The organism is Serratia sp. MMO-28, assembly GCF_037199905.1.
Taxonomy (GTDB): domain Bacteria; phylum Pseudomonadota; class Gammaproteobacteria; order Enterobacterales; family Enterobacteriaceae; genus Chania; species Chania oryzae.
Window position 1 is genome coordinate 1 of the sequence record NZ_JBBCVB010000036.1, and the last position, 56,220, is coordinate 56,220.

Here is a 56,220-nt window from a genome sequence, read left to right on the forward strand (position 1 = left end):
GCGCAATAAGCTCTCCCACGGGCTTGGTGTCCCAGAGGGCGTACGTGCTGCCACGCCGGGTAAGAACACGGTACAACCTATCTTTTTACATCAACTACAAACATACAAGGGAACTGGTTAGCCTTAACTGACAAGCATTAACCATAATGGCTTCCGCATATTGTTGGCAGGTTGTTTAATGTCGGGGCTATAAAATCCGCACAACAACGTTGTTGAAAGGACTCGTCATGTCTGCATTCCGTGTTCTGTTTTTGCTGGCCGTTGCGGTGCAAATGCCGGTTTATGCCAAGCCCTTGGTGAAAGCCAGCGCTGTGACAGAGGGAACTATCCACTGGCAACCTTGCCGTGGTGCAGCTTTTCAACACTGGTTCACCGACGGGCCACCGCCTCCAGCGTTACAATGTGGCTATGTTGAAGCTCCGCTGAACTACCATCAGCACACAGCTCTAACCGTGCGTTTGGCACTCACGCGTTTGCCCGCGCTAGGGATCAAAAAGGGCAGTGTGGTGATGATTGCCGATGGGCCAGGGCAGCCGGGCATCAACCCAGCGATTTCCGCGCAGGGTGCCGCGCTGAAGCTGCATAAATCCTACGATATCATTGGTTACGATCCGCGTGGCGTGGGGCAATCAACGCCGAAAATCTCGTGCCAACTGACGGAAAGTGAAGAAGCGCCTTTGCCGGATGAGAACGATATTCCGGGGTTTGAGCAACAGCAACGGAACCTGGTCGCAGCCTGTATCAAACAGACGAGCAGTGAAGTGGTGCAGCAGATGGGCACCCAAGCGGCGGTGCACGATCTGGATACCATTCGCCAGGCGCTGGGTGAACCGGCGCTGACCGCCGTAGCCTACTCCTATGGCACTAAAGTGGCGGCGCTGTATGCCGAGCGCTTCCCAAAGAAAACCCGCGCACTGGTGCTGGATGGTGTGGTGGATATTTCACAGGATGATTTCACTCAGCGCATCAATCAGGAGCGGGGTTTTCAGCAAAGCTTCCTGCGCTTCGCCGATTACTGCGAGAAAACCGCATCTTGCATGCTGACCAGCGAGCCGAACCGGGCGATCCAGCTGTATCACACACTATTGCACAAGCTGCATGATGCGCCGCTGGTCACGCAGTCTGGCTATGAAATCTCGGCGGATGATGTGATCACGCTGACGCGTAGCTTGCTGCCTTGGCATGAGCGTTGGCCCGAGCTTGCCGCTGCGCTGCGTAAAATCGATGCCGGGGCTGCTGACGATGAAGTGACCGATTTAATCGACGAAGGCTATACCCCGAACACCGATGATGCGCAAACGGTGATCACCTGCGCCGATGTTGCTCGCCCCAGTAAAGACTGGCTGATGTTGCGCAGAGCGCGTCAGCAAATCAACACCGCGGCGTCCTTCCCGAACTATCTGCCCCTGCATGAATACCCGCTGGAAGCGTGCGATTTCTGGCCTTATCCTGGCCAAGACAAGCCGCACACGCCGGTCGTTTCCCCGCTGCTGCCTCCCTTGTTGTTTATTGCCCAGCATTATGATCCGCTCACGCCATACCATAATGCGTTGGCAATGTCGGCTGGATTCAAAAGCCCGCTGATCACCCGTGAAGGTGATGGCCATACGCTGGCGTTAACGGGAGCTGATAGCTGCGTGGATGAGGCGGTGGTGGATTACTTGCTGATGCCGAAAAAAGTACGGCACGATAGGAGTTGCCGCTAAGCGGGCCGGGCAGGGAGCCCGGCCAGAGGATCAGTCGGCAAAGATATGCGCCTGGCCGAGAATGCTCAGGCTGACGTTTGATCCGACGCGAATCCCTTCGCGGCTGATGGTTTTGATCTCTACGGTTTCGTGGCTGTCGGCCATTAACAGGCTAAGCGTGGAGACAAAACCGGCGAAGTCGATGTGGGTGACCACCGCTTGGCGCTGCGCGGGTTGCGGCGAAAGGCCAAGCTGGATCTGTTCCGGGCGCAGCATGATGCGCGCGTGGCCACGGCGCAGGCGATCGTCCACCGCAATGCGGCCCAGCACGCAGTCCGCCCAACCGTGCTCCAGGTTGGCGGAAAGCACCAGCGTCTCCCCCAGAAACGTGGCGGTGGGTTCGTCCACCGGCCGCAGATAAAGCTCTTGCGGCTGACCTACCTGGGCCAGATTCCCGTTGCGCATCACCGCGACCTGATCGGCAAAAGATAATGCTTCGGCCTGATCGTGAGTCACCAGGATCGAGGCAACATTGGCTTCGGCCAGCAGCTCTGCCACCGCTTTGCGCGTTGCCGCCCGCAGGCCGGTGTCCAGTGCTGAGAAAGGCTCATCCAGCAGCATCAGGGTTGGCTGTTGCGATAACGCTCTGGCCAGCGCCACCCGCTGTTGTTGGCCGCCGGATAACTCATGCGGCCATAAGCTTGCTAAACGCCGATCCAGGGCCACCATATCCATCAGTCGATCAATATGATGCTGTTTTTCCCGCTTGCTGCCTTTCAAACCAAAGCCGATATTGCCCGCGACGCTGAAATGGGGAAACAGGGCGCCATCTTGCGGCACAAACCCGATGCCGCGCTGATGCGCCGGGATCCATACGCCATTATCGGCCAACGTTTTACCTTGCAACCGCACTTGCCCCTGATCCGGGGTTTCGAAGCCGGCAATAATGCGCAGCAACGTGGTTTTTCCTGAACCAGAGGGGCCGACAATCGCGGTGCGGCTGCCTTCGGCGACCCGAAGATGAATGCCTTCAAGGACCGTCACGCCGTTATAGGATTTACCAATGTCATGCAGTTCAAGCGTACTCATAATCCTGCCGTGCGTTTAGATTGAGAATAAAGAAGCCAGGTTAGCGGTAATGACAAAACCACCATAATCAGGGCATAGGGCGCAGCCGCCACATAGTCTATCTCGCTGGTCAGCGCCCAGAATCCGGTAGCCAGGGTACGGGTGCCGTTCGGGGCGAGCAGCAGGGTAGCGGTAAGCTCATTGGTGATCGCCAGGAAAACCAAGGCGGCACCGGCCGCAGCACCGGGAGCCGCTAAACGTAACGTGGTGCTGCACAACGCCTGCAGTGGCGTGCGCCCCAGACTACGCGCCACATTTTCCAGCTCGACCGGCGCTTGTGCAATGCCTGCCCGCAGATTGATCAGCGCTCTGGGCATAAACATCAGCAAATACGCCAGCAGCAGGGTAATTTCGGTTTGATAAATCGGCCGGAACGCATGGATAGTGATGGTGACGAGCGCCAGCGCGACCACAATGCCGGGTAATGAACTGGTGACGTAGTTACAGCCTTCCAGCACCCGGTAGAGCCGCGCCGGGTAGCGCACCGAAAGCCAGGCCATGGGAATGGCACATAGGGTGATAATAAGCGCGCCGCTTGCGGCTAAGGTTAGCGTTTGCCGGACCGCGGGCCACAGATCGCTGTTATCCCAGATGGCAAAACCGCCCAGATAGAGCCAGCGTGTCAGCGTAATAAAGGGCACGCCTAACGCCAGTGCGGTCAGTGCCAAAGGCAGTAACTGGCAGAGCATTCCAGCCACGGGGCTGAGTGGGTAGGGATTCTGGCTACGCGCGCTGCCAGAACCGACGCGCGCATAGCGAGCCCGGCCACGGCTGGCGGCTTCAACCACCAACAGCCCCAGGCAACATAAGACCAGCACACCAGCCAGCATATTGGCCGCCGGGCCGTTAAAGGTGGACTGGAACTGATCGAAAATCGCGGTGGTAAAGGTATCAAAGCGGATCATGGCGTACAGGCCATATTCTGCCAATAAGTGCAGCGCGATCAGCAGTGAGCCCCCCCAGATCGCCAGTTTAAGCTGTGGCAGAATCACCCGGAAGAACACCGCCAGCGGCTTTGTTCCCAGCGAGGTGGCAACGTCTTCAATCCCCGGATCGAGGCGGCGCAACACCGCTGAAACCGGCAAATAGATAAACGGGAAATAGGCCACTACCGAGATAAATACGCCAGCGGCCAAGCCGTGCATGCCGGGCAGCAGGCTGATCCAGGCATAGCTTTGCACAAAGGCCGGAATGGCCAGCGGGGCGATGGCCAGAACGGACCAGATACGACGGCCCGGCAGCCGGGTACGTTCCGTCAGCCAGGCCAGCGCAACACCCAACAGCGCGCAAATCGGCAGGGTGAGTACGACCAGCAGCAGGGTGTTGATCAGCAGTTCCCCGACCCGAGGGCGGAAAACCAGGGTTTTAACCGTTTGCCAACCGGTATCGATGGCTACGCCAATCACAAATCCCAGCGGCAATAGCGCCAGCAATGAAAGCAGGACTGCAGAAACCACCATCCATCGCCCAGGCCGCTGTTGATAGCGCCGCGCCACCGAGTTACCCGGTACAGCTTGCGCGGCATTGATAGAAACATTCGACATAACGGTTAAAACACCTTGTACCTATAAGCGCTGCCTTACAGCAGACCTGCCTCGGTCATCAGTTCAACGACTTTCTTGCTGTTCAGTTTGGAAGGTTCTACTTTTGGCGCGGCCAGATCTTTCAGCGGCACCAGTTTAGGGTTGGAGGCTGCACCCACGCCGACGGCGTATTCAAAGGCGGTGTTAGTCCGCAGGATCTCCTGGCCCTGTTTGCCTGTGATCCACTTCACGAACTCTTGAGCCTGCTGCGGTTGCTTGCTGGAGGCCAGAACTCCGGCACCGGAAATGCTGACAAAGGCGCCAGGATCCTGATGCTTGAAATAGTGCAGTTTGACATTTTTGCTGTTTTCACCGGTCTTGGCACCATCAACAAACGGGTAGTAATGATAGATTACGCCGCTGTCGATCTGGCCAGCGTTAACGGCTTTCATCACGGTGCTGTTGCCTTTATAGGCGGTGAAGTTGGTTTTCATCGCTTTCAGCCATTCACGCGTGGCTTCTTCACCTTTCAGCTCCAGCAGGGCACTGACGATGGCCTGGAAATCGGCCCCTGACGGAGACGCAGCCCAGCGGCCTTTCCATTCTGGTTTAGCCAGATCCAGCAGGGATTGTGGCAACTGCGCTTCGCTGAGCTTGGCCGGATTATAGACAAACACCGTTGAGCGGGCGGCGATGCCTGTCCAGCGGCCATGTTCCGGGCGATACTGCGCTTCAACCTGCGCCAGCGTGCTGGCATCTAAGGGGGCAAACAGCTTGGCATTGTCTACCAATACCATAGCCGGGGAGTTTTCTGTGAGGAAAACGTCAGCCGGAGAAGCGCTGCCTTCCTGCACCAGTTGGTTACCCAGCTCGCTGTCACCGCCGTTACGCAAGGTGACTTTAATGCCGGTGTCTTTGGTAAAACCTTCAACCCAGGATTTCACCAGATTTTCGTGTTGGGCATTATAAACCACGATCCCTTGATCGTTGGAGGTTGCGCTGGCAGAGAAGGCCAGCATCATGGACGTCGCCAGTAAGGCAACAGGCCCCAGAGAGGTGAGACGCAACTTCATACGGTTATCCTTATAGTGATCAAAGAAGAAAAGTGACCAGCGCCGGGTAAGCGCGAGCTGTCAATTGTATCCAAGATCATCAAGAATGATAGTGAAAACGATTCGTATTAGAATATTTTTGATTTTTGCTCACTAAACGGCCTTTCCCTGAGGAAAAATTAAGCGCGATCGGGGCATGAGGGATGTTGCGATGGGAGACGGGCAGGAGCCTTCTCGGGCACAGGCAGACTTGCGTGGCCCGATATTTATTTTTATAGGAATATTCCCTGCTTTATGCCGAATGCTTGGTGGGAATACAGATTTTTCCATTAATAATGTGTGCATCACGGCGTATCCAGTCGTGGACTTTATGAACGCTGGTTTTGTAAGTTTGTGCAAATGACTTTATATCCCCGTCATATTTTTTATATATGAGTTCTTCAACGCTAGTAAATACGCGGCTTTCCATTTTGTGTCACTTCCCTAGGTTTAATTTATTGTAAAATAATGATTTTATTTTTTTGGTGTGTATAGGTACAACCTTATCATGGTTATACCGAGTAGCGTAACATAAAGTATTAAATACGGAAATCGTCCTTTTCCTTACTGAAATTTCTTACTGAGATATTTCTTATAAGAAAGCCTTAAGATAAGTGTTTAATTTAAAGTCAAAGCGGGGTTATTAGATATTTCTTAAATAGAGCCTCAACGAGAGGTGAGTTACTGAGTACAATCAAGCCGAATCAGCCTATACTCGCCGTGTAGTTTATATGCAGTATCTCGTTTGGCGAGGCTCCTATACAAACACAGGTTACTGATCTGACGACATCGAGAGATGCCCAAGGTTAAGACAGGCTTTATCGGATTAAGGTTTAGCCCAAAGTAACTTCTGAAATTTTTTTCAGATACGTTGTATAGTGCTAAAACCTGGACGCGGAGATAGGCTATCTGCACTCCCTCTTTGGTTAACGCCCCTATGCGATTCACTGTTGAAGTTTAAACAGAAATAGGGACTAACATGATTAAATCACTTCCATACTCTGCGGCAATGGCGGCCACCCCGGCGGCAGCGCATAAAGAATCTTCTGTTGCGGGCTATATGAGCTCGGATTTCATCACCGTTTCCGGCACGATGACGGTGAATGAGGCAAAAGAATACTTTTTGTCGCAATTGCGAACCGATGAAATACCCACGCAGCTGTTTATCACCGCCGATGATTATCATCTGCGCGGTATGTTGTCGGTGAAAAAGCTGCTGCAATCCAATGACGGCGATCGCACCTTGGCTTCCATGATGAACCATACCTACTTTCATGTCTCGCCTGATGACGACAGGAATGATGTCGCACATCTGCTGGGCAAGGGCGGGTTGGATGTCGTACCGGTAGTGGTTAATAAGACGCTGGTTGGCGTTTTGGGCGAAAGAGAGATTGCCCGCCTGATTGAAGATGAAAATACCGAGGATGCGCAACGCCAGGGGGCCAGCCTGCCGCTGGATAAACCCTATCTGGAAACCAGCCCTTGGGCGCTGTGGCGTAAGCGTTCTGCCTGGCTGCTGCTGCTGTTTGTGGCCGAAGCGTATACCGGCAACGTGCTGAAGGCGTTTGAGGAACAACTGGAAGCGGCCATCGCGCTGGCGTTCTTTATTCCTCTGCTGATTGGCACCGGCGGTAATAGCGGCACCCAGATCACCTCAACCCTGGTGCGTGCCATGGCCTTAGGCGAGGTCAGCTTGCGCAATCTGGGCGCGGTGATCAGTAAAGAGGTGAGTACTTCGCTGCTGATCGCCATCACCATCGGGGTGGCAGCCTGGATCCGCGCCTGGATCATGGGCGTGGGCATGGACGTGACTCTGGTGGTCAGTCTGTCACTGGTCGCGATCACCGTCTGGAGCGCAATTGTTGCCTCCATAATTCCAATGCTACTGAAAAAAGGGGGGATCGATCCGGCGGTGGTTTCTGCTCCCTTTATTGCCACCTTTATTGATGGCACCGGTCTGATTATTTACTTCAAAATTGCTCAGGCTGTTCTGGGTATTTAAGAGCATGCTTTGGCTCCTGGCATGGGTAGGAGCCAATAACCACGGAGGTGTTTGTCAAGGGAATGAGTGATATCTCAGGTGTACTTTTAATCACAGAGGTCGTTATCGATTACATTTAAACAGGATGAAGTTATGGGAAATATGATGATGTTTATGGGTTTTTTAGGGTTAATCAGCGTACTGGGGCTAGCGGCAGCCTACATGAGCACCCGATGGGATGACTAATGAACGAAAAAGAACCGCCTAGAAACATCCTCCCCGTAATAGCATCTTGGATTGCGGGGAGGATATCGTAATACTCAAAAACTGACGGTATTAACCGCGTGTGATAATTATGATTATTTTTATTATTGGATTGTTTTACGCTATTTTAATGATCTCCGTAGGTATTAATGAGATTTATTTCTACTCAACCGGGAAGTCTGAATTCCTCTCCAGTTTGATGTTAACGTTTTCGGGGAGTATTCTGCTCATCGCTTTTGTCTGGCAATTTACGGCAAAACCAAAAAATTAATGTCTTACTCTGAACATGAGTTGTGCTATGCAAAATGAAAAACAAACCGTTGCCAGAAATTCAATGATTGCCAGCGCTCTACTGGCATTAGGCAAATTTATTGCGGGTATTTTCACCGGCAGTATTGGTCTTATCTCTGAAGGTATCCATTCTTTCACCGATTTTGTCGCGACCTCTATCACCTGGTGGGCGGTGCGCGTCAGTGATAAACCGGCCGATGATGAACACCATTTTGGCCACGGCAAGGTCGAAAACCTGGCGGCGCTGTTCGAGGTGTTACTGCTGTTGGCCGCTGCAGGCTGGATCATCTACGAAGCGACGAGCAGCCTGCTCGGCGAGGCGCACCAGATTGTTGCCGCCCCGGTGGTGATTGCCGTGCTGCTGGTGTCGATCGTGATCGACTTTTTCCGCGTCAAGGCGCTGAATCGCGTGGCAAAAGCGACTGACAGCGCGGCCTTGGAGGCCGATGCGCTGCATTTCTTCTCCGATATGCTGTCATCTGGCGTGGTGTTGCTGGGCATGGTGTTTGTGCTGTTAGGTTTTGCCCGTGCGGATGCAATAGCGGCGCTGATTGTCGCAGGATTTATTCTGTTTGCCGCCTTGAAGCTGGGTAAACGTTCGTTTGACTCATTGATTGACACCGCACCTGCCGGGAGCCGGGAAGATATTAGCGCCTTGCTCAATGATTTCCCGGCGATCCTCTCCACGGAAAGTATCCGGTTGCGCAGCGCCGGGGCCACGCTGTTTATCGAAGTGAGTGTTGGGGTCTGCCGGACGCTGCCGCTGGAGCGGATCAACGCGCTAAAAACGGCGATCACCGCGCAGATTGAGCAGCAATATGCCAATGCCGAAGTGCGGGTGATTGCCATACCGCAGGCCAGAAGCGATGAAGATATGGCAACCCGTATCCGTATTCTGGCGGCCAATCATGGGGCCGTGGTGCAAAATCTTACTCTGCAACAGTTGGCCGATCATATGGCGATCAGCATGGACCTGGCGGTGCCAGCCAGTGCCAGCGTAGAGCAGGCGCATGATATTGCCTGCGAAGTGGAGGATATTCTGCGTCAGGCACTTGGCGAGAACACCGAGATAGAAACCCATTTGGAGCCACAGACGCTGCATTGGCTTGCCAGCCAGGATGTGGAAGACGCTGAGCTGACGCAGATCCAGCAGGCACTGGCGCGCTCTGCTGAACATGGCGAGCTGGTTAAGGACGTGCATAATATCCGCGCCCGTAAAACGCCACAGGGCGTGATTGTGAACTTCCATTGCCGGGTGTTGCCTGCGTTGTCGATTACGGCGGCGCACGATGCGGTTGATGTTATTGAAAGGCAATTAAGAATGCAGTTTCCTGCGGTATCGCGGGTTGTTGGGCACGTTGAGCCGCTGTGATTGACCCACGTCCCTTTTCCTGTGGGAGAGGGGCGTTTTACCGCTCGACCATTTCCCGCCGTATTAACAACTTCTCTCGCTATTCTGGGATAAATAGGCTTTTGCACGCTATGGGTTATTACTATAATTAGCCTTTGTTGTTATTCAGACGGAATCCCTTCGTCTGTTGCGTCCTAACGCCAACTCATGCTGAGTATTCACGGTTATGATGAAGTCCTTACAAATATTCCTGTTCGCCTGTCTGTTGTTGGGTTTTACGCCGATCCTGCCAGCCAATGCCGCCACTCCGGCTGCAGCCGCAGTAGATAGCCAGCCGGATACCGCCACCGCACTGAAGAATTATCAGAAACAGTTGGACACCATCAAGCAGCAGGTCTCAAAAGCCCGTACGGATAATCAGTTGAGCAAACTGTTTATTGCCACACAGACGTTGGCGACCGGTTTAGAGAAATTGGTGACCGATCTGCAGCCAGAACAGGAAAAACTGCGGGCGCAACTGGACGTCCTTGGGCCAGAACCTGCACCCGGTGCGATGGCCGAAACCGCGGCGGTCGCCAAGCAGCGCACGATGCTGAACAGCAGCAAGGCACAGTTGGACGATGCAGTAAAACGTTCGCAAGCGATTAGGGCTAATGCTATCGGGCTGGGGCAACAGATCAACGATCTGCGGCGTGTTGCGTTCAAAACACAGCTAGCGTTGAACACGGGCAGCATTTTGAGTAGTGACTTCTGGGGCGCAGAGGAACAGCCGCCGGAAGAGGATCTGAACCGCTTCAGTGATTTCAATCAGCAGATGCTGCAAATTTGGGATACCAGTTGGCAGGAGGAGTGGCGTTACGGCACCTTGGGGTTATTGGGATTGGTGGTTGTCATCTGGTCGCTGGGCCGTTATGCCGTTGAGCGTTTTCTGGCATTGTTGAGTGTCCGCTATTTACCGGATGGCCGCCTGCGCCGCAGCTTTATGGCGTTAGCCACGGCGATGATTACGCTGTTTGCCGCTACGCTGGCACTCAATCTGATTGAGTTCACTTTTTCTCGCGTGCAAGAGTTCAGCCCTGTGGTTCAGGACTTTGCCAATGGTTTTAAACAATTGGGGGTTTTCTGCGCGTTGATCGCCGGGCTAGGGCGGGCTTATCTGTCACTTAACCGCCCATCCTGGCGTCTGGCGCATCTGGAAAACGCCATTGCTTCCGGTATGCGTTATTTCCCCCCCTTGCTTGCCGCACTGGCATTGGCTTTTGGCTCCATAGAGCAGATTAACAACGTAACCGGGGCCAGCCTTAAGACAACGGTACTGGGCAACGGGCTAGTCTCTACCCTGATGGCGTTAGTGTTGTTGGCGATACCTTTGCGCGTTCGCCATATTCGCCATCGATTAGTGCGTAATGGTGAACACGTTGAGAAGCGCTCCACGCTGGATGGTATCGCCAATATCCTGATCTTGCTCTCTTCCGTGGTGATCCTGCTGTCGCTGTTAATCGGCTACGTCGCGTTTGCCCGTTTTCTGGTCTATCAGTTGATCTGGATTGCGCTGGTTCTGATGGCGTTTTATTTCCTGGTGCTGTTCACCACCGATCTCTGTGCTGCCGTTTTTTCACCGCAAACGACCAGCGGCCGGGCCTTGAAGAAGTCACTTAACTTCAAAGATCGTCATCTTGAACAATTGACGATTATTTTCACCGCTCTCAGCAAATGTTCATTACTGCTGCTGATGATTGTTGCATTACTTAATGGCTCATTTGGCACCACCACCCCTAACTCGCTGATTGAAAAGATTATCGCCATTTTGAGCGGAGAAGGGCTGAAGCGCCTGAATATTGTGCCGAGCAATTTGCTCAATGCGGTGATTATTCTGGTGATCGGCATCTATGTGCTGCGGGTGACTCAGCGCTGGTTGAGCCATGAGCTATTACCAAAAACCATCAGCGATATCGGTATCCGAGCCTCTTTGGTCACGCTGTTCAGCAATGTTGGCTACGTGCTGATCATTTTGATCACCCTGGCCACCTTGGGTATCCAGTGGAACAATCTGGCGTGGATCGTCAGTGCGTTATCGGTCGGTATCGGTTTTGGCCTGCAGGAGATTGTGAAGAACTTTATCTCCGGCCTGATCCTGCTCACCGAACGCCCGGTAAAAGTCGGGGATATGATCGGCATTGGCGGTGTGGAAGGGGATGTGCGCCGCATTAACGTGCGCGCCACTGAGATCCAGCTTAGCGATCGCTCAACCATGATCGTGCCCAACTCACAGTTGATTTCGCAGAACGTGCGCAATGCCACCATGGGTAACGCCCAGGGCGTGGTGACGATCGCACTGACGTTCCCGGTGAATATCGATCCTGAACTGGTGCGTAATATTCTGCTGGAAGCCTATCGGGAATATGAGTCTATTCTTGAAACGCCTGCGCCTTATGTGCGCTTCAGCCAGCTTGGCCCGGATGGCATCATCCTCAGTGTGACCGGCTATGTCGCCAGCCCGCGTATGGTCGGCGCCACCAAAAGCGATTTGCTGTTCAACATTCTCAAAATGCTGCGCGCACAGCAGGTTAATCTCTCTAAACCACAGGAAGTGGTGTTTATGAAGCAGCGCGCCAAAGAGCTGATCGACGAAGAAGAGCATTCTTCCTGATCAACGGGGAACAGGCCCACGCCGTAAAGGGTGTGGGCCATCAAACTGCGGTTATTAACGCTCAAAACCCCATTCAGACCATTTGCTTTTGATTTTCTCCTGCAACGGTAGCGGATAATTGGTGCTAAAACTCAGCACCTGCTCCAGCGGTTGGTTAACCTGTTGCTGGATTTGCAGGCAACTGTAGGCCACCAGGCCGCCGCGCCCACGTAGTTTAGTGGCGACATCCAGATAGATCTGCAAACCGGTACCATCAGAATCATACTGCGGGTAGTGGAATACGCCCTGCACCGGATTATTGCGTGTGGCCAGCGCCCAGGTCACTTTATTACTGTCATCCGGCGGAATATCTTCGCCGACAATAATCAGCTTGGCCGTGGTTTTACCGATATGGTGAGTCCAGAACACTTCGGCAATTTTGTCGATGAAGGCTTTGACCGTCATGCCGGTAATTTTGTGCCAATCGTCACGCACCCGGATCACCAGCCAGTGGGATGAAGCCTCCAGCGGGCTGAAACAGTCGATCACCGGCAGGCCCGACTTTTCGAAATAAACACGCGCGGTGGCGGAAAGGCAGAAGCAGCCGAGCATCAGCGTGGAGTCGATCGGGATCCCGGGAATGCAGATCGGCAAAATAGCGTTATCCCGAAAGGTGATACAGGTGATTTTTGCCAACGGCTTCAGGCCGGACTGGTTGGAAAGATAGCCCGGGAACTCGCCAAACGGGCCTTCTGCCACAGATTTGTCGGCGCTGACATACCCTTCGATGATGATTTCACATTCTGCTGGCACCAACACGTCACAGGTTTCCGCTTTGACCATGTCGATGCCGTGGCCGAGGAATGATGACGCATAGTTGTATTCATCATGCCAGGCGGGGGGCGCGGCGGAAAGCAGCATGGTGACTGCCGGAGGCACGCCAAGGGCAATCACAAACGGGCAATCTTTACCCTGGGCTGTCCACATATTGTAAATCATGCCGTTGTGCTGAAATGGCAGCCACAGGCCGACAATGTTGTTTTTCGAATAATGCGGGCCGCTGCCGTGCGGCACCCCCACCGAACTGCCGTGAGGGGGAGTAGGGTGCGGGCTGGGCGTCGGGTTGTTTTGCGGCAGTGAACCGGCGATCATCGCCCGGCTGAATGACCAATTGGTCCAGGCATCTTTGTCTACCGTGTAAGCATCCTCCGGCACCGGCACTCCCGGCGGGGTGCGGACCATGATCGCGCCCGCGGTTTGAAAGTAGCGGCCGCCGTCGCCATCGTGCAGGATCGGGGCAGGGATCTTGGTCATATCAACCTGATCGCCCTCCCATTTATTCTGTTTACACGGGGCAGTGGCGGGATCAACCATGATGGGCGGGTGCGGCTCCTGGCCGATGGCGTCCAGAAAGGCATCCTGGATCTCCAATAGTTGGGCATCTTCTGGCAGCCCCAACATCAGGGCCAATCGCTGCCAGCGTTTGCCCGGCTCACGGCTGACCGTGGGGCCCATCTCTGCAGCGCGGAAACCTGGGGCGCCTTTTACCTTGCTGAACAGCGGCATCGGGCTTTCTGTTTCACAGGCATGACGCAGGATGGCACCGATTTCCAAGTACCAGTCCACTTCATCGTCGATCGCCACTACCTCACCCTTGGACGCCAGCAGATCCAGATAGGCGCGGTAGGATTTCGGCACTTTATTGACATCAATCTTCAGTTTGCGTCGATTCATTTACCATTATCCTGTTGAGTAGCGCAGAGTTCATCGGCCAGCGCGAAAGACTGCGCCACGCCGGTCAGGGTCGGGTTCCAGGATCCGGGGCGTGGAAACAGCATGCTACCGAGCCCATAAACGTTGTGATAGCGGTGCATCCGGCCGTTGCAGGCGGTGACCGAAGTGAGCGGATCGTCTCCCATCCACAGCGTGCCAGCCTCATGGACTAACCCCTGATTGCGAATATTGTCGGGCGGTGAGTTTTTCCAGGTAAAACTGCCATCCGGGTTGTTGTGCTGGTATTCAAGTGGCGCATCGCCAGCCAAAGCGTACATCACGTCGTAGGTGGTTTTATCCATGGCATCCCAGAATTTGCTGTCGGTTTCCTGGAGCTGGATATAAACCTCGGCTTCCCCCTGCGCATTGGTGCTGACGTAATTCCAGGAGTTAACGGAGCGTTCCCCCAGAAACTCGCCCATGGAGTGCAGCATAAACACCACATAGTTCGGATCCTGATAGGTCGCCACCGCCTCGGGGGTGGAAGCATCCGGCAGAATGCGGTACAGCACGTCATAACTTTGTGCAGGCTGTGGGTTATGCACCACGCTGATATGCGTGTGCATCAGGCGATTGGTGGTTTTATCGATCCCCGGCAGGTAATAGGCAACGGTCTGTAACTGCTGCGTCAGCGCGGGCAGGCAACTGGCGGGAATACGTGCGGCCAGCCATGAGCGAATGTGCCCACACAGGTTTTTGCCTATCAGGGGATCCTGCGGGAAAGAGCGGGTGAGGATAAACCCGGCTTCCAGCGTATTACAGGCCAGGATCACCTGAGCTTTACCCACCTTCAGAGTACCGTCCTTGGTGATGATATCAGTGACAATGTCACTTTCAGCAATCAACTTTTCGACTTCGGCATTGACCACCACCCGCAGCTTGCCCGCGAACTTTTGCACATCGCTGACCAGCACCGAAATCGGTGAGAATTTGGCCCAGTCTTCCGGTGGCACGCCCTGGCCGGTCGCCATAGCGGAAAACAGAGCGCTGGGGCTGGGCTGTGGTTTGGCTCCGCTGATATTGGCTAACTGAGAGAACAGCCTCTCACTCATAAACTGATTCAATGACTGGTTGAGGTTGCCAGGCGTTGCCAGTGAATAACGCCGCCCCATAAATTCCCCGGTGGGATACCACTGTTTGTCGAGACTCTCGATGGCTTGCACTGGCCAATCGGGCATTTCGCTTTCGTCCGGCTGCGGCGTCCAGGCATTCCAGAACAGGGCGCGCCCCCCAACGTAAGGGATCTGCGGCATAAAATTCAGGCCGGGGGTGCCGTAATAGGTCCATGGCCGTGTCCCGACGCTGGTGTTGAGTTTGATATAAGCGGGGGGAATATTCTGGATATGGTCAGGGATCAGATAGTTACCTTTCTCCAGCACCAGAATACGCGCTTGCGGGTTATGCTGCAGCACTCGGTGGGTAAAACTGGTGCCATAGGCACCGCCGCCAATCACGATATAGTCAAAAGATTCCCCTTTGATCTCATCAAAACGGGAAAAGTAGATGTTGTCGACTTCGCTCATTTTTTGCTCCCGAAACACGATGCAGAACCCCGTCGCGCTGAACGGCGACGGGGATGATGGCTATGGGTAGTAAGCACGGCTCTGAATTGCCGCCGGGGCGGAGTTGAGGGTCTGCACGGCCACCGGAGCACAACCACCGATCAAGGCCTCCAGATCTTTACGCATTGGGTGGCTGCTGGTACCCAAGATCAGTTGCACCGCCTGGTGATGGCTGGCGGTGAGGAAGTAAGTGTCCATCGGTTGCAGAATATTCCAGCGACAGCCGATCAGCTTGCCATCATGTACACCGTATTCGGTTATAGGTGAAATGTTGCCGGGGATCGCTTTGATGCCCAGCGTGTTAACGATACAGGTGAAGATCGCGGTATTGGCATCTTGCGGATCGTCGACGCGGAATCCCCAGGTTTCTACCCACTCAGGCTGATAGATCGCCGCATCGCTGCGCACCGGGTTTTGTGACGCCAGGTTCACCTTAAAGCTGGTTTTGAATTTCGGTTCACCGAACAGTTGTTCCCCGGCGGCAATGGCGATAGGAGCATCGCAAGGCACCCAGACACGGTGGTTACCATACAGTTTGGTCTGATCGCCATCCTGAATGAAAGCCTGATACCCAATCGGCGCCAACTGATCTTTACGCTTCTCGGGATAAGCCACGATGTTTAATTCCAGTTCCTGGGTGATCGCAGCACCGCTGCTGCTCCATTGCTCGGGTGGAAGATTCAGGCCCGAAGCAAACTGCCCGGCATACAATTGGAAGTTGAAACTCACCATGGCTTTGTCACCAAACAGCGCTGGGCAGAGACCGGTGCCTTTCAGATAAGGTTCAACGCGGCTCACGGGAACCAGGTAATACACCCCGACATTGGTCAGCGATGCGTAGTAAAACGGCATGGTGAAGGGGGCCGGGATGCTGGGTAAATCATTCTGCGGACTCGACATGTTCATGGTTCCTGTCTGTTGAGAAGGATGGGCATTAGCGGCATGCGGGCAGGCCGCAGGGGCCGGGTAAGGCGCTGCTTTCAGTGCCGAAAGAATGTACAGCGGGTTGAAATACTGGCGCATCAGGGTGATCTGATGTTGCTCATTGAATTCGTAGCGGATTGCCCAGTCATAGTGATAGGGTGCTCGGGTGGATTTAGTGGTGCCTTGTTCACCCCCATAAGACATCGCCTGGTTGCCGCTAAAGAACGATCGCTCAATACCGGCACTGCCAAAGGTGACAGTGTCACCAAGTAGCGTCCAGAAACGGCTGAAACCTTCATGACCATAAAAGACGCCCAGATACGGGCATTCGCTGGGGCCGGAGATATCCCAGATCACGTTATCCGTCATGCAGGCCAGCGCCAGTGGCAGGTTGCCGGTGGAGTAGGCCTGTTGCAGCTGATCCAGCGTGGCCTCATTGCTGGAGCCTGCCGTGCTTGAGGCCGCCAGGAGCGCCTGCTTAGCGAAAGGCTGCTGGCTGGCGACGCTGTACTCAAAGGTAGGCGCGCAGTGGAACAGCGGTTTTCCAGGGAATGGATTGGCGGTGATCGCCCGGAAATCATCGCGCAGGGCGCACATGGCAACCACCGCCGCCATTAGCTTGTCAGGGGCACCGGTAAACGCCATTTGCAGGTTGCCTAGCAGTTCGCAATAGCGTTGATTAAAGCGGACGACGGCATCACGAACTTCCCCCGGAGGATAATCGGCGGCCTTGGCATTACCGTCGATCATCACCGCCCGGTTCCAGGGCACCGGAAACTCTGGCCCGGTCGGGCCACTGGCAACGGTATCCCCGGGCTTGTACAGCCGTTCATGGTAGAGCTGGCTGAAGCGGAAATAGTGGGCCAGTTCGTCTTCACCTACCACCCAGATATTGTGCTGGGTGCCTTCACCCTGATCGGTAATCAGCTTCATGGCCGCGATGGCGGTGCTCAGATTATGCACTTCGATGACGTTGCCACCGCCACCGTAATAAAATACGTCAGGGGGCACCTGCCGCAGTGGGTCGCCACAGAAGATCGCGGCTTCACCGTGCGCCTCCACGGCGGCACGCAGCCGCGATTCCACATACAGGTAAAACTCGCCGATGGTCATGTTACTGGGAACTTCACTGGCGATGGCTCCGGGGCGCACGTCTTTTGGATGCTCGATCACCATTCCCTGAAAGATGCCGCTTTTGGAAAATCCACACAAATGCACTTCAATCGCATCAATATCGTAAGGTAAACGTGCCGGGTAGTTGGGAAGAAACTCCGGGGAATCCACCGCCGGCGTGCCGCCGATGGCGTTAAGCAGGTTGGCCGTCAGCGTGAAGTGCAGCATTTCTTCCACCACGATCGAACGCAGGGTTTCGATAATGCGCCAGTCGACGTCGTCATTCAGGGTATACAGTAGCGTCAGATAGGGAGGAATGGTGGCGTGCTCCAGCACCATGGCGTTTTGTAACAACTCACGCAGTTCCAGCAGGTCTTGTTGCAGGCTTTTTTCGTCGCTCAGCTTCACATAGCCGAGCTGGGCAAACGACGTTTCGGCGAGTTGTATTTTCTTGGCTTGCGCGGTCATATTCATATCAATGTTTCCGTCCGAGTATGTGATCGGCAGTGGCGAGAGTCAGTGCCGTCATGGTCAGCGTAGGGTTCGAGGTGCCCAGCGTCGGCATGCTGCCGCAGCCAATGACATAAAGGTTGGCGTGATCCCAGCTCTGCTGATGCCGGTTGACCACCGAATTGTCAGGCCGGGTACCCATGCGGTGAGTGCCCGCGATGTGCCCGACGCCGGCCCAGACATAGCCTCGACCTTGCCAGGTGAAATAACCGGGATTACTGGCTGGGTATTGGGTGAAGTCCTCAATGTGCAACTGGCGGAACAGATCGCGGGCAACGTCACGGGCAAACACCATGCCGCGCTGGGTATAGTCATCCACGTTGTAGTGAAGCACCGGCCGGTAATTGCCTAAAGGATCGCGACAGCGATCGTCAATGGTGACCCGGTTGGCGGCGTTTGGCAGCTGTTCGGTCATCATGTCGAGGCGGATTTGCCGCGGCAGATCCTGCCCAAGGCGCTGCCGGAGCGCTGTGCCGTACAGCTTCTCGCCATCCACCAGATCCCGCGTGCTGTCTACCGGTTCGTTGCGTGGCCAACTCCAGCCCCAGTTACCGATCTCCAGCACAAACGCGGCGCGATCGCGACGGAACTCGCCTCCACGGTAGTTAACCAGCGTGGAGGTCAGGCCCGGTCCACGGAATGCGCCGATGGCCTGAGGAGACAGCCCCCAGGATAAGATGGCCGGGTGATCCATCAGGTTACGCCCCAGCTCTCCGCTGGACTGGCAAGCCCGTGACGCCAGCAGCAACACCGCGTTTTCGATCGCGTTGGCACCCAGAATGAACAGATCGCCATGCAGCGTGATATCAACATGTGCGTTACTGCTGTCGTTCAGCCACACTTTGCAGTCCAGTGCGCGGATATGGCCGTTTTCCGGTGCGATATGCAGGCGCGAAGCCACGGTTTGGATCAGCAGATCGGCATCGGTTTCTACCAGCGTTTTCAACGCGTTGTAACGCGCCTGTATCGGGCAGATCGGTATACAACTGGAATTGCCCATGCAGCGTTGACCCACCGCCGGGTTACCCACTGCACCGCGTGGCGTGTAGCCGTCATTGGGGACGCTGTTTCTGCCCTGAGGGATGGAGCGGATCTGAGCGGCTCTATCGGTACCGGGCAAAGGGGCATTGGCCAACCCGGCAATCATCCACTGATCCAGATAGCTCTGCGGAATTTTGTGCATCGGATAGCGGTAATCGGGGCCAAAGTGGATATCGTGATATTGCTGTTCCTGTACGTCGGCCGAAACGCCAATCTCCCATTCCGCCAATGCGTAGTACGGCAGCAAATCGTCATAGGTCAGCGGCCAGTCCACGCCGCGGCCAAACAGGGTAGCCATGGCAAAATCCTGGGGCAGCATACGTGGGCAACTGCCAAACCAGTGCAGAGAGGTGCCGCCCAGCCGGCGGGTATAGTTACTCTCAAAGGGATAGGGGCCTGCTTGAACGAAATACCCTTTGTGGGACAGATGGCCCGGTGTGATGGGCTCAACATCGGTCACCTCCGGTTGCGGGGCGTTAGGCGAGTTAGGATAGGGTGAATTGGGGGTTTTGGCGGAGGCCACCATAAACGTCTGCACATGTTCCAGGTTTTGGCTGAAGCGGGTTTCGCCGGTCCCGGCTTCGACGATCAGCACTCTGCGGCCAGCTTTGACCAGCTGTTTGGCCATAATGCAGCCCGCAAACCCCGAACCGACAATCACCGCGTCGTAGTGCCGAGCGGTAGCTTGTTGCCAGCTAATTTGCTGCATAGGGTTCTCCATTCAGATCCTGCAGAATGTTGTGCGCAGCCCAGCAGGTCAGCGCTGACATGGTGAGGGTCGGGTTAGAGGTCCCCATATTGATCATATTGCCGCAGCCCACCAGGTAGAGATTGCTGTGTTCCCAGGTGCGCTGGTATTTATTCACCACCGAGTTGCCGGGGGAATCTCCCATACAGTGGGTTCCGGCAAAGTGCCCGGCACCGTTAAAGGTGAGGGTTTTACCATCTGGGCAGGTGAAGGCACCGGCGGCCTCTTTCGGGTAGTTCGAGCAGTTTTTGATCCCGGCCTTGTCAAAAATCGCCATGGCCGTCTCAAAAGCGCTGGAAAAACCAGCCCGGGTATAAGGTGACAGGTCGTAGTGGATCACCGGGCGGTAGTTACCCAAAGCATCTTTGTAGGCCGGATCGATAGTGACGCGGTTTTCGTACTCTGGCAGTTGCTCCACCAGAATGCCGAACCGGAACTGGCGTGAAACATCCACTTCAAGTTGCTGGCGCAACGCTTTGCCAAACTGTTGCTGATTATCCACCAGATCGAGCACATTGCTCAGTGGCGCACCGGTCGGCCACAGCCAGCCATCGTTACCCATTTCGAAGCGGTATGGAGCATGGTATTTGCGAAAGCTGCCACCGCGCAGATCCTCAATGCCAGAGGTTGCCAGCGGGCCACGCAATGGCCACATCGGCGTACTGGCCAGCCCCCAGGTGAGCAACTCGGGGTGATCCATCAGATGCCGGCCGACCAGATCGTTACCTTTACAGGCATCGGAGGCCAGCAACAGTATCGCATTAGCCACAGCGTGGGCCGCCAGGACATAGCGCTTACCGCGCACCCGATGCAGAGTGTAGGTGGGATCTTGCGGGCTGAGATAATGTTTGAACTGGACGTCAGCGATCTCTTTGCTGTCGGGGTTTATGGTCAACTGGTAGGCAACGCTGCGCAGCAGGATATCCAGCTTGTCGTGGTTGGCCGCATCGAGGGTTTTCAGCGCGCTATATTTGGCCTGGATCGGGCAAATCGGGACGCAGCTCGAATTCCCCATACAGCGATGACCTATGCTGGCATTGCCCACCGCGCCCTTGGGTTGATAGCCATGGCCGTGGTTGTAGGCGGCATTCGGGATGCCATTACGTGATGCCGGGGTTCCTCGCACCTTCAGGGTGTAACTCTGGCCATCATCTTCAACCTGCATGCCGTCGATGCGGCTGGCGAGCTGTTTGTCGCTCCAGCTCGCAGGCAGGCCATGCATCGGATAGACGTAATCGGTTGGAAAGGTCACCCCGAGGTAAGACTGTTCATCAACATTGGCGGAAACGCCCAGTTCGCGTTCAGCCTCACGATACCAAGGCTCCAGATCCTGGTAGCTGATCGGCCAGTCGATCCCCACGCCATAAAGCGATTTTAAATGGAAATCCTCCGGCAACATGCGTAACGAGGTGCCCAACCAGTGCAGAGTCGTGCCGCCGAGGTAACGAGTATAGGTAGAGCTGTACGGCAGCGGCCCGCACTGGACGAAGTAACCTTTATCGTTGGGACGATCGGGGGGGATTTTGGCAACTTCTGTTTCAAGCGGCTCCGGAGCGTTGGGGTTAACCGGGTAGGGGGCATTGGGGATTTTTATGGTGGCGGTGTAGAAGGTGTTGAGATAATCCAGGTAGCCTTGATAATCCACGCCGATGCCGGTACCGGCTTCGACAATCAGACAACGTTTACCTGCCTGCGTCAGGGTTTTCGCGACGATCGCCCCTGAGATCCCACCACCGACGATCACCACATCATACTCAGTGATTGCGGCCTGTTCTGGCGTGATGATATTCATAATTTCACCACCGTGGTTGCGACAGGGGGCTCGGACCAGGCGCCAAAGCCTTGCTGTTTGGCACCTTGTGGATGAGCATGAATCGCATTCCAGACCAGCCCTTGCTGATAGCTGTTAGCACTGGGAATGACCGTGTCGTTAGGATCGTCAGAGGGAAACCATTGGCCCAAATACCACAGCTTGATGATGCTGCGCACCAGCAGTGACATTTTTTCTGAAGCGAGGAGGTGGGTTGTAATAAAGGCTTGGCGTTGTTCGTTTTCTGCGGGCATTTTGCTACAGGTTGAGAGCAGGAGCAGAAGGTTTTCTGTAGCGTGGGTTTGTACCCAGTCAAAATAAAAAGCCGCTTGCCCAGTACCTAATAATTCAAAACGGTCAAATCCGGTTAATACGCTAGAAATCTCAACAAATTGTTGCAGTGCCGCATCGGATGCAAGTTCATTGCTCATAATTTGCTACCTGTATAGGAATTTTATTGTGACGATATATAATCGCCGCCGGGTAAAATAGTAAAACAGGATGCTTTAATCATTTACATTCATTTGTATCAGTGGTTGATGGTGCTGTAACAGATTGAATCCCCATTGAAATTTAACATTTTTACTGCTGACCTTTAGCGCGTACACCCATCTGCGCCATTATAAAAATAGCGATGATTTATCTCTCAAGATGTTGAATTAAAAGGATCCCAAAAGTCATTACGCAGGTGAAAAAAAACCAGAAGCGCAAGATGACGTTTCGAAGTCATTTATATAATTATATTAAATTAGATAATTACTGTGATAATTAAAAAGAGCAACACACAACGTGCCAGGATGGCGCAGGAAAGCTGTGCCTCACTAAAAATAATAAGTGTGAGTATTGTAAAAATTTTAATAATTTATATGTTTCATTACCCGCCAACGCTTTATAACTCAGTTTAATCTGATGGCCGATTCGGAGTTTTCTAAATATGGTATGCGAGGCCACATTCTGCAAGGTTAAGTATTAATAAAGTGTTTTTTACTGTAAATTTAATTTATTATGGACTATAAATCTGTTTATTTTTAATTTAAAGCACCATAAACCACAATGTGTTTAAGAACGCTCCACATCGTATTGCTGCCTTCTGCGTGCATTTTGATGAAATCAGTAAGACAATGACGGCCGCTGTTTGTCAGATTTTACGTAGCGCGATCAAAAACAAGGGGCATCTATGTCAATCCGGCTAGGGCCATTACTACGTTTGCTAGCGTTCTGTCCTGCTAGTTGTTGTTAGAGGACTATATTTAGACTATATTTAAACTTATTTGCTCTGTGAGGTTACTATGAAAGTTGAAACCATAAGTTACGTGAAAAAGAACGCCGCATCGCTCGATCTGGAGGAGCCGATTCTGGTCACTCAAAACGGAGTTCCGGCGTATGTGATTGAGTCCTACGAGGCACAGCAGGAGCGCCAAAATGCTATCGCGCTGTTAAAGCTGCTGACTCTCTCAGAGAAAGACAAGACAGACGGCAATATCCTCAGTAAAGAACAACTGTTGACGGGGCTGTAATGGCGGCTGTGATCCAGTACACACTTACGGTAAAAGTCTGCATTGAAGATATTGCCAACCACTTACGCCGTATCGAAGCAGCACCAAAGGAAGTGATCAGCGGCATCATTGAGCACTTCGAAAACCGAGTCAGTAATTTTCCGCTTGGATGTCAGGTATGCCCGGAATTACTCAAGATAGGTTGCGCAAAATACCGTGAGTGCAACACCCCAGACGGCTACAGAGTGTTGTACTCGGTAGAAGATAATGTAATAACGGCACACGCGATACTGTCTCACAAGCAGGATATCCAGAATTTATTATTTAAGCGTCTTATAAGCATTTAACGGCCAGGTGTGAGTGTGAGCCAGCGGCGGTCAATGACATCCTGTAGAGTTTTGGAGTGGGAGGAAATTGACTGATCCAAATAGCCAGATTCCATGCATCGTCACTTAGGTGCGCATAATGTACGACTCGTTATGTTGAAAAGGCCGCTGCGAAAATCGAATCCCGCAGCGGCCTCTTTAGCATAACGTCATTGTGCGAACCAATTTATATAGAAATGAAAAACTCCTCCTCATTTCTTCTTTTATAATTGTCATCCCATATGAGTTTTATTCGGTATTTAGTTTTACTTCCAAAGCTTATTCCCGCTAAAATTTCAATCCCATGTTGCGGGTGTAATACCTCATATGGAAATTTATCTTCTACATCATGCATTGAAAGATATTCATTTCCATCGTTATCAGGGAAATGAATCTCTATATTTTTAGCCTCAACCCTCCCTCTATTAAATATCTTGAGCCTATAGTTGTTTTTGGCTATTTTTACGAGGCGAGCACCAAGCTCAGCTTTCATCTCATTAATTGCTGACTTTGTTTCTTTTTCCAGAAGCAACTTACGTAACCTGTCTTGCTCATCCTTCATAACCTTTTGTTCTCTATCGCTTTTTCTCGATTTCATTTCTGACGATATGATAGTGTAAATCGATACTACAAGCGCAGCTAAAGCGATGGCATCACTTGTTGTCATTATTTGATCCTTATATTCTTACTTCCCTTAAATGCCTTTTTGAGCATGTCGTTAAACTGTTTTTGAATGTCTTTTGTTAACTCTTCTTTTATTTCATCTACATGAGCGTCAATACTCACCCCGTTTTCTTGGATTAACTCATCATTAGTAAATTCTTTCCCGCAGCCTACACATCTAACGACCTCAGACTCTTCCTCGTGTTCCATCTCTGTATTTCCGCACACAGGACATAGCAGGGTAATGTTTCTATTGTATTTCTCAGGATTCAGTTTCATATGTTTCCTCTCTTCTACGTTTTATTGATTACCAGTAATATGAATTTCTTCTGTGCCACCAATAAAGCAGGCCATATCCGACAATAAGAATCCCGAAGAACATCAGAGACATTCCCCAGCCAGTTCCATACCACGAAACCATATCATCGAAAACCAGCCCACCCGTTTCACGAACTCCGGCAGCTTCCTTAAGAATTGGCTTGAATACCGGGATCAGAAGGGCGATCGCCAGTGGAGCACCCCAGCGAATAAGGCCAGTTTCCATTTTGATCCCGAAAAAGATCCCCGCACCGACAACAAGCAGCCAGACTATCAGGCCAGGCGCAGTTTCCAGTGCTGTTTGCCATTCAACATCGAAAGTTTTCATTAGCCAGGCAACAACTGCCAGACAGAAAGCAAATACGCCCACGACAACCAGTTCAACGCCGCTTGTTTCGTTATTTCTACTCATCCTTTTGATCCTTTTTCACTGTTCAAAATTCGCACAATAAAGAACGTGCAGTGTTGGTAATACTGCACGTTTGTCTCATTCCTGAGACTGTTAATCCTTTTACTCTTCTCCAGACACCGCTTTTTTCATAAACATTTTAGTACTGTAAGTGTATGAACTTAAGGCAGAAACCTGCCTTGCGAGTGCCAGAATATCTTGTTTTTCCAGTGTCCTGATGTTCCACACGATGAAATTATGTGCGTTAGTGGTTTCTTCATCAGTATATCCATCCGCAGAAGTGATTAGCTTCCGCTCGGTAGCTTCTTCTTTAACATCAAGAGCATAGCCATAAGCTAAGGTGTTTAAGTCTGCACCCGTAATTTTAGCTATCTGAATGATGTCACTGAATTTAGGTTCAGTTTTGCCGGACGCTATCCTGACCAGCGTACTCACGCTAATGCCAGTCTTCTCGGCCAGTTCTTCATAAGTCGAGTGTTCCAGAATTACCTTTTTGATACGTTCTGCTCTCTGTTTGTCCGCCATAACTTCATGCTCATTGTTGCCCATCTACTTGGCTCCATCTTAACAGTGGTTTTTCAATAGTTAGATTTGATACTCATTTCTGACAATTTAAACATTGCAAATGTATTGACTGTCAGATCTGAGCATATTACATTGTGACCATTCAATCTGCTCACAAATGACTATTGACACATATTTTGATGGGTGTGACTACTTATGATCGACTGGTTTACCGGAATCCTGCCTTGCACACACCGACCGTTACCGGCTGGTAGTGTCGTCAGCGTCGATGCTGACGGTGCAGTGGAGTGGGAAACAGTAAAACGGTTGACCGTTCGCGGTTCGCATGAGTCCACAATGAAAGTAAGGTCTGTTGGATCTGATGGTGAAGGTCGGGCAACACATCTCTACATTGACGGTAATCCATCAAAGTTTTTGCAAGGTCACTCTGTTATCGGTTCCGACGATTTGCAAGGGTTGGTGTTAACAGCTTACGCCAGAATATTGGCATTACTGCATATTCCTCATGATCTACCATCCTATCGGCAGGTCATGGAAGGGCAATTTAAGATCTCGCGCATCGATATCAATTACATGTATTCATTGTCAACATTAGAAAATGTCCGCGCATGGTTATATGCCGCAGAATTTAAAGCTAAAACTCGCCACGGTCGCGCCTGTGGTAAAGGTGGCACTGTTTACTTAGGGAAAAACTCCCGTCGTTGGAGCCTGAAATTTTATTCAAAATATGATGAGCATACATCTGGCAAAAAAGGGCACCAGATGGCAGACGAATTCGTTAAAGCTGGTTTACTGGACTGGTCAAAAGATAAATTACGCATTGAATTAACATTAAGAACAACTGAATTAATTGATTTGAATCTTACGCTTGGTAATAGCTGGAATATTGAGACGCCCAATAAATTATTCTCTGACTATGTAGGGAGAATAGAAATGAATCAAAATACTATATTAACTGATGAAAAAATAATTAATCTCCCAAGAAAAATACAGTCTACATATTTATTGTGGAAGCAGGGCGCGAACATGAAAGAGATGTTACCGAAACCTACATTCTACCGACACCGTAAAGAATTACTTTCTTTCGGAATAGATATTAACTTTTATTGTGAGTCACCGGATTCTAATAACGTTGTTCCGTTGGTTCGTACTCTTGAAGCCAAACCAGCCAAAATTCCATCATGGGTTTATGAGAAAGGTTTAATTTTCGATTATAACCGTATTTCACATGCCAGTAACTGGCATTAAAGGAGAGTGATATGTCTAATTATGGTCTTTTTGTAAAAGGTAAAATGCTTGGTGCTCGCCAGCGTAATAAGGTCAATGGTCAGGGATACTATAATGAAATTGGTGTTGGCTTAGAGATTCCTGATGGTTTTGGCGGCACTAAGCAAGACCAGATTATTATTCGTGTATCTCAGGCTCTTGTTAATGCCGGTGTAATGAATCAGGCAAATAATTTTATCGGTAAGTTAGTCCAGATACCTGTATATGTTCGCGTCTGGTCAATGGAGGGGAGGGAAGGAGTAACTTATAACATTTCATCAGATGGCGGCATTACTGAAATAAAAGGCTGATTATGGATACATCAGGTTTCGATATTCAGTTTGATAATCATATTCCTGAAAATGGTTACCGTATTGAAGGTTATTTATGTAATGCGAACAATGCAAAAGAATGTCAGGCAATAATGGTACGTTCTGAACCATTTCATCAAATTGATTATTCTGCAATGGGAAATTACTGGACATTAGGTTTTGGCTCTGTCCTGCTGCTCTGGCTTTTTTCTGTAGGTGTGGGACAGGTAATAAAGATGGTTCGTACTGCTTGAATGCGAACCTTTAAAATGTAATGGAGATAGAGTTATGTTTAAAAAAATCGTTAGTTTTCTGGCTGTACCTGCATTAATGGCTGTTTCTGGCGCGACTTTCGCTGCAGAAGGAGCGGCATCAAGTGGTGTTGATTTATCGCCGCTGACGAACAGCATTGATTTCAGTACAGTTCTGGTTGCGATTATGGCCGTTGCTGCTTCACTGGTAACACTTTATGCCGGTGTCGCTGGCGTTCGCTGGGTATTGCGTACCGTTAAATCCGCATAAATTCATTATTCATGGGCGATGCAATATCGCCCGTTTTACTTGAGGTTATTATGGAGATTGAATTATGGAAATTGGGTTCCCTTTTATGGGGGATCGTCTCAGCTTATGTCGTTATTCTTGGGCTAAGAGGCTGACGGTTTATTCCTTTATTTTTTCCTTTCTCTGGGTTTCCTTTCCCCGATATTCATATTCATTTGTACCAGCAATTGCAGCAGTGGCTGCGCGGGCTGTTATTCCTAAAGTCGTTGGCCGGGTGCTTGTTCGTCGCTTTGCTGCCAATGATGCGATTTATACGGCATCACAGCTTACAGCAACCCGTGTTTTTGTTGGCCGCGCTGCGGCTAATGCTGCCGAATACTTGCCTGCTGCCTCATCATACAAAATGAGCGGTGTTGCAACGTGGGCGGGTATTGCTGCTGCTGTATCATCTTTTGTTCCGTCTTCTTTGAGTTCATCTGACGGCTCGGTAATGGTAATGACTAACGGTAAAAAGATTTCCGATAATTTATATGAAGTAACGTACAGTGGTCAAAGTGGTGAAAGTAAGACGATAACCGTTAATTTTGAACCACAGGAATTAAGTCCGGTAATCCTTCATGTTAGTCGTAATAATGTGGATGCGGGTTCTCCAGTTGTAGGTGTTGAAACAGGATATTCCACGCCAGATAATGCACTTTATTATTATCAGGATTCGAAAGAGCTAATTTATTACTATGGTGATAATCCAACTGAAATTGCCAGAAATTATCTTAATGACTATAACTCGCGTACTTATACTGAAACACTAACGAATTTTGAACGCACTGTGACGAATAAAGTTGTCAACAGTAATGGAGATGTATCCTTTACTGAACAGAATTATAAGTTTACTTATCCTTCCTCATTTTATGAAATACCTGAGATTACACACTTGTATAGCAACCCGGCCGCATCTTCATTTCCCGCAGGTATTCCCATGTATGAAAATGTAGCAGGGCTTCCCATGTATTACAGCGTTGCTTATTTAACAGCAGGAAAGCAATATCAGTATCACAACACGCCTTGTAAAACGACTAATCAGTCAAATGGTGGATATTCGACGATTTGCGCCGTTCCTGAAAAAGAGGATTACACCGCAAAAGATATTGATGAAAAGAGTGAGCTTACTATCTGGACCAATACCAAATATAAAGCCATGACGGAAGTACTGGAGGCAGGAAATATTGAGTCCATGATTGATTATCTGGAGTATCTTGATAGTGTTAGTGTATCGCCAGCACTTCTTGCCGACATGATTAACGAGCTGTGGTCTGAAGCTGCCGTTAATGCCGATTATAACGGCTTACCGTTTAAAGAGGTTTCACCGGCTGAAGTAACTTCTGCGATGTCGGAACTTAGGCTATCTCCAACGTTATTAGATATGCTTTCACCTGTATCTGACAGTGCAGGGGCTGACGTCAATATTGATATTACCATTAATAACAACTCAGGATCTGACACTGGAAATAATGGCAATATAGATTTGGGAGAAGATCCCGGTGTAAAAGAGCCTGAGCTTGAAGAAACGCCAACGGCAAGAGATATTTTAACGCCAATTATTAACTTGTTGCCTTTTACAAACGAATTTAACATCGGCTCTCATTCAGCATCCTGCCCCGTTGTTGAATTCAGCGTGTTTAATCACCAGTACAGAATTGACTCCCATTGTCCGTTAATTGAGCAGAACAGAAGCGCCGTAGAAACCATATTTCTGATTATATGGGGATTTGTTGCGCTCCGTATTATTCTGAGTGCCTAAAGGAGTGCAACTATGTTTGGGATTCTGATTAGTGCATTAAATACTTTGTTAGGTTTTGTATTCCGGTCATTGATTATTAAATTCGTCGTATTCTTTGCGCTGTATTTTGTAGTCCAGGGCTTCGTTGAAATCCTTGTTGAGTTACTGCCAGATTCAAGCAATCTCTCATCGCTGTTTGCCAATTTATCAGACGGATTCTGGTACTTCATTAACCTGAGTAAATTACCACAGGGGATTAGTATGATTATCTCCGCAATGGCTACTCGTTTTATTATTCGACGTATTCCTGTTATAGGGTGAGTTATGGCTATTTCTGCATATATTGGCATACCCGGCTCAGGAAAAAGTTATGAAGCCGTTTGCAATGTCATTATTCCGGCATTTACCAGCGGCCGGAGAGTTGTGACGAACATTTATGGTTTACAAAAAGATAAAATCACCGAACGTTATCCTGATGCAACGGGAGAAATTATTGTTGTGGATAATGATGATGTGCTTAAAGCAGATTTCTTTCCTTTTAAAGGTGGGGAAGGGAGCTTTTGCCAGTTTGGTGATTTAATTGTTATTGATGAAGCATGGCGAATCTTCGGTAGCGATAAGGATATGACGGCTGAGAAGAAATCATTTATTGCTGAACATCGTCATTTTACGCACCCTGAAACGGGTATTAGCTGTGATTTGGTTATTGTAAATCAGTCACTTTCTAATATTGCTCGCTTTCTGAAAGACAAAATAGAAACAACTTACCGGATGCGCAAGCTGAAAGCGTTGGGCCTGAATAATCATTACTGCATTGACGTATATTCAGGCCACAAAATCTATAAAAGCAACCTCGTCACCAGTTATCGCAATAAATATAACCCTGATATTTTTGAACTTTACAAAAGTTATGAAGGAAATAACGGTAATGAAAAGCAGACAGATAAACGCCAGAGCATCTGGAATTCTGGCAAAGTCAGGTTCTTTCTTGTGCTTTTTCCATTGATGTTTATCGGGTCAGGCTGGCTGATTTACTCATTTTTCAGCACGTTTGGCCGAAGCGATCCCTCGCCAGATTTGACTACAACAGATGTACGTGATGCGGCCATGTTTCGTTCTTCCGCTGCTACTCCAGCACCAGATACTCCCTCAGAACCAGCTGAACCGCCACTTTCAACCGAGTGGCGTATATCAGGGAGAATGACCAGTGAAGGCAGGGCGTTTGTGATTCTTGTTAACGGTGCCGGTGTTTTGCGTGCCGTTCCTGCATCCAGTTTTAATTACAAAGGGATGTTGATGAGCGGAATTATTGATGGTGAGCGTGTGACGCTTTATACGGGGAAAAAATAGTGAAAAAGATTTTACTCGCATTAACGCTACTATTTTCTTCATGTGCTTTCGCAGGGTCAGAGCTTGAATTAAATAAAGTCAAGCTACCGGAGGCTATTTCTCTTATTTACAGTGAGGTGCTTAAAGTCCCGTATATGCTAGATCCACAGCTTGTTAATGATGAACGAATGATTACATTCAGGTTAACACCTGATATTGATGAACGGGAATTTGTAACCCGTTATCTTGGCAATATGAACATTCGAATATGGACGAAAAAGGGTGTTGATTTTATCGCGCCCTATACGCCGAAAGAGCCGGTTAAGCCACGTTATACATGGACTTATACGCCTCAGTACCGTTCTGTTGCCTACCTGTCTGATATTCTTGGCGGCTACGTTTCAGGCTCCTTCAATAACAGTGGAGCCGTGATTTCTGACGATTCGCTAAAAGGTTCATCAGGGGCAAGCAACTACATCAATCGAACCGGTGATATTCTGGTTTATTATGGTACGAAAGAGGATATCGCCATCCTGAAAACACTGGTCACTTCGCTGGATACGATGAGTGATGAAGTGGTTGTTTCTGGTTATGTTTTTGAGGTTCAGACCTCGCAGTCTGACGGCTCCGGCATTCTTTTAGCGGCTAAAATTCTGTCTGATAAATTCAATATTTCAGTTGGTGCTGCCGGACTGGATAATTTTATCAATATTCGAACCGGCTCCATTGATGCCATTTTCAATCTGCTGAAAACCGACAGTCGTTTTACTGTTGTCAGTGCGCCACGACTGCGGGTAAAAAATAATGCCTCAGCGTCTTTTTCAGTCGGCTCTGATGTGCCAGTACTGGGCAGTGTTACGGTGAATAACAATACGACAACGCAATCCGTTGAATATCGTTCCAGCGGTGTTTTGTTTAACGTGACGCCATCAATCAAAAGTCGGACAATGGATCTCAAGATTCAGCAGCAGCTTTCCAACTTTGTGACCACTGAAACCGGCGTCAATAACTCGCCAACCCTTATCAAGCGTGATGTAACAACCGAAGTCAGCCTTGCAGATGGTGATATTATTTTACTTGGTGGCCTTGCTGAACAGAAAGACAGTAAGGCCAGTTCCGGCTGGAGCTTCTTCGGTTCCCGTACCAGTGAAAGCAACAAGACTGATATTATGGTGGTGCTTCAGGTCAGAAAGGTTGACCGGAGCAGGGCGACGCCCCGCAGCGCCGCGAGGAGCGGTGAACTGTTCCGGGACAACCTGAACTGATTGTATGGATTTTTATTATGGCGTTAACTTTTATGGGGTATGAACAGTACGACATCTTCTAGGTATTCAGTTACTTAGAGGATTTATTATGTCTGTAAAAAATAAGGCGCGTGACCGACTTCCCGGTGGCCGCCTTAAGTCTTATCGTCGTGTAGGTTCACATTTTGCCAGTTGTGCCAGATGGTTTGATAAATCGCCGTCCTGGTATCGCAATATGATGATGACCAGGCCTGAGCGCCGTGAAGTCAGAAGGCTTCTCAATCAGGTAATGCGTGGTCATGATGCTGACGGCATTGCTTTTCCGGTCAGTCATCGTCCGTTTGTTTATTGGTGGTGAATTTCGTACGCACGAAATTTCACGCATAAACACCAGACAAAAAATCGTTAACTGTCTGTTTTGAAAGATAACGCCGGTCAGTGACAAAACTTGTTTTGTTGCTGTCCGGGGTTGGCCAAGCCGTACAGTTTCCATTTTCAGCGTTATGGCTGATTCGGCGCGGCAGCATTCATCGGGGCTTATCATGGAAAAATTCATGACACATCAGGAGCTGAAAGTGATGCTTCTCAAAGATCCAGCATTCCGGGCTGCTTATGAAGCTGAGAGCCAGAACCCGCAATCCGGTTACCAGATTATCCGGCATCATGGTGATGGCACTGAAGAAGTGGTGTTTGATTCTCGTGTATCAGGTACAGATTTACCAACTAACTGGATGAACAGGCCTGATTGGTGAGGTCAGGCCGTTCACTTACTGCTGACAGACATTTGATTCTGATTCGTTTGGAGAAACGGATGATTTTGAATCACTGTCGATAGTAGCCAGTTGACGGCCAGTGTCAACGATTCCCGCCAGATTCTGCCATCCTTACCATTGGTGCGCATAATGTATATTATGTTAAATGAATACTTTGTTTGCAGCCAGCCACTTCCTTATCTGCCCTCTCTTTTTGTTAATCCGTCTTTTCACTCATACTGCTTTGTAGATTATGGTGTTTCAGAATGTCTACCTCAATAAACGCACTGAACAAATCTGATTGCTGGTCGTACATAAAATCGATCGACCAGCATTGATACAGTGCTTAATTTACAAACTTCGCGACAGTCTGAGCCAATGCTGCTCCTACAGCGAGCACATGCCTTTGTGCTGTAATGTCGTGCAATTGCCCTTCGTCATCGAATGCTTGGTGCGCGGAACCGAGAGCAAAGGAATTTGGAATGACCAAAACACCAAGCTTATCCAGAACGGTACGCATCCCCATTTGTGAACGTAACCCACCAAGCAGACCTGGCGATGCAGAAACCAGTGCAGCAACTTTGCCCGCGAACAATGTGGTGCCAAGGCTACCATTTACTTGTGGGCGGCTAATCCAGTCAATCGCATTTTTCAATAGCGCCGTATATCCACCGTTATATTCAGGAGTGGCAATCAGTAACGCATCATGCTGCGCGATCAGTTCTTGTAACTCGATAGCTCCTTTCGGTAAACCGTGCTCCAGTTCTTCATCACCATCGTAGATCGGCAACTGAAATTCTGCTAACCGCACAACAGTAACTTCCGCACCGGCGTCTACCGCACCCTGCACGGCCAACTTGAGAAGTTGTTGATTGAGTGATTCACGTCGATTGCTACCGCAAAATGCCAGTATTCGTATCGTCATTGATAATATTCTCCAAAAAAAGTGAGGCCAGAATTACTGCAAATGAGATGGTGGTGCTTTATATTCAATTGCTCCATCTGGAAGAAAAAACATTATTAACGCTTTTCCTTTCACTGTTGGGAAATGTTCACTCATTGGCTCGAAGACTCGCCATCCTGATGTGGTGCCACAGAAATTAGCATCACGCTCGAGTGGAACGATCATATTGATCTCTCCTTTTGTATGGCAATGGTATTGACCTTTTACATTGTATAGGAGACCACTTTCAACACTCATACCTGCCGTATTAAAATCAGGATCCGCAAGACGACCACGTCGATAATTCGGCCCTGCTATCTCATCATAAGCCACCCATCCCTCTTCAACACCGAGCTGTAACAAACGTGATAATGTCTGATAAGTACTGGTATTAGTGCCGTAATGTGCATTCAAGTATTCTGATAGTTCATTATTAAGTGGCATTCCACGAATTGAGTCACATATTCCGTAAACGATTTCAAGCAACTCTTTTTTGTGCTTTTCACTGTATGACATAGGTGAATTTCCTTATCCTTGCGATGTTGACTGATACAGCCCTGCTCCTTATCGAACAGGGCTAGTTTTATTAAGATATTATGTATCTAATTCGACTCGCATCTCCAAACTCCATAATAGAAGCAGGTTGGCAATGCCGTTAATCTTCTTCAGCCGAATAAATAACATATTCAAAAGGCTTGGCATCATAGGTTGGTGCCGTGTTGTTAACATTTCCTGATGCAGGAGTTGGGCTCGCGTTTAACGTTCCTGGCATGATTTCGAAGTTTGGCGTGAACTTGACCAAGGTACTTTTGAGCTGCTCGTAGGCGGTACGATCACCCTCAAATTTAGCCTTGCCTGCTGTTTCCAATGCCTCAAACGTGCTGGTTCCCATCATGACACTATTAAGATCAGAACGGTTAACGGTAATGGTGAGCGTCGGTTTTTTAGCCTGATAACCAACAATATTTGTCAGCGTTGCATTGCTCATTTCTATCAGGTATTTCTCATTATTATCTGGTGTAACCAAGTTAATGGTGAAATTCATGCCATCGGCACGCTGACTGTCCATGCTATTACCCCAGCGTGGCCAGCTATGAGAAGCAAACATCACTTGCACATCATCACCGAACTTATAGAGTGCGTTATTGATTTGCTTTGACCAATTAAGCGCATTGCGAATTTCAGCACCGCGCAAGGTGTAGATATTGTGAATGGTCCCTGTCACGTTCTCCGCTGCCCAGAAAGCTTTAAACTGTGGGAAGTAGGTGTTCATTTCCGCCGGAGCTTCCGTATCAGGGGTATTTTGGAACACCATCTTGACCCCATCTATTGTCACCTCTTCAAAGTCCTTGGTAATCAAACGGGTCGGTGCAATCAACCCGGTATTACCATTAGCGACATTCTTGCCTATCGCCTGATCAACATGACCAAATGGACTACGATCAAGTAACACTGCATACTGGTACTGAATTCGTCTTGCCATCGCGTTACCGGAAAAAACGTTCTCGGAGATGGCTGCTTCCATAAAATGTTCTGGGGCAATAATAGGAACTTTGCCGCTTTGCACATCTTTCTCATCCACTACGCCACGCACCCCACCAAAGTGATCAGCATGCGAATGGGAAAAGACGACTGCCACTACGGGGCGTTTACCCAGCTTCTCATTCGCAAATGCCAGAGCCGCCGCCGCGGTTTCTTTTGCCGTCAGCGGATCAAAGATGATCCAGCCAGTATCGCCTTTAATCAAAGTCATGTTCGCCAGATCAAACCCGCGAACCTGATATATTTTGCCGGGAAGCACTTCATACAGGCCATAAGCCATATTAAGCACCGCTTGACGCTGCAGGGAAGGATTTATACTGGTGAATTCTTTGCCTTGCAGAAGGAACTCATAGCTCTCCATATCCCAGGCGACGTTTCCTGCATCTGCCATAATCTGCTTAAAAGGGGGTTTAGCGATGAATCCCTTTTTTGACTCTTCAAAATCACGGGTGTCTTCAAAAGGTAAAGACTTTTTCACTTGATTATACAGATCAACAGTGAATTTTGACGGTGGTTTCCCTTGTGGATGAAAATGCTTTTGGGAGCTATCGGAGTAAATATCAACACCATCGCTGGCTGCATGAACAAGGCTGAGAGTATTAGCCGCGATAATAATGGCGGTAAATTGTGCCACTTTACTTAATTTCATAGAAATATCCTTAAAACAAAATTGATAATATGATTTGCAATTGATTCTGTTATCAGTTTTTACCAGGTAATACCGATCCCGGTATAAAAGCCTGATGTTGCCACGTCATAGATAAAACCATCGTTCTGATAATTGATGGAAACGTATCGGTAGCCTAACTTGCCAATCACATCTGAACGAAAGGCGTAATTCACCCCACCAAGCAATTGCCAGGTTAAATTTGAACCTGAACTGGCTCCGCCAATATCGGCATAACCGACAACGCTCCATTGCCGATCGAAACTGTGTGTAACTCGCACCCCGGCATAGGGATCAACCCAATGCTTACGTTCTGAAAAGTTCCGGGAGATTGCGCTGCCTGGTAGTAAAGGTGAAGTCAGTTGAGCATCTATGTTCCAACTGACGATGTTATAACGGAGCCCCGCCAAGGTATCCACAGTGGTTGTACCTTCAAGAACACGGTAATAACCGGCGGCAGCATACTGTTGCTGCGTGATATTGCCATCTGCCGAAAGGCCTATCAGCCCATTGGGGCCTGAAATCCCACCATGATCAGAGACTCTAAGATAAATACCATCCAGTAGTAAGCCCCAACGGTTATAGCGTGCTTCAAACGCAGCCATTCCACCGATATCCATCCGATCCCAAATGTCAGAAAAACTCTGATCGAACGACTGACCATTGCCTGGGCCTCTATCTACACCGAGAGTACCGCGTTGGCCGGTAGCCCAAATATAGGGGGTGATTTCATAGTGCCATTGGTCAGTATTCACATCGTTTACTGCGGCTTGAGTGAGGGGAGTGAATAAAGAGGTGAGTCCTAAAATTAACCCGGAGCAACCTATCTTTTGAGGATAAATGTCTTTATTTCTCATTTGAATTTCCTGTATAAATAACACCCAAAAATAAAAATACCATCTGGGAATCTTTTGGGGTAAAAATAAGCGGAACGTGAATTTTTGGAGCTCCATGGTATTGCCAGAACGCTTAAGGGGGGGGCTGTATAGCCCCCTTCCCCAAGCCTCGATCCTTTTGTTGGTATAAACGTTCGAGTCTTGGCTTTCTGTTATTTTAAAAAGTTATTAACAATTAACTCCTCAACATCCTTTACCCGACCATGTATCGTAGCTTTTGCAGCATAAAGTGCCATGCCAGCAACTTGACTAACTCCAACTGTAGGTGGCATCACTAATTCCGTTAAGTTTGTATGGACATCCAAAAGTGCTGGGCCGGGGTGACAGAGGAAAGCCTGTATTGCAGAATCCAACTCTGCCAATTGAGCCACTTTCTGGCCGTAAAAACCGATTGCTTCGGCTACTTTCGCAAAATCAGGATTTTGTAGATAAGTGTAGTTATCTAATAATCCTTCTGTTTTTTGCTCTAACTCAACAAAGTTCAGGGATTTATTATTCAGAACAATAATTTTTATCGGGAGATTTTCCTGCACGGCAGTCATCATATCGCCCATAAGCATACTGAGCCCACCATCACCAGACAGAGAGATGACTTGGCGGCCAGGATAGGCTTTTTGCAAGCCAAGCGCCTGTGGCATTGCGTTCGCCATGGTGCCATGCAACAAACTCGTTAATGTCCGCCGCTGCCCATTACTGCGAATGTGGCGCAGCAACCAAACCATTGCTGACCCGCCGTCCGCGGTAAACAGGGCATCATCTGCAGCGTATTTGTTTACCAGATGAGCCAGATGTTGCGGGTGAATAAGTGGGCCTTTACCTGAATGTTCTTCTCTGGCTTGAATTTCTAATGCATTTTGCCGATGTTTCAAACAGACTTGCAGGAACTGATCATCTTCATTTTGTTCCAACAGCGGTAACAGCGCTGATAACGTAGGGATAACATCCCCGACGACCCCAAGTTCAATGGGATGCCGGCGCCCAAGGTGACAACCATCCCGATCGATTTGAACTATTTTGGCGTTATTAGGGTAAAATTGTGACCAGGCAAAATCAGCCCCTAATAATAATAAGGTTTCACAGTTGTTTAGCATATTAAAGCCAGACTTGACGCCTAACATGCCTGTCATACCCATATTAAAAGGGTTATCATACTCAACAAAATCCTTTGCGCGGGATGTGTGAGCAATAGGAGCGTTAAGTTTTCTGGCCAAATTGACTAAAAGATCATGTGCCCCCTCGCAGCCCGCCCCCGCGTAAATTCCTATTTTTTTCCCTTGATTAAGCAGACTTGCAATCTCTCGCAGTTCATTCTCGGAAGGTAATAATACGGGGGCAGGATGATGCACAGAAAAAAGCAACTCTTCTTTAACGTGTGACTGGCTGATATCCGCAGGCACGACAACGACGGCGACGCCGCGTTTGTTAAGTGCTGCCTGGCAAGCCTGAGTCATTATTCTTCGCGCTGTCGTCGGATTTATAATCGTTTCACAGTAGACCGAACAGGATTGATATACTGATTTGAAGTCAACTTCTTGCGGAAATTCTGAAGCCATTTGTGCGGTAACGATCTGACTGGCGATCAGTACCATGGGAGCCTTGTTTCGTTGGGCCTCATAAACACCGTTGATAAAATGGAGACTACCTGGGCCACAGGATCCGGCACAAGCAGTGAGTCTGCCACTCACATAAGACTCTGCGCCTGCAGCAAACGCCGCGACTTCTTCATGGCGGACATGACCCCATTCAATGGAACTCCGCGACATCGCATCAGTAACATGATTCAGCGTATCTCCGACGATGCCATAGCAATGCTTGACCCCCGCATCTTCGAGAACTTCGATAATTATGTCAGCAACCTTTTTTGTTGTCATACACGTGCCTCATAGTTAAGCCAATGTGCGGTGATTTATACCCATCTTCATTATTGATAACTCAAGGTTCTGGTTAAAAAATATAACCAGAACTTGAATTTACGCCGTTAAAAATCACTAACATTGGCTTTTATTCAGATAAATATCACTTCTAGTGATTGACTACCAAGTTATTCAAAGGATGAACAACACCGTAATCAAAATACACCGTTGCACGCCCTGAACGTACCATGCCATCACTGATATCTGTCTCTTTTAATTTAACTTCAATTAAAAATAGGCCTTTAATAGTACGAGACTTTTCAATCGCTGCGTCCAACTCGGCTATCGTTCTTACAACAACCCCTTCTCCCCCACCATTTTTATCCAAGACCTTCGTCAAGCCAGCATAATCCCAATCATTAACATCATTGTATGCGTAGGTTGCTCCCAGAATTGAACGCTCAATGGCATAACCTCGATTATTCAGTAAAAAAACCGTCATATTGACTTTGTTACGCATAATGGTACTCAGTTCTTGGGCCGTTAACTGATGTGAACCATCCCCCTGAGATAGAATAACGTGCCGATCTGGGGCGCCTAAAGCACAGCCTAATGCAGCGGGTAAAGCATAACCGATGGATCCCCAATGCAGTTGGGATACATAAGTGGTCTGTTGTGGGAAAGAAATAGCACCTAGATTAGCGTTTGATGTCCCGGTTTCTGCCACAACAATATCTCCTGGGCGTAACATATCTTCAATTCTTTGCCATAATGCGGCTTCGAAGATCTGTGCCGTTGGATCCACAGAGATTTTCTGCTTAACTGTCGGTAAAGGTTTTACAAAAGTTTTTTTGCCGATCGGGGCCGATGCCAATGCTTGCATTAACTCGGCCATGTGGGTTGCATTGAATACTTTACTCCCAGGATTTCCGCAGCGCACCCAGAAAGGCTGGAATTGAATCTGCTTTGAACTCGGGGGCAAATGTGCGCTGAAATAACCCGTCGTATCATCGGTGTTGCGCAGGCCAAAACCAAGCAAACAATCAGATTTTTCAATGATCTCCTGTACGCCTCTGGCACTCCAAGCGCCACAGTAAAGACCAACGATCGTTGGGTGATCGTTGGGAATATTTCCAGCAACAGCGGTTGTATAAGCAACAGGTATATTATGTTGTTCCGCACATGCCAAAATGGCATCAATAGCATTCCAGCGTAGGGCGGGTAAATCAATCAATATTGCGGGGTTCACGGCTTGTTCAATGCATTCAGCAATATATCTTGTTGCTGCCTGAAGCATCTCTGGACTCTGATAGGGTTTGTTAAGCTTGATTTTTTCTTCTGGTACTTGAATTTCTAGATGAGTAATGTCGGATGGAATAAATATATGAACAGGTTTAAGCTGCTGGTAACACTCTAACAACACTCTATCAATTTCACGCACTGCATTTTCTGGCGTTAGCTCTGCTTGTGCAACGGTGAATTCAGACATTGCACGCTGTATGTTACGTACGCCTCCATCCAGTAAGGAATGATGTGTCATAGTGCGATTATATTGAGCATGAATAGGTATGGCACCTGAAATATGTACTACAGGAACATATTCTGCATAGCAACCGGCAATACCATTAATTGCACTAAGATCGCCTACCCCATATGTCGTCAGCAAAGCCCCCATACCATGCAGACGCGCATAACCGTCAGCCGCATAAGAAGCATTCAGCTCATTACAGTTACCCACCCACGTTATTTCCTTTTGCTCCATAACTTGGTTAAGCAAGGAGAGATTAAAGTCACCTGGAACACCAAAAAGTGTATCAATACCGCACTCTGCGAGTCTTCGTATAAGAAATGCACCAATTGCCATCTTCATATTCACTTCCTTATTTAAGAATAAATATGCTATTTATATATTTGATATTTTGAGCCATTAAAAAACAGCTTGGCATCAGTAATCTTAGACAGAATTAAATTTCGCCGCCCCACTGATAATAAACGCGTAATATTTAATTAGTTGAAAATATTGTATAGTTGATAATATAGACTTGTCATTTAACATCAAAATCCAAAGTCTAACGTGTTGTTTTGCAAATTATAAACATCTACTGCTTCTTGGCAAGGTAGCGCGAATTAATGTATCCGGGTGGTTTTCAACCTAATTAATGGGTTAAAAATTCAATTAAAATAAATTATATGGTTTTTTATTCTTTTAATTTGCACTTTATAAGTGATATGTAAAAATCTTCCGCAGGATTACAATCATTGTTAGTTAATGGCTATAAATATTGAAAAATCATCTAAATCAGGCAATAAAACTGACAATCACAATTTGTTGTTTTTTATCATGAAGATAAAAAATATTGCATTTTGTTAGTCACGGATAATTATTCTAAAAAGTGATTGCCGGGCAATTTACGCATTAGCCTTTGAAATAATGGCTGAGCGTACAGTCAATGGAGCCTGAGGATGTTTATAGAACGGCTTAGTGCGAGGCGCATTAATCAGTATCAGATATCTATAACAACACTTCTTTCTGGCGATAAAGAACGGCTTAACGCCAGAAAGAAGCTGACCACTTTACCCCCTATTCTCCCAATCGTTAGCGGCGAACAGGGGCGCCATTGGCGACATAATAAGGAACCTCAACCCGAGCCAGCGGCTGACGGCCACGGATGGTGTCCGCGATCTTCTCAGCAATCATAATGGTGGGTGCATTCAGGTTCCCGGTGGTAATCTGCGGCATAATTGAGGCATCAACGACACGCAACCGATCGATGCCGTGCACTTTGCCATCATTGCCGACCACCGCCATATTGTGATACCCCATCGCGTTCGAGCATGACGGGTGATAGGCCGTTTCTGCATGATTACGCACGAAGTTATCCAATTCGGCATCACTTTGCAGATTAACGCCCGGTGAAATCTCTTTGCCGCGGAATGGCTCCAGAGCACGTTGCTGCATGATTTCACGCGTAATGCGGATTGCCGCGCGGAACTCACGCCAGTCCTGCTCGTGTGCCATATAGTTAAACAGAATGCTCGGATCCTCATGGGGATCTTTTGAACGCACCTGAATGCGCCCACGGCTTGGCGAACGCATCGATCCCACATGCGCCTGGAAACTATGGACTTTTATTGGGTTAGAACCGTTATAGTTAACCGCGACCGGCAGGAAATGATATTGAATATTCGGCCACGCAAATTCTTCATGGCTGCGAATAAAACCGCCGGCCTCAAAGTGGTTACTGGCACCAATACCGCTCCCCATCAGCAACCATTCTGCTCCGATCGCAGGCCGATTGTGCAGTTTCATCGCCGGTGATAAAGAGACGGGCTGTTTACACTCATATTGGAGATACATCTCCAAGTGATCCTGCAGGTTGGCTCCTACCCCTGGCAGATCGAGCACGATCGGGATATCCAGGCTCTTCAGCAGTTCACCCGGGCCCACGCCGGAACGCTGCAGGATTTGCGGTGAAGCAATAGCCCCGGCACACAGCAGCACTTCACGCCGTGCACGCGCTTGCCGTTTTTCTCCTTTCTGCAGCCAGGCCACGCCGGTGGCGCAGTGGTTGTCAAAAAGAATGCGATCGGTGACTGCGTGCACTTCAATCGTCAGATTCTGGCGTGAACGCGCCTGATCGAGATAACCGCGTGCGGTGCTGGAACGACGGCCACGCGGCGTGACGGTTCTGTCCATCGGGCCAAAACCTTCCTGTTGATAACCGTTAAGATCGTCGGTACGGGGATAACCCGCCTGCACCGCCGCTTCGACCATGGCATGGAACAGCACGTTGTTATCGGGTTTGGGCGTTGTCACGCTAACGGGGCCGTTATCGCCATGATAATCATTGCCACCGATATCGCGGCGTTCTGCGGCTTTAAAATAAGGTAAACAGTCCAGATAGCTCCAGTTTTCCAGCCCTTTTTCTTTCGCCCAGTGATCGTAATCCAACGCGTTCCCGCGGATATAGCACATGCCGTTAATCAGCGACGATCCCCCTAGCCCTTTGCCCCGCCCACATTCCATACGGCGGTTATTCATAAAGGGTTCCGGATCGGTAAGATAAGCCCAGTTATAGCGACGGCCCTGCAGCGGAAAAGCCAGCGCCGCAGGCATCTGTGTGCGGAAGTCCTGACGATAGTCCGGCCCCCCGGCTTCCAACAGCAATACTGTGACATCAGCATCTTCGGTCAGGCGCGTTGCCAACACATTGCCTGCCGAGCCAGCACCGATAATGATGTAGTCATACTCCCTGATATTACTCATAAATACTCCAGTAAGCGGCGTTAGAAGATCGAGCTGAATGTGCCTAGTTCAACCTGAACCGACTTGATTCGCGTGTAGTGAGCCAGTGAACTGATGCCGTTTTCGCGCCCGACACCGGATTGTTTATAACCGCCGACGGGCATCTGTGCGGGCGACTCGCCCCAGGCGTTGATCCAGCAAATACCGGCTTCCAACTGATGAATAATGCGGTGCGCTTGCGCCAGATCGCGCGTCACTACTCCGGCGGCCAAACCAAAGGTGGTGTTATTGGCTCGGGCGATGGCCTCTTGTATATCGTCATAGGTCAGAATGCTCATCACCGGGCCAAAGATTTCCTCTTTGACGATGGTGTGGTGGTCTTCACAATCGGTAAAAATGGTCGGTTGCACATAGGCCCCTTGCGCAAAGGCACCGGAGGTTTCACGTGCACCGCCGCACAGCACGCGTGCGCCTTCAGCCTTGCCGCTTTCGATGTGACGCAGCACGTTTTCCATATGTTGGAAGCTGACCAACGGGCCAAAGTTGGTATGCGGATCCAGCGGTTCACCAAGGCGGATACGCTTCACGCGCGTGATTAATGCCTGCTCCAACGCCGCTTTTTGTGAGCGATGGATAAACACGCGGGTGCCATTAGTGCAAACCTGGCCCGAGCTGTAGAAGTTGGCCATCATGGCAATATCGGCGGCCAGGTCGATGTCGGCATCGGGAAGGATCAGGAGCGGTGATTTCCCCCCCAGCTCCATGGTGACCTCTTTCAGTGACGAGGCGGCGGCGCTGGCCATGACTTTTTTGCCGGTTTCAACCCCACCGGTGAAGGAGATTTTTTCAATGCGTGGATGTTCGGCCAGCAGTTGGCCAACATAACGCCCCGCGCCTTGCAGGACATTAAATAGGCCATTTGGCAGCCCGGCTTCGGTGTAAATTTCGGCCAGCTTCAGCGCACTCAGGGGGGTGACTTCGCTGGGCTTAAAGATCATGGCATTACCGGCGGCCAGAGCGGGGGCCGATTTCCACAGCGCAATCTGAATCGGGTAATTCCAGGCACCGATCCCTGCCGTGACGCCCAACGGCTCACGGCGGGTATAAAAGAAGCTACTATCGCGTAATGGGTATTGCGCCCCTTCAAAGGCGTCAGCCAGGCCGGCATAATATTCCAGCACATCGGCACCGGTGACGATATCCACAGCGGATGTTTCAGAGTAAGCCTTGCCGGTGTCTAACGTCTCCAGCTGTGCCAACTCATCGTTGCGCTGACGAAGTATTTCAACGGCGCGCAGCAAAATGCGTGAGCGCTCGGTCCCCGTCATCGCCGCCCAGATTTTTTGCCCACGTTCGGCGCTCACCACCGCACGTTCCACATCGGCTTCGGTAGCGCGCTGCACCTCTGCGAGTATTTCGCCGTTTGCGGGGTTGATGGTGTGAAAGGTTTCAGAACCGCTGGCATCGGTCAATTGACCATCAATATAGAGCCGCTGTACAGGGAATCTTGCCATTAACATGTTCCTTCTATTCTATTGTAAGTAAGGTAATTAACTGCTTGAAGATAAAATGCTTTCAACATAGTCATAGGCTATTTCACTGGCCTGGTGAGCGTTGAAGGCGGCTCCGGTCAGGCTGCCCCGCAGCCACAGGCCGTCAATCATTGCTGCCAGCCCGCGAGCCGCTTTACGCGCCTTATCCTTCGGCATATTTTTTTGAAATTGATAGCAAATATTTGAAAACAGACGTTGATCGTTGACACGCTGCAAGCGGCTCAGCGTAGGCTGATGCATGCTCGCAGCCCAAAAGTCGAGCCAGATACGCATCGACAACGCATTGGTCTGGCTAGGGTGAAAGTTGCCGTCAATGATGGCAAAAAGCTGCGCCTTTACTGAGCTGTCCGCGTTTTTACGGCATTCAGCAATGGCGTCATGAAGATCGCGCAGCATCTTGCGCATCGTGGCGTTGAGAAACGCTTCTTTATCACCAAAGTAGTGGCTGACGAGCCCACTGGACATCCCTGCCTGGCTGGCTACCTGGGAAAGGGTTACCCCCGCCAGACCAACGTCACCGATAACTTCGTAAGCAGCATTAATCAGTTGCTCTTTTCTCCGTTCTGGAATGTCTTTGCGGTACATCCGGCCTCCCTAAGTGATGTAGAGCCACTCATAGCTCGTGAAAAATTCATTGATTGAACGCTCAATCAACATAATATATGCTGCGAAAATGTAAAACAAACGGTTTTATTTTGTTAACAAATCGTTTGATCTTTGCGGGTGACGTCGTTCAACAACCTTTGCATCATGGAACTGACAAATGACAGTGATGAGTCCAAAACCCGTCGATGAAGAATCGATACGGCTTAATACCCCCGTTTTTTTCACTTCCGCCACGGTTATTCTGCTATTGGGCCTGGTGGTGGCATTCTTCCCCACCGCCAGTCAGAAATGGTTAAGTGAAGCCCAGATATGGATGTCGGACGTTTTTGGCTGGTACTACATGCTGTTGATGGTGGCCTGCATGGCGTTTGTGTTCTGGTTGGCACTGTCGCGCTTTGGGCACATTAAGCTTGGCCAAGAGGACGAAGCGCCTGAGTTTAACTATCTCTCCTGGATCTCGATGTTGTTCTCCGCCGGGATTGGCATAGCGCTGATTTATTATGGCGCTTATGAACCTCTCGATCATTTCCTACAGCCCCCTGAAGGGGCTGGCGGAACACCGCAGGCGGCGCGCCAGGCTATGGTGATCACCTTCCTTCATTGGGGGCTGCATGGTTGGGCGCTGTATGCGTTGATCGCCACCGCATTGGCCTACTTCTCTTATCGCCGCGGGTTACCATTGGCTTTACGTTCGGCCCTGTATCCGATGTTTGGCGAGCGGATCCATGGTTGGATCGGCCATCTGGTCGACAGCTTCGGTATTTTGGTAACCGTGATTTCGATGGTGACTAACTTGGGGATCGCCGCCTTACTGCTCAATTCTGGCTTGAACTATCTGTTTGATATCCCGCAAGCCCCGTATGTGCTGCTGATGCTGATCGTGGTGATGATGATCGTGGCCACGCTGGCGGCGGTGACCGGCGTGGAGAAAGGCATCGCCATGCTCTCCAACATCAACATCGGCTTTCTTAGCCTGCTGCTGCTGTTTGTCTTTCTGAATGGGCCAACGCTCAATCTGGTCAACGGCTTGTTGCAGAATACCGGGGATTATCTCTCTTCGCTGGTCGGCAAGAGTTTTGATGTTTATCTGTATGGCAAAGCCCGCCAATGGCAAGGCGCCTGGACGCTGTTCTACTGGGCGTGGTGGGTGGCCTGGGCTCCTTTTGTTGGGATGTTTATCGCGAGAATTTCTAAAGGCCGCACCATTCGCGAGCTGATCTTCGGCGTTATGCTAATCCCGCTAGGCTTTACGCTGGCCTGGCTGTCGATCTTCGGCAATACCGCCATCAGCTTAGTCTTGGAGCAAGGTAATACTTTGCTTGGCAAAGTGGCTATTAGCGATCCGCCAATGGCCGTGTTCCAATTGCTTGAATATCTGCCTTATACGCAAATCACCACCGGTTTCACGATCTTGATTAGCTTTGTGCTGTTTTTGACGCCGGTTGATTCAGGAACATTGATGATTGCCAATCTCTCAAGCATCGGGGGGACCAGCAGCGATGATGCCCCTGCCTGGCTGCGGATCTTTTGGGCTTCGGTCACCACGCTGGTGTGTGCCGGTTTGCTGTATGCCGGCAGTTTTGGGGCGATGCAAACGGCGGTGGTCTTATGCGGGTTACCCTTCTCGATCGTGATCATGCTGTATATGGTTAACCTGTACAAAGAGCTCCAGCACGCAGAAAGCCGGGTTATCTTACCAGCACATAAGATTTAAGTGTCAGGCTGGCTGCCGGTATCGGCAGCCAGCCTCCCCACTACTGAGAACTCTTGCAGATATAGTTGTACAGCCGCTGAGTATCTTCCAATGAGCAAAGACGCGTGCCCAGGTTCAGCGTTGCCGCACTACCGGCCGCCACGCCAAAGCGTACGGTATCGATCAGATCGGCACCTTGCGCCAGCTTCAAGGTCATCGCGCCCACCATGCTGTCACCCGCACCGACGGTGCTCATTTTCTTCACCGGCGGCGGAACGATCTGCACACAGTGATGGCGATCGACGGCCAGTGCCCCCTGCGGCCCCAGCGACACCACCACTCTTTCGGCGGCCCCGCGCTGAACCAATTCCTGAGCCGCAGTACGCACGTCATCCGGGTTATCCAACGGCCGCCCGATCAGCGCCGAGAGCTCATTCTGGTTTGGTTTGACCAACGCCAGCCCGCCGACATCCAGACACGCTTTTAACGCCTCCCCAGAACTGTCAACGATACATTGTAAACCCATCGCCTGTGCCTGTTGCGCCAGATAGGTGAGCTTTTCGATAGCCGTACCAGGCGGCAAGCTGCCGCTGATCACCAGGATCGAACCGGCGGGGATCTGGTGTACGCGCTCCACAAGCTGATCAAACTCTGCCTCATTCAGCCGTGCGCCCGGCATGACAAAGCGATACTGTTCACCGCTATTATCCGCGTGCACGTGCAGGTTTTGCCGTGTCCAGTCCTGGGTGCGCAACGTTTCGGTGTGAATGCCTTCCCGATCGAGCAACTCTTTCAAGTGCTCACCCGTCGGGCCGCCAATGGGGAAAATCGCGTTGGCATGACCACCGAGATACACCACGGCGCGGGCGACGTTGATGCCCCCACCGCCGGGCTCGAAAATGGGTGTAGTGCAGCGCAGTTTCCCTTCAGGATAAATTTTTGCGGTTGTTGTGGCGCTGTCTAACGAGGGGGACAATGTTAACGTGAAAATCTGAGTCATGATGATACAACCTTCTTTTTGGGGTTTTATCGTGATAATGCGGCTAAAAATCTCAGAACCTTATCCAGACTTCTACAGACCCAATAAATACTTCTATTGTTATTGCCTTAAGTAAAGCACATAACTCCGTGTTGACGAGATTACCCCGATGGTTAGGAGAATAAGTATACAGATGTGAATAAAATGAAAATTCAATGTGATCAAAAACACAAAAATAAACTAATTCCAGGCTGATTTTACCTGGAAAAATCGTTTTAACACCGCGCAATGACACTCCGCTGTAGTTAAATAAAACTTAACCCACTGATTTTTATTGCTATCTGTTTTTTTGAAATTTTCTCTTTGCCAAACCAAGGCCACCGCCCCCCTTACTTGCCCTTACCTGTCTATACGGGTATATGTTAAAAGCACTTAAGTATTAAAACGCTCACCCTTTAGTTGCATCAGCTTAAATTTAGAAGGATCTTACAATGTATACTTCAAACTCCTTTGCGCGTAATGAGGTACAAGCCCTGAGCGGATATAACGCCGGGCTGTCAATTGAAGCAGTACAAGAAAAATATGGCGTTCAGCGAGTGGCGAAACTGGGGAGCAATGAAAACCCGCTGGGAGTTTCGCCAAAAGCAATCGCCGCACTCACCGCAGAAGCCAATAACAGTGCCCTTTATCCCGATCAGAATTGCAGTTTATTACGTACCGCCCTTGCGCATAAATTGGCGATTGATGAAAAACGGTTGGTTTTTGGTAATGGTTCGGAAGACCTGCTCAGCATTATTTGCCGGGTATTTCTCGATCACGGCGATCAGGTGGTCACGATCCTCCCTTCCTTCGGCTTACATATTATTTATCCGCAGGCAGCCGGCGCAGAAGTGATTGGCGTTCCAATGGGACATGATATGCGGATTGATGTTCAGGCGCTGATGGCGGCGATGACACCACGGACACGTCTTTTGATGTTTTCATCACCGTCGAATCCGGTGGGCTGCGCCCTCAACGGCGAGGAACTGCAATATATTATCGATCGTTTACCCGCACATACTTTACTCGTCTTTGACGAAGCCTATTTCGAGTATGCGCACGGCGAATCTGGCTATCCAGACAGCCTGAAAATGCTGCAGCAAAGTGGATGTCATTACGTTATTCTGAGAACGTTCTCCAAAGCCTATGCCCTTGCCGGGTTGCGCATTGGCTATGGCATTACCAGCGATCCTGCCTTGGCTGAAACTATCGATCGCCTGCGAACGCCTTTCAACGTTAACCGCTGTGCTCAGGCCGCAGCCGTTGCGGCACTGGCGGATCAGGCTCACTTATCTGCCAGCGTTGAGCATGTCCGCACTGAACGACGCCGGATGGATCAGGTGTTGCGGCAACATTTAGGGCTGCAGCCGATACCTTCGGTGGCCAATTTCATCTTTTTCCCCAGCCCACTTGCCGTGCCGGAGGTTAATAACGCGTTACTCCGTCAGGGGGTCATTATCAAACCCTGGCTTGAGGCCGGATACCGCCAATTCTTACGTGTCTCTGTCGGAAGCCGCGAAGATAATACGCTATTCCTTCAAGCGCTGGAAAAAGCGCTTCAGCAATAAGGGCCCGTCAGCTAACAGGGGTAATACATTAAACCCATATTATTACCCTCTTTCTGAACGTAAAAATTTTATCAAGGATTTTGATGACTATGCCGAAAAACTCGCCATTAATTGAAGCACGCGTCATTGATTTTATTCCAGAGCATGAACGGCACGGTAAACCATTCAGCCAATTTACGCTTTGGTTCGGTGCCAACCTGCAAATTACGGCTATCGTGACCGGTGCCCTTGCCGTTGTATTAGGCGGGGATGCGTTCTGGTCGATTATTGGCCTACTGTTAGGTCAACTAATGGGTGGTGTCATTATGGCACTGCACGCGATACAGGGGCCAAAACTGGGCTTGCCGCAGATGATTACCAGCCGGGCACAGTTCGGGGTGCTAGGCGCATCGATTCCCATTGTGCTGGTCTGTACGTTATACATGGGGTTCAACACCACTGGGCTGATCCTGGCAGGCCAAGCGATCTCTCAGTTGGCACACGTCAGCAATGCTACCGGGATCTTGACCTTCGCTCTGATCATTATTGTTTCTGCGATGATCGGTTACCGCTTTATTCACCGTTTAGGACGAGTTGCCACGGTGCTAGGCATCATCGCCTTTGCTTATCTTTTCATTCGCTTATTGACGATTAATGACGTTTCTTTGTTGCTGGAGAATCGTCATTTTGCCTGGGACAAGTTTCTGATCGCGGTTTCACTCTCTGCATCGTGGCAGATCTCATTTTCGCCCTATGCGTCAGATTACTCACGCTACCTACCCAGTAAAACCTCCTCAACGAAAATTTTCTTTGCCACCTGGTCAGGCTCAGTGATCGGCTCGCAAATATCTATGGTGTTAGGCGTGTTTGCTGCAGCATTGGCCGGTAGGCAGTTTGCAGGCAATGAGGTGGGCTATATCGTTAGCCTGGGGGCGAATGGCGTGATGGCTGCTTTTCTCTATTTCAGCATTGCCTTTGGTAAGGTGACTATTTCAACGCTGAACGCCTACGGCAGCCTGATGTGCCTGACCACGATTATCAGTGGTTTCAAGGGAAAGATCAGCCACAACAGCTATAAGCGGCTGGCCGTTATTATCTTTATTGTTGGAGTATCTACCTGTCTGGCCTTCTTGGCTAAAGATGACTTCTTACATGCGTTCCGGGCCTTTCTGCTGTTCCTGCTGACTTTTTTTACCCCTTGGGCGGCGATTAATATCACCAGCTTCTACTTCGTTGCGAAAGGTCACTACGACAACGCCTCACTAATGGATGCAGATGGCTGCTATGGTCGCTGGAATTTCCTCGGCATCAGCATTTATTTCATCGGCGTTTTAGCCCAAATTCCTTTCATCTCAACCACCTTATATACAGGCCCAATCTATAACTGGTTAGGTACGGATGTCTCTTGGATCGTGGGATTACTGGTCCCAGCCGCGCTCTATTATGTTTTTGGTAAGCAGAAAGCTGGCGTATTCACCACGCAGGAAGACAGCCACTAACCCATGCCGCTGGGGCAAACAGATTGCCCCAGCAAACGGCCAGGCGCTTCAGCCCGCAACCAAACCAAATAACGCCCCTACGCCGGATGATACCCCCATCGCCAGCGCACTCCAGAAGGTGATGCGAATCACACCAGGGCCAATAGGTGCGCCCCCGGCTTTAGCGGCGATGCCGCCTAAGATCGCCAGCGACAACAAGGCCGAAAGAGCGATAGCAGGGATCGCCCACTGCGCAGCCGCAATCAGTGCCACACAAAGCGGCAGTATCGCCCCAGCGGCAAAGCTTGTGGCTGAAGCCAGCGCCGCCTGCAATGGGCGAGCGGTAGTGATTTCTGAAATGCCAAGCTCATCGCGGGCGTGGGCCCCCAGAGCGTCGTGCTGCATCAGTTTTTCTGCCACTTGCTTGGCTAACGCCAGATCGAGCCCGCGGTGCACATAAATAGAGGTTAATTCGCGATGTTCGCCCGCATAATCGGCATGCAGTTCGGCCTGTTCTTCGGCCAGCGCGGCTCTTTCCGTATCTGCCTGGGAAGACACAGAGACATATTCCCCAGTGGCCATCGACATCGCGCCAGCCACCAAGCCCGCAATCCCCGTCAGCAAAATGCTACTGTGGGTGGCGTTGGCTGAGGCAACGCCCAACAACAGGCTGGCGGTAGAAACAATACCGTCATTTGCACCTAGCACTGCGGCGCGCAGCCAGCCGATCTTTTCTATGCTGTGTCGTTCTCTGTGCATCAGGGCCTTTCCTTTGTTATCGCACTCACCGGCCTTCAGTGTCTCATCAATGGCATAAAATTGCCTGCCCGTAAGAACTCTCACGCCAGATAGTGGCGAAACCAGGCCAACGTCCTGTCCCAGGCGAGTTTGGCCGCGGCTTCGTCATAACGTGGCGTTGAGTCGTTATGGAACCCATGATTGACGCCAGGATAGATATAGGCTTCATAGGTTTTTCCTGCCGCTTTGAGTGCGGCCTCGTAGGCTGGCCACCCTTCATTGATGCGGGTATCCAGTGCAGCATAATGAAGCAGCAACGGTGCTTTGATGCGAGGGACATCTTCCGCTTTGGGCTGGCGGCCATAAAATGGCACCGCAGCACCCAGTTCTGGATAAGCGACCGCCGCCGCATTGGCCACCCCGCCACCATAGCAAAACCCCGTGATCCCCACTTTGCCGGTGGTCGCTTTGTGTTTGATCAGGAACTCGATAGCAGCGAAAAAGTCATTCATCAACTTTTCTGGGTCGACCGAGAGTTGTAATTCCCTGCCCTTATCATCGTTACCAGGGTAACCGCCCACAGAGCTTAAGCCGTCAGGCGCGAGCGCAACGAATCCGGCTTTCGCCAAGCGCCGTGCCACGTCTTCAATATACGGATTCAACCCGCGGTTCTCATGTACCACCACCACGCCAGGAACCGGCCCTTTAGCCTTGGCCGGAAGCACCAGATAGCCACGCACTTGGCCGTGGCCGTTGGGGGAAGGATAGGTGATATATTGTGGAACGATGTCAGGATCGGTTAACTCAACCTGCTGAGCGAGGGCGTAATCGGGAAGCAGTGAACCGATAAGCGTTGTGGCGGCGATCCCACCTACGGCAAACCGGGCCGCGCGATCGAAAAACTCACGGCGGGAAATCAGCCCGTGGGCATAGTAGTCGTAAAGCTCAAGCAGTTCTGGGGGAAAATCCTTTGCGGTAAGACGACTCATATGTTCCTCCTGTCATTTCTGTCGATAGAGCAGAATCCCTGAACCAAACAACGTCAGTAGTATGCGGTACCGTCAAACAGCATGCCAAGTCACGTTGCGCTGATCCAGAATTAGTCCCCGTTTTCTGCCGATGAACTATAACTAACAGAGTTTCCCTCAACCACGAGATGCTGACAATGGCCAAGAAAAAGATACTGATGCTGGTTGGTGATTACGCAGAAGATTACGAAACCATGGTGCCTTTCCAGGCATTACAAATGCTGGGATATAGCGTTGACGCTGTCTGCCCAGACAAAAGCAAAGGCGATTACATCATGACCGCCATTCATGACTTTGATGGCGCACAGACCTACAGTGAAAAGCCGGGCCACCGGTTTGTACTGAACGCTGATTTTGCTGCAACGCGCGCTGAAGATTATGACGCCCTGCTGATCCCTGGTGGCCGAGCGCCAGAATACTTACGCCTCAACCCACGGGTGATTGAATTAGTGCAGGAGTTTGATGCCGCACGCAAGCCAATTGCAGCCGTTTGTCATGGGCCACAATTATTGGCGGCGGCTGGCGTACTCAAAGGGCGCACCTGTAGCGCTTACCCTGCCTGTGCCCCTGAAGTGCGGCTGAGTGGCGGACATTATGCCGACATTGGTATCGATCAGGCCCATGTTGATGGCCATCTGGTTACCGCCCCGGCTTGGCCTGCTCACCCGCAATGGTTAGCTAAATTTGTCGATGTACTGGAAGAAAAGTAGAGATTCCTCACATAATTGACACGTATTTTATACTTTACGGATCGCGCTCTCCGGCTCCTGGTATCAAAAAGCCCGAGAGCGCACTCTTTGATGTGCTCTATATCATCAACTGCCAGGCAATATGCACAATTATGAAAATAATCATTGCGATATAGTGCCGCAAGCTATACTTACCGCAACAGCTAACCTAGGTATAGCCACACAACGATCTTAAAAATCTCGGCAATCCGATTGTCTTATTTGTCTGTGGAGTGCATATGGCCATTGATTCCAAAACCCCCCGCACCGTGAAGGCGCCAAGTTATTTTGATGCGCTTATTCCGGTGTTTACCCTGATCATTTTGGTGGGCTCTTCCGTTGCCCTGTTTGGTCTTGATGCCGTCAATGGTCCGCTGCAGGTCGCCATCATTATCAGTACCATGGTCACGGCCGTGATCGTTTTAAAGAATGGCCATACCTGGGATGACGTTTCTGAATCTGGGCGCAAAGGCATCTCAACCGTTGTTGGCGCAATCTTTATCCTGTTTGCCGTAGGGGCGCTGATTGGCACCTGGAATATGTCCGGTACCATCCCTACCATGGTGTATTACGGCATCCAGATGATCACGCCCAACTGGTTCTTCCCTATCACTTTTCTGATTTGCGTCGTCGTATCCATGAGCATCGGCAGTTCTTGGACCACGGCCGGTACGTTGGGCGTCGGGTTGGTCGGGTTGGCCAATATGCTGGGGTTATCGCCTGAAGTGACTGCGGGAGCAGTGATTTCAGGGGCCTATGTGGGCGACAAGATCTCACCGCTTTCGGAAAGCACCGTGCTGGCCGCGCAGTTGAATGGCGTCCCGCTGTATAAACACATTCGGGCACAGCTGTGGACCACCGTTCCTGCTGGGGTGGTTGCCCTGATTGCTTTTATCGTTCTGGGCATCAATAAAAGTGGTTTTGATGCTACGGTCACCAATAATGAACTGTCCCGCTTCAGCGAGCTGTTCCACATCACACCGTGGAACCTGCTGCCGCTGGTTTTTCTGCTCGGGCTATCGGTGTGTAAAGTCCCTGCCTCGCTGGCGATCATGTGTTCAGCACTGCTGGCGGGGGTAATGGCCGCATTCATGCAACCGCAGGTGATCGTGCGCTTTGTGGCCGAACCCGATTTAGCCGCGCCACTGCAGGCGGTTAAAGCGATTTGGCTGGCGATGGCTAATGGTTTTCAGGAAAACTCAGGCATAGCGCAGATCGATGCCCTGCTGTCACGCGGTGGTATGGACAGCATGCTGCTGACCATCTGGCTGATCATCGGAGCGGTGACCTTCGGGATCATGGTTGATGATTTTGGCTTGCTCAATAAACTGGTCACCCCTCTGCTGGTACGGGCCAAGGGGGTTGTCCGCCTGTTTGCCTCGGTGGTAGGAACTGCCATTGGGCTCAACATCGCCGCTGGCGATCAGTATATTGCCCTGCTGCTGCCTACTCGCCTGTTCAGTGGCGAGTTCGCTAAACGCGGACTGGCACCAGAGAACCTGTCGCGTATTGTTTCAGATGCCGGCATTGTGACTTCGCCGTTAGTGCCATGGAACTCATGCGGTGCCTATATGGCCGCCGTCTTGGGCGTTTCAACCATGGCCTATATGCCGTTTGCCGTGTTTAATATCGTCGCACCGTTACTGACGCTGGCATTAGGCATTACCGGCATTAACATTCGCCGCATACCTATTGCCGCGTTGGCAGAGGATTCAAAAGGAAATAATCCGGGCGCTGAACCTGTTCAGAAGTAGCAAACGGCAAACAATAACCGAGGCAATAAAGACCAACACCAGCAACGTGAATTTTAATGTGACGTCGTTGAAGTGATACAGCGAGGTGATAAAGTAAAACATGCTGTAGTGAACGATATACACCCCCACCATTGCCGGGCTGATAAACTCAACCAGATTGGTTATCAGCCTGTTCTTGATATTGATGTTATCGAACAGAATAAACAGTACTAGACTCATGGCTAACAGATGCAGGTGCTCTAACACAAACCAGCCAGCAACGCTGAGTTGCACATGGGTTGATAAATAACGTTCGTAGAAATACATCGATATACCGAGCGGAATCAACATCAGTTTTGCTAGCCAAAGCACACGTGCCTTTTTGGTAAACAAGCGGCCTTGCTCAGAACCTAACATGTGACCAAAAATGTAGTATCCTCCCCAGATCCAGATAAATGAATAGCTGGAAATAAACAGCGGGTCGTCTTGAGTATCTAATGGGCTAAAAATATCCAGCAGTGCGATAATGGCAACCAGGCTGGCGAAAAATAAGGCGGTTATCCTTAAATGCTTAATGCCTTTAAGAATGATGGGGTAAAGTAAATAGATAACCCCCATATTCAGCAATATGCCATTCTGCAGCAGATAACCTTGCTGTATATACCGGGTCTTAATCAGTGACAAAACGATATTCCAGAAAAGCATGATCAAAACAATGGACTTTACTTTGATTACAATATCTTTTCTGGTTAGATTCTCCACTTCATCCATGTAGCCTATTATTATAAAAAACAATGGCTTAGATATTATTGAAAGAAAGTATAGGACGCTCATGGCATTAGCATTGAGAAAACACTCATAGGCACACATTTGGCTGGTTGAAAAAAAGGTTACTGCGGCAAAACAACTCAAGCTTTTCAAAGCGTGCTGACTGACATTTTTACTCATTATGCTACCACCAATGACTCAGTGCGTTCAGGCGCACCCTACTGTTTTTTATAAAAATAATTCTAGTACAATAACCTTGGCTGCACAACGCGTAATTGCCAGTATACTGCGCCGTGTTATCCCTTATAAGTTAATTACCATCATGCGTCAGGATTTGCGCGTTTGAGTACCATCAATGGATGACAACTCCATGACAGATTAATGCTATCCCCATTTTTAATTAAATCTTTCCACATTGCCACCTCTTGCTCATGCTTCCGTCGATGATTATCCAGGGTGAAAATAAAATAATGTCTTTATTTTTATCCATTCCAAGCACTATTTGTTGAGAAAGTTCCTATTTCTGGTTTTTTGCTCTGTTTGATGGGGGTGATTCCATCGATTGAACTCAACTGTGCTGTCGATGATTGTAAAGGATTTTTTCCTGACAGGAAAAATTGGCGGTTATGACTATGATTTAATCGTGGGTGTGTAACGTTAGCCTTTAATAACACATAACTTATGACTTGGTGTCAGTAAGGAAAACTATGACGAGTTCATCAACGAATAAACTGTCCCTATGGTCTCTTACCGCGTTGGTGGTGGGATCCATGATAGGTGCCGGGATATTTTCTTTGCCGGCA

General features: G+C 49.9%; 48 protein-coding genes and 1 riboswitch. Of the genes, 22 read left to right on the top strand and 26 right to left on the bottom strand.

What is annotated here, in order from left to right; translation table 11 throughout:
* Nucleotides 1-227: 227 nt before the first annotated feature.
* Nucleotides 228-1,706: an alpha/beta hydrolase gene (locus WG891_RS23360; protein ID WP_337264693.1), complete on the top strand. Its 1,479-nt coding sequence runs from the start codon at nt 228-230 to the stop codon at nt 1,704-1,706.
* A 30-nt stretch (nt 1,707-1,736) separates the two neighbouring features.
* Here WG891_RS23360 and WG891_RS23365 read toward each other — a convergent pair whose 3' ends face one another.
* From WG891_RS23365 to WG891_RS23375, 3 genes are read right to left on the bottom strand one after another with little or no spacing between them, the layout of a single operon-like run.
* A complete protein-coding gene (locus WG891_RS23365; RefSeq protein ID WP_337264694.1) occupies nt 1,737-2,774 on the bottom strand; it encodes an ABC transporter ATP-binding protein in 1,038 nt (345 codons plus the stop codon).
* Nucleotides 2,771-4,357 carry an ABC transporter permease gene (locus WG891_RS23370; protein ID WP_337264695.1) on the bottom strand — a complete coding sequence of 529 codons (1,587 nt, stop codon included), beginning with the start codon at nt 4,355-4,357 and terminating at the stop codon, nt 2,771-2,773. Before WG891_RS23370 ends, WG891_RS23365 begins: the two co-directional genes overlap by 4 nt.
* A gap of 35 nt (nt 4,358-4,392) precedes the next feature.
* Nucleotides 4,393-5,409 (bottom strand): iron ABC transporter substrate-binding protein, encoded by a 1,017-nt coding sequence (locus tag WG891_RS23375; RefSeq protein WP_337264696.1) that lies wholly within the window; start codon nt 5,407-5,409, stop codon nt 4,393-4,395.
* 751 nt (nt 5,410-6,160) lie between these two features.
* Nucleotides 6,161-6,334: riboswitch (M-box (ykoK) riboswitch) on the top strand.
* 72 nt (nt 6,335-6,406) lie between these two features.
* Between WG891_RS23375 and WG891_RS23380 the strand changes: the two genes are divergently transcribed.
* The 4 genes from WG891_RS23380 to WG891_RS23395 all read left to right on the top strand — a co-directional run bounded on the left by WG891_RS23380 (nt 6,407) and on the right by WG891_RS23395 (nt 11,964).
* Nucleotides 6,407-7,429: a magnesium transporter gene (locus WG891_RS23380; RefSeq protein WP_337264697.1), complete on the top strand. Its 1,023-nt coding sequence runs from the start codon at nt 6,407-6,409 to the stop codon at nt 7,427-7,429.
* Between the two features lie 144 nt (nt 7,430-7,573).
* Nucleotides 7,574-7,654 carry a protein MgtS gene (mgtS, locus tag WG891_RS23385; protein ID WP_277755811.1) on the top strand — a complete coding sequence of 27 codons (81 nt, stop codon included), beginning with the start codon at nt 7,574-7,576 and terminating at the stop codon, nt 7,652-7,654.
* A 316-nt stretch (nt 7,655-7,970) separates the two neighbouring features.
* Complete coding sequence (locus WG891_RS23390; RefSeq protein WP_337264698.1) at nt 7,971-9,335, top strand: cation-efflux pump; 1,365 nt, start codon at nt 7,971-7,973, stop codon at nt 9,333-9,335.
* Nucleotides 9,336-9,540: 205 nt separating this feature from the next.
* Nucleotides 9,541-11,964, top strand: a complete 2,424-nt coding sequence (locus WG891_RS23395) for a DUF3772 domain-containing protein (RefSeq protein ID WP_337264699.1) — start codon at nt 9,541-9,543, stop codon at nt 11,962-11,964.
* 54 nt (nt 11,965-12,018) lie between these two features.
* Here WG891_RS23395 and WG891_RS23400 read toward each other — a convergent pair whose 3' ends face one another.
* Genes WG891_RS23400 through WG891_RS23425 form a run of 6 tightly spaced genes read right to left on the bottom strand, consistent with a single transcriptional unit; the run spans nt 12,019 to nt 21,855 of the window.
* A complete protein-coding gene (locus WG891_RS23400) occupies nt 12,019-13,677 on the bottom strand; it encodes a UbiD family decarboxylase (RefSeq protein WP_337264700.1) in 1,659 nt (552 codons plus the stop codon).
* A complete protein-coding gene (locus tag WG891_RS23405) occupies nt 13,674-15,239 on the bottom strand; it encodes a GMC oxidoreductase (RefSeq protein WP_337264701.1) in 1,566 nt (521 codons plus the stop codon). Before WG891_RS23405 ends, WG891_RS23400 begins: the two co-directional genes overlap by 4 nt.
* A gap of 60 nt (nt 15,240-15,299) precedes the next feature.
* Nucleotides 15,300-17,789 (bottom strand): ferritin-like domain-containing protein, encoded by a 2,490-nt coding sequence (locus WG891_RS23410; RefSeq protein WP_337264702.1) that lies wholly within the window; start codon nt 17,787-17,789, stop codon nt 15,300-15,302.
* Between the two features lies 1 nt (nt 17,790).
* Nucleotides 17,791-19,575 (bottom strand): GMC family oxidoreductase, encoded by a 1,785-nt coding sequence (locus WG891_RS23415; RefSeq protein ID WP_337264703.1) that lies wholly within the window; start codon nt 19,573-19,575, stop codon nt 17,791-17,793.
* Nucleotides 19,562-21,406 carry a GMC family oxidoreductase gene (locus tag WG891_RS23420; RefSeq protein ID WP_337264704.1) on the bottom strand — a complete coding sequence of 615 codons (1,845 nt, stop codon included), beginning with the start codon at nt 21,404-21,406 and terminating at the stop codon, nt 19,562-19,564. Before WG891_RS23420 ends, WG891_RS23415 begins: the two co-directional genes overlap by 14 nt.
* On the bottom strand, nt 21,403-21,855 hold the full coding sequence (locus WG891_RS23425; protein WP_337264705.1) for a hypothetical protein: 453 nt from the start codon (nt 21,853-21,855) through the stop codon (nt 21,403-21,405). Before WG891_RS23425 ends, WG891_RS23420 begins: the two co-directional genes overlap by 4 nt.
* An 858-nt stretch (nt 21,856-22,713) precedes the next feature.
* On the opposite strand from WG891_RS23425, the gene WG891_RS23430 reads away from it, so the two are divergent.
* Together WG891_RS23430 and WG891_RS23435 are read left to right on the top strand one after the other, a co-directional pair.
* A complete protein-coding gene (locus tag WG891_RS23430; protein WP_337264706.1) occupies nt 22,714-22,941 on the top strand; it encodes a type II toxin-antitoxin system Phd/YefM family antitoxin in 228 nt (75 codons plus the stop codon).
* A complete protein-coding gene (locus WG891_RS23435) occupies nt 22,941-23,267 on the top strand; it encodes a type II toxin-antitoxin system RelE/ParE family toxin (protein WP_337264707.1) in 327 nt (108 codons plus the stop codon). Before WG891_RS23430 ends, WG891_RS23435 begins: the two co-directional genes overlap by 1 nt.
* Nucleotides 23,268-23,472: 205 nt before the next feature.
* Here the strand turns inward: WG891_RS23435 and WG891_RS23440 are convergent, their stop codons facing one another.
* From WG891_RS23440 to WG891_RS23455, 4 genes are all read right to left on the bottom strand, one after another.
* Nucleotides 23,473-23,952: a hypothetical protein gene (locus WG891_RS23440; protein WP_313851259.1), complete on the bottom strand. Its 480-nt coding sequence runs from the start codon at nt 23,950-23,952 to the stop codon at nt 23,473-23,475.
* The gene (locus WG891_RS23445; protein ID WP_000773941.1) at nt 23,952-24,227 is read right to left on the bottom strand and encodes an ECs_2282 family putative zinc-binding protein; all 276 of its coding nucleotides are present in this window, start codon (nt 24,225-24,227) and stop codon (nt 23,952-23,954) included. Before WG891_RS23445 ends, WG891_RS23440 begins: the two co-directional genes overlap by 1 nt.
* A gap of 28 nt (nt 24,228-24,255) precedes the next feature.
* Nucleotides 24,256-24,678, bottom strand: a complete 423-nt coding sequence (locus tag WG891_RS23450) for a hypothetical protein (protein WP_000089312.1) — start codon at nt 24,676-24,678, stop codon at nt 24,256-24,258.
* 99 nt (nt 24,679-24,777) lie between these two features.
* The gene (locus WG891_RS23455) at nt 24,778-25,224 is read right to left on the bottom strand and encodes a helix-turn-helix domain-containing protein (RefSeq protein ID WP_000527682.1); all 447 of its coding nucleotides are present in this window, start codon (nt 25,222-25,224) and stop codon (nt 24,778-24,780) included.
* Nucleotides 25,225-25,395: 171 nt separating this feature from the next.
* Between WG891_RS23455 and WG891_RS23460 the strand changes: the two genes are divergently transcribed.
* The 10 genes from WG891_RS23460 to WG891_RS23505 all read left to right on the top strand — a co-directional run bounded on the left by WG891_RS23460 (nt 25,396) and on the right by WG891_RS23505 (nt 32,380).
* Nucleotides 25,396-26,448, top strand: a complete 1,053-nt coding sequence (locus WG891_RS23460) for a phage/plasmid replication protein, II/X family (protein ID WP_000568107.1) — start codon at nt 25,396-25,398, stop codon at nt 26,446-26,448.
* Between the two features lie 11 nt (nt 26,449-26,459).
* On the top strand, nt 26,460-26,777 hold the full coding sequence (locus tag WG891_RS23465; protein WP_000073835.1) for a DNA-binding protein: 318 nt from the start codon (nt 26,460-26,462) through the stop codon (nt 26,775-26,777).
* 2 nt (nt 26,778-26,779) lie between these two features.
* Nucleotides 26,780-27,031 carry a membrane protein gene (locus WG891_RS23470; protein WP_000381239.1) on the top strand — a complete coding sequence of 84 codons (252 nt, stop codon included), beginning with the start codon at nt 26,780-26,782 and terminating at the stop codon, nt 27,029-27,031.
* Nucleotides 27,032-27,065: 34 nt separating this feature from the next.
* Nucleotides 27,066-27,299, top strand: a complete 234-nt coding sequence (locus tag WG891_RS23475; RefSeq protein ID WP_000473544.1) for a hypothetical protein — start codon at nt 27,066-27,068, stop codon at nt 27,297-27,299.
* A gap of 214 nt (nt 27,300-27,513) precedes the next feature.
* Nucleotides 27,514-29,076, top strand: coding sequence for a hypothetical protein (locus WG891_RS23480; RefSeq protein WP_230201740.1), 1,563 nt, complete (start codon nt 27,514-27,516; stop codon nt 29,074-29,076).
* 12 nt (nt 29,077-29,088) lie between these two features.
* On the top strand, nt 29,089-29,376 hold the full coding sequence (locus WG891_RS23485) for a DUF2523 domain-containing protein (RefSeq protein ID WP_000467041.1): 288 nt from the start codon (nt 29,089-29,091) through the stop codon (nt 29,374-29,376).
* A gap of 3 nt (nt 29,377-29,379) precedes the next feature.
* A complete protein-coding gene (locus tag WG891_RS23490) occupies nt 29,380-30,405 on the top strand; it encodes a zonular occludens toxin family protein (RefSeq protein ID WP_001007923.1) in 1,026 nt (341 codons plus the stop codon).
* Nucleotides 30,405-31,649 (top strand): type II secretion system protein GspD, encoded by a 1,245-nt coding sequence (locus WG891_RS23495; protein WP_337264708.1) that lies wholly within the window; start codon nt 30,405-30,407, stop codon nt 31,647-31,649. Before WG891_RS23490 ends, WG891_RS23495 begins: the two co-directional genes overlap by 1 nt.
* 88 nt (nt 31,650-31,737) lie before the next feature.
* Nucleotides 31,738-31,986, top strand: coding sequence for a hypothetical protein (locus WG891_RS23500; RefSeq protein ID WP_001399975.1), 249 nt, complete (start codon nt 31,738-31,740; stop codon nt 31,984-31,986).
* A 196-nt stretch (nt 31,987-32,182) separates the two neighbouring features.
* On the top strand, nt 32,183-32,380 hold the full coding sequence (locus tag WG891_RS23505) for a hypothetical protein (protein WP_001298440.1): 198 nt from the start codon (nt 32,183-32,185) through the stop codon (nt 32,378-32,380).
* A 346-nt stretch (nt 32,381-32,726) separates the two neighbouring features.
* On the opposite strand, the gene WG891_RS23510 is transcribed toward WG891_RS23505, so the two are convergent.
* The 9 genes from WG891_RS23510 to betI form a co-directional block, all read right to left on the bottom strand.
* Nucleotides 32,727-33,305, bottom strand: a complete 579-nt coding sequence (locus WG891_RS23510) for an NADPH-dependent FMN reductase (RefSeq protein WP_337264709.1) — start codon at nt 33,303-33,305, stop codon at nt 32,727-32,729.
* Nucleotides 33,306-33,338: 33 nt separating this feature from the next.
* On the bottom strand, nt 33,339-33,839 hold the full coding sequence (locus WG891_RS23515; RefSeq protein ID WP_337264710.1) for a 4-hydroxylaminobenzoate lyase: 501 nt from the start codon (nt 33,837-33,839) through the stop codon (nt 33,339-33,341).
* A 139-nt stretch (nt 33,840-33,978) separates the two neighbouring features.
* Nucleotides 33,979-35,514 (bottom strand): alkyl/aryl-sulfatase, encoded by a 1,536-nt coding sequence (locus tag WG891_RS23520; protein ID WP_337264711.1) that lies wholly within the window; start codon nt 35,512-35,514, stop codon nt 33,979-33,981.
* Between the two features lie 59 nt (nt 35,515-35,573).
* Nucleotides 35,574-36,485, bottom strand: coding sequence for a hypothetical protein (locus WG891_RS23525; RefSeq protein WP_337264712.1), 912 nt, complete (start codon nt 36,483-36,485; stop codon nt 35,574-35,576).
* A 95-nt stretch (nt 36,486-36,580) separates the two neighbouring features.
* On the bottom strand, nt 36,581-38,299 hold the full coding sequence (locus WG891_RS23530) for a thiamine pyrophosphate-dependent enzyme (protein ID WP_337264713.1): 1,719 nt from the start codon (nt 38,297-38,299) through the stop codon (nt 36,581-36,583).
* A gap of 151 nt (nt 38,300-38,450) precedes the next feature.
* On the bottom strand, nt 38,451-40,151 hold the full coding sequence (locus tag WG891_RS23535; protein WP_337264714.1) for an alpha-keto acid decarboxylase family protein: 1,701 nt from the start codon (nt 40,149-40,151) through the stop codon (nt 38,451-38,453).
* Between the two features lie 726 nt (nt 40,152-40,877).
* Entirely contained in the window at nt 40,878-42,548 is a 1,671-nt protein-coding gene (gene betA / locus WG891_RS23540; protein WP_337264715.1) for a choline dehydrogenase, read from the bottom strand.
* Between the two features lie 20 nt (nt 42,549-42,568).
* Nucleotides 42,569-44,041, bottom strand: coding sequence for a betaine-aldehyde dehydrogenase (betB, locus tag WG891_RS23545; RefSeq protein ID WP_337264716.1), 1,473 nt, complete (start codon nt 44,039-44,041; stop codon nt 42,569-42,571).
* Nucleotides 44,042-44,077: 36 nt separating this feature from the next.
* Entirely contained in the window at nt 44,078-44,665 is a 588-nt protein-coding gene (gene betI, locus WG891_RS23550; RefSeq protein ID WP_337264717.1) for a transcriptional regulator BetI, read from the bottom strand.
* Nucleotides 44,666-44,843: 178 nt separating this feature from the next.
* On the opposite strand from betI, the gene WG891_RS23555 reads away from it, so the two are divergent.
* A complete protein-coding gene (locus WG891_RS23555; protein WP_337264718.1) occupies nt 44,844-46,400 on the top strand; it encodes a BCCT family transporter in 1,557 nt (518 codons plus the stop codon).
* A 40-nt stretch (nt 46,401-46,440) separates the two neighbouring features.
* Here the strand turns inward: WG891_RS23555 and pfkB are convergent, their stop codons facing one another.
* On the bottom strand, nt 46,441-47,379 hold the full coding sequence (gene pfkB, locus WG891_RS23560; RefSeq protein ID WP_337264719.1) for a 6-phosphofructokinase II: 939 nt from the start codon (nt 47,377-47,379) through the stop codon (nt 46,441-46,443).
* A 470-nt stretch (nt 47,380-47,849) separates the two neighbouring features.
* On the opposite strand from pfkB, the gene hisC reads away from it, so the two are divergent.
* Nucleotides 47,850-48,965, top strand: a complete 1,116-nt coding sequence (gene hisC, locus WG891_RS23565; protein WP_337264720.1) for a histidinol-phosphate transaminase — start codon at nt 47,850-47,852, stop codon at nt 48,963-48,965.
* 89 nt (nt 48,966-49,054) lie between these two features.
* Complete coding sequence (locus WG891_RS23570; RefSeq protein ID WP_443006351.1) at nt 49,055-50,443, top strand: purine-cytosine permease family protein; 1,389 nt, start codon at nt 49,055-49,057, stop codon at nt 50,441-50,443.
* 48 nt (nt 50,444-50,491) lie between these two features.
* Here WG891_RS23570 and WG891_RS23575 read toward each other — a convergent pair whose 3' ends face one another.
* Entirely contained in the window at nt 50,492-51,181 is a 690-nt protein-coding gene (locus tag WG891_RS23575) for a VIT1/CCC1 transporter family protein (RefSeq protein ID WP_337264722.1), read from the bottom strand.
* An 80-nt stretch (nt 51,182-51,261) separates the two neighbouring features.
* Nucleotides 51,262-52,149: a YghX family hydrolase gene (yghX, locus tag WG891_RS23580; protein ID WP_337264723.1), complete on the bottom strand. Its 888-nt coding sequence runs from the start codon at nt 52,147-52,149 to the stop codon at nt 51,262-51,264.
* Nucleotides 52,150-52,325: 176 nt separating this feature from the next.
* On the opposite strand from yghX, the gene WG891_RS23585 reads away from it, so the two are divergent.
* The gene (locus WG891_RS23585; RefSeq protein ID WP_337264724.1) at nt 52,326-52,898 is read left to right on the top strand and encodes a DJ-1/PfpI family protein; all 573 of its coding nucleotides are present in this window, start codon (nt 52,326-52,328) and stop codon (nt 52,896-52,898) included.
* A gap of 257 nt (nt 52,899-53,155) precedes the next feature.
* On the top strand, nt 53,156-54,670 hold the full coding sequence (locus tag WG891_RS23590; protein WP_337264725.1) for a Na+/H+ antiporter NhaC family protein: 1,515 nt from the start codon (nt 53,156-53,158) through the stop codon (nt 54,668-54,670).
* Here the strand turns inward: WG891_RS23590 and WG891_RS23595 are convergent.
* Nucleotides 54,629-55,597: an acyltransferase family protein gene (locus WG891_RS23595; protein ID WP_337264726.1), complete on the bottom strand. Its 969-nt coding sequence runs from the start codon at nt 55,595-55,597 to the stop codon at nt 54,629-54,631. The two genes, WG891_RS23590 and WG891_RS23595, sit on opposite strands and share 42 nt — an antisense overlap.
* Nucleotides 55,598-56,220: the final 623 nt, after the last annotated feature.

Coding starts and splice junctions, on each gene's coding strand:
- WG891_RS23415 (WP_337264703.1), bottom strand. CDS start 19,575: ATGCAGCAAATTAGCTGGCAACAAGCTACCGCTCGGCACTACGACGCG.
- WG891_RS23465 (WP_000073835.1), top strand. CDS start 26,460: ATGTCTAATTATGGTCTTTTTGTAAAAGGTAAAATGCTTGGTGCTCGC.
- WG891_RS23370 (WP_337264695.1), bottom strand. CDS start 4,357: ATGTCGAATGTTTCTATCAATGCCGCGCAAGCTGTACCGGGTAACTCG.
- betB (WP_337264716.1), bottom strand. CDS start 44,041: ATGGCAAGATTCCCTGTACAGCGGCTCTATATTGATGGTCAATTGACC.
- WG891_RS23380 (WP_337264697.1), top strand. CDS start 6,407: ATGATTAAATCACTTCCATACTCTGCGGCAATGGCGGCCACCCCGGCG.
- WG891_RS23500 (WP_001399975.1), top strand. CDS start 31,738: ATGTCTGTAAAAAATAAGGCGCGTGACCGACTTCCCGGTGGCCGCCTT.
- WG891_RS23360 (WP_337264693.1), top strand. CDS start 228: ATGTCTGCATTCCGTGTTCTGTTTTTGCTGGCCGTTGCGGTGCAAATG.
- WG891_RS23515 (WP_337264710.1), bottom strand. CDS start 33,839: ATGTCATACAGTGAAAAGCACAAAAAAGAGTTGCTTGAAATCGTTTAC.
- WG891_RS23555 (WP_337264718.1), top strand. CDS start 44,844: ATGACAGTGATGAGTCCAAAACCCGTCGATGAAGAATCGATACGGCTT.
- WG891_RS23455 (WP_000527682.1), bottom strand. CDS start 25,224: ATGGGCAACAATGAGCATGAAGTTATGGCGGACAAACAGAGAGCAGAA.
- WG891_RS23435 (WP_337264707.1), top strand. CDS start 22,941: ATGGCGGCTGTGATCCAGTACACACTTACGGTAAAAGTCTGCATTGAA.
- WG891_RS23450 (WP_000089312.1), bottom strand. CDS start 24,678: ATGAGTAGAAATAACGAAACAAGCGGCGTTGAACTGGTTGTCGTGGGC.
- WG891_RS23420 (WP_337264704.1), bottom strand. CDS start 21,406: ATGAATATCATCACGCCAGAACAGGCCGCAATCACTGAGTATGATGTG.
- WG891_RS23460 (WP_000568107.1), top strand. CDS start 25,396: ATGATCGACTGGTTTACCGGAATCCTGCCTTGCACACACCGACCGTTA.
- WG891_RS23530 (WP_337264713.1), bottom strand. CDS start 38,299: ATGACAACAAAAAAGGTTGCTGACATAATTATCGAAGTTCTCGAAGAT.
- pfkB (WP_337264719.1), bottom strand. CDS start 47,379: ATGACTCAGATTTTCACGTTAACATTGTCCCCCTCGTTAGACAGCGCC.
- WG891_RS23570 (WP_443006351.1), top strand. CDS start 49,055: ATGCCGAAAAACTCGCCATTAATTGAAGCACGCGTCATTGATTTTATT.
- mgtS (WP_277755811.1), top strand. CDS start 7,574: ATGATGTTTATGGGTTTTTTAGGGTTAATCAGCGTACTGGGGCTAGCG.
- WG891_RS23390 (WP_337264698.1), top strand. CDS start 7,971: ATGCAAAATGAAAAACAAACCGTTGCCAGAAATTCAATGATTGCCAGC.
- WG891_RS23440 (WP_313851259.1), bottom strand. CDS start 23,952: ATGACAACAAGTGATGCCATCGCTTTAGCTGCGCTTGTAGTATCGATT.
- WG891_RS23475 (WP_000473544.1), top strand. CDS start 27,066: ATGTTTAAAAAAATCGTTAGTTTTCTGGCTGTACCTGCATTAATGGCT.
- WG891_RS23505 (WP_001298440.1), top strand. CDS start 32,183: ATGACACATCAGGAGCTGAAAGTGATGCTTCTCAAAGATCCAGCATTC.
- hisC (WP_337264720.1), top strand. CDS start 47,850: ATGTATACTTCAAACTCCTTTGCGCGTAATGAGGTACAAGCCCTGAGC.
- WG891_RS23535 (WP_337264714.1), bottom strand. CDS start 40,151: ATGAAGATGGCAATTGGTGCATTTCTTATACGAAGACTCGCAGAGTGC.
- WG891_RS23490 (WP_001007923.1), top strand. CDS start 29,380: ATGGCTATTTCTGCATATATTGGCATACCCGGCTCAGGAAAAAGTTAT.
- betA (WP_337264715.1), bottom strand. CDS start 42,548: ATGAGTAATATCAGGGAGTATGACTACATCATTATCGGTGCTGGCTCG.
- WG891_RS23525 (WP_337264712.1), bottom strand. CDS start 36,485: ATGGAGCTCCAAAAATTCACGTTCCGCTTATTTTTACCCCAAAAGATT.
- WG891_RS23365 (WP_337264694.1), bottom strand. CDS start 2,774: ATGAGTACGCTTGAACTGCATGACATTGGTAAATCCTATAACGGCGTG.
- WG891_RS23405 (WP_337264701.1), bottom strand. CDS start 15,239: ATGAGCGAAGTCGACAACATCTACTTTTCCCGTTTTGATGAGATCAAA.
- WG891_RS23585 (WP_337264724.1), top strand. CDS start 52,326: ATGGCCAAGAAAAAGATACTGATGCTGGTTGGTGATTACGCAGAAGAT.
- WG891_RS23400 (WP_337264700.1), bottom strand. CDS start 13,677: ATGAATCGACGCAAACTGAAGATTGATGTCAATAAAGTGCCGAAATCC.
- WG891_RS23375 (WP_337264696.1), bottom strand. CDS start 5,409: ATGAAGTTGCGTCTCACCTCTCTGGGGCCTGTTGCCTTACTGGCGACG.
- WG891_RS23395 (WP_337264699.1), top strand. CDS start 9,541: ATGATGAAGTCCTTACAAATATTCCTGTTCGCCTGTCTGTTGTTGGGT.
- WG891_RS23595 (WP_337264726.1), bottom strand. CDS start 55,597: ATGAGTAAAAATGTCAGTCAGCACGCTTTGAAAAGCTTGAGTTGTTTT.
- WG891_RS23430 (WP_337264706.1), top strand. CDS start 22,714: ATGAAAGTTGAAACCATAAGTTACGTGAAAAAGAACGCCGCATCGCTC.
- WG891_RS23410 (WP_337264702.1), bottom strand. CDS start 17,789: ATGAATATGACCGCGCAAGCCAAGAAAATACAACTCGCCGAAACGTCG.
- WG891_RS23575 (WP_337264722.1), bottom strand. CDS start 51,181: ATGCACAGAGAACGACACAGCATAGAAAAGATCGGCTGGCTGCGCGCC.
- WG891_RS23445 (WP_000773941.1), bottom strand. CDS start 24,227: ATGAAACTGAATCCTGAGAAATACAATAGAAACATTACCCTGCTATGT.
- betI (WP_337264717.1), bottom strand. CDS start 44,665: ATGTACCGCAAAGACATTCCAGAACGGAGAAAAGAGCAACTGATTAAT.
- WG891_RS23470 (WP_000381239.1), top strand. CDS start 26,780: ATGGATACATCAGGTTTCGATATTCAGTTTGATAATCATATTCCTGAA.
- WG891_RS23510 (WP_337264709.1), bottom strand. CDS start 33,305: ATGACGATACGAATACTGGCATTTTGCGGTAGCAATCGACGTGAATCA.
- yghX (WP_337264723.1), bottom strand. CDS start 52,149: ATGAGTCGTCTTACCGCAAAGGATTTTCCCCCAGAACTGCTTGAGCTT.
- WG891_RS23425 (WP_337264705.1), bottom strand. CDS start 21,855: ATGAGCAATGAACTTGCATCCGATGCGGCACTGCAACAATTTGTTGAG.
- WG891_RS23485 (WP_000467041.1), top strand. CDS start 29,089: ATGTTTGGGATTCTGATTAGTGCATTAAATACTTTGTTAGGTTTTGTA.
- WG891_RS23590 (WP_337264725.1), top strand. CDS start 53,156: ATGGCCATTGATTCCAAAACCCCCCGCACCGTGAAGGCGCCAAGTTAT.
- WG891_RS23520 (WP_337264711.1), bottom strand. CDS start 35,514: ATGAAATTAAGTAAAGTGGCACAATTTACCGCCATTATTATCGCGGCT.